Raw genomic sequence first — 57,671 nt, 5'->3', positions numbered from 1 at the left:
GGTGTTCGGCGCCCAGGCCACCGGCTGCTCGCCGGTCTCGGCCGCGTTCCGCGCCGGCCAGGACGTCGTCCAGCCGGTGAAGCCGGACACCATCGCCCGCTCGCTGGCGATCGGCAACCCGGCCGACGGCCCGTACGTGCTCGACATCGTCAACCGCACCGGCGGCTCGATCGAGGACGTCACCGACGAAGAGGTCGTCGAAGGCATCCGGCTGCTGGCCCGCACCGAGGGCATCTTCACCGAGACGGCCGGCGGGGTCACCGTCGCCACGGCGAAGAAGCTCATCGAGACGGGCAAGCTGGACCCGGACGCCGAGACGGTGCTCCTCATCACCGGCGACGGCCTCAAGACCCTCGACGCCATCGAGAACCACGTCGGCCCCAAGGCGACCGTGCCGGCTTCGGCCGCGGCCGTGAACAAGGCCCTCGGCTACTGACGTCTCCCCGCCGGGGCTAGCCACGCGCGCCCCGGCGGGAACGCGTTGCCGGGCAACGGAAGTCAGCGGTGAGGCGGGCCGCGCGGTTCGCCCCGGCGGGCTATCGCCGGGCCTGACGGGTCCGGGACCACAGCTGTGTCGCCGTCGACGTCGGTCCGGGTCACCAAGGCGCCCAACGCCGTCAGAGTGTCCACTGTGGACTTGCTCGGGTGGCCGTAGGTGTTGCCCGCGCCGACGCTGATGAGCGCCGCGCGCGGCGCCACCGCGGCGAGGAAGGCCGGCAGCGAGTACCGCGAGCCGTGGTGGGGCACCTTGAGCACCTCCGCTTTCAGGTCTCCGACATCGGCCAGCAGGTCCGACTGGGCCGCCAGTTCGACGTCACCCGTCATCAGCACCCGGCCGGCGGCCGTTTCCGCCCGCAGGACGACCGAGCTGTTGTTGATCGTCGTGCCGTCCTGCTGGCCGGCCGACCGCGACGGCACGTACCGCGGCCCGAGCACGTCGAGCGCGAGTCCGGGCAGGTCGACCCGCTCGCCCGGGCTCAGTTCCACCAACGGCACGCCCCGGCGGGACGCCTCCGCGGCGACCTGCCGCCACGCCCACTCCGGCGTCCGCCCCGGCCCGACGGCGATCCCGCCGACCGACCGGCCGTCGAAGACCGACGCGAGCCCGCCGATGTGGTCGGCGTGCAGGTGGCTCAGCACCAGCAACGGGATCCGGTCGACCGACAGCCGGTGCAGGCACTCGTCGACCGGCCCCGGCTCGGGCCCGGTGTCCACCACCACGGCCCGCCCCGGCTCGGCCGTCGCCAGCACGACCGCGTCACCCTGGCCGACGTCGCACTCGACCATCGCCCAGTTCCGCGGCGGCCACGCGGGCGCGAGCACCCGCACCGGCACGAACACCAGCAACGCGCCGACGATCAGCACCGCCAGGAGCAGCCGGACCCGCCGGTACCGCGCGGCGAACACGAGCACCGCGAGGACGGCCGCCGCGAGCAGCGCGCCCGCCCAGCCGCCGGGCCAGGGAACGACCGCGCCCGGGGCTCGCGCGCCGTGCCGCGCCACGAAGATCAGCCACTCGGCCTCCGGGCCGGCCAGGTGCACCAGGAACGCCCCGCCGCCCGGCCACCACGGCCCGACGACCGTCGCCAGCACCCCGAGCACCGTCGCCGGGGCGACGACGGGCGCGGCGAGGACGTTGGTCACCACCGACACCAAGCTGACCGTGCCCGCCATCCCGGCCAGCACCGGCGCCGTCACCACGAAGGCGGCGAGCGGGATCGCCAGTCCTTCGGCGAAGCCCGGCGGGACGCCGCGACGGACCAGCACGCCCGCCCAGCGTGGAGCCAGCAGGACGAGCCCGGCGGTGGCGAAGACCGACAACGCGAACCCGAAGTCCGTGGCCATCGCCGGATCCGCCACGACCAGCACGCAGACCGCGAAGGCCAGCGCGGGCAGCGCCGAGCCCCGCCGTCCCAGTGCCAGGGCCAGCAACGCGACCGCCGCCATGACTCCGGCGCGCAACACGCTCGGCTCCGGACCGACCAGGACCAGGAACCCGGCCAGGCACAGGCCTGCCGCGACGGCCGACAACCGCGGGCCCAGCCGAAGCACTCGCAGCAGGAGCAGGACCGCGCCGCACGCCACGGCGAGGTTTCCCCCGCTGACCGCCGTCAGGTGCGCGAGCCCTGCAGTGACGAACTCCTGCTCGATCCGAGGGGACAGTCCGCTCGTGTCGCCCAGGACCAGGCCCGGCAACAGTCCCGCGGGTTCCTCCGGCAGGGTCTGGCTCAGGTCGTGCAGGCCGGACCGCAGTCCGGCCGCGGCCTTCTGCCACCACGGCGCCGGGCCCGGATCACCCGGCGGGCCGCGCACGGACAGCACCGCCACGGTCAGGTCCGCGCCACGCGGTGGCATCAGCAGGCCCGCCACCCGGACTTCCTGCCCCGGCAGCACGCCCGCCCAGTCCGCGACCGGCGCGAGCAGCAGGACCCGCCCGGACGAGACGACCGACTGTCCGTCGACGGACGCCGCGCGCACGTCGGCGGACAGGACCACGGACCGGGCGCCCGCCTGCCGATCGGCGTATCCCGCGCTCCGCACCGGCTTCGGCCGTTCCGCGACGACCACTGTGAGCGTCGCGGGCAGTCCTTGAGCCGCGGCCGCACGCAGGCCGTCTTGCTCGGCGTCGTGGATCCGCCAGGCGATCGGACCGGCGGCGACCAGGCCGAGCACCAGCAGCGCCGCCGCCGCGCCGAACACCCGGGGCCGGCCACGTGCCCGCCAGAGCAGCACCCCGGCGAGCACGGCCGCGGCGAGACCGACGGCGACCGCCGTCCACCAGCCGAGCAGCAGCCCGGCCAGGGCGGCGAGCCAGCACGCGAGCGCCGCCGGGACCAGCCGCATGTCCTGCCGGGTGTCGGTCGCGGGAATCGTGCTCATCCGACCGTCACCTGCTCGCGGAGCTTCTCGAACTTGCTTTCGCCGATGCCGTCGACGTCGCGCAGCTGCTCGACTTTCGTGAAGCCGCCGTGCTCCGCGCGCCACTGGACGATCCGCTTGGCCATCACCTCGCCGACGCCGGGCAGGGTGTCCAGCTGGTCCGGGCTCGCCGCGTTGAGGTCGACCTTCCCGCCGCCGCCTTCGGGAGCACCGGGCGGTGCCATGGGCGCCGGGATCCCGACCGCGAGCTGCTCGCCGTCGGTCACCTTGCGGGCGAGGTTCACGGCGCTGAGGTCCGCGCCGGGGTCGGTTCCCCCGGCGGCGCGCAGCACGTCGGCGACGCGGGATCCCTGGGGCACGGTGACCAGACCGGGCGACCGGACGCGGCCGATCACGCTGACGACGAGACCGGTCTTGGGTGCGGCCGGAGCTTCGGCCGCGGGTTTCGCGCTGGGCAGCGGAGGCGGTGGCTCGGGCGCCGGACGGCCGCCCAGCAGCGCGACCGAGCCGAGGACGAGCACCACGACGGCCACGAAGACACCGGCGAGCGCCCAGCGGCGCCGGCCCGCGCCGGTCGCTCCGCCCGGCAGCCAGCGCCGGACCAACCGGCCGCCGGGGCCAACCGTGCTCGCGTCGGGCGAGAGCTGGTCGGCCAGCCAGGCGAGCCGGTCGTTGACGGGGAGGCCCGGATCCCGGGCGGGCTGCTCGAACACACGATCGACGTTAGGGGCCGCGGGGAGGCGGGCGACAGGGGTGGCGCCGCGTCCTGTGGACAACTGGGGTGTTGTGGACGGATGCCGCCGGCCGGGCCCGGGAACGGCGGTTTTCGTCGTACCCGGATGAGATGCTGGAGGGTCAGGCGTCCGGCCGGGCCGGCACCGTGCGCTGCACGACCACGCCCAGCACGCCGGGCCCGGTGTGCGCGCCGATCACCGCGCCCAGCTCCGAGACGACGCAGCCCGCCGACCGCGGCACGGCTTCTTCCAGCCGGTTCGCCAGCTCGACCGCCCGGTCCGGCGACGCGAGGTGGTGGACGGCGAGCTCGACGTCGTCGTCGTCCGCCGCGCGGGCCGCCAGTTCGACCAGCCGCGCGATCGCCCGGTTCATGGTCCGGACCTTCTCCAGCGGCAGGATCCGGCCGTCGGACATGTGCAGCACCGGCTTCACCGCCAGCGCCGTCCCGAGCAGCGCCGCCGCCGGGCCGATCCGGCCGCCGCGGCGCAGGTACTCCAGGGTTTCCACGACGAACAACGTCGAGGAGCACTTGGCCGCGGTCATCGCCGCCGCTTCGACCGCCTTCGGATCCGCGCCGGCCGCGGCGGCGTCCGCGGCGTGCAGCGCGGCGAACCCGAGGCCCATCGCGGTCGTGCGCGAGTCGACGACGCGCACCCGGTCCGGCCCGACCTCCTGGGCCGCCAGCACCGCCGCTTCCCAGGTGCCCGACAGCTCGCGGGAAAGGTGGATGGAGACGATCGCGTCCGCGCCGTCGGCGAGCGCCGCGCGGAACTCCTTCGCGAACTCGGCCGGGGTCGGCCGCGACGTCGTGACGATCTTGCGCTGGCTCATCGCCTCGGCGACCGCCGCCGGGCCGGTTTCCACGCCGTCGAGCGACACCACGCCGTCGACCAGGACGTGCAGCGGCACCACCCGGACCTCGTGCCGTTCGGCGAACCCCTCCGGCAGGTGGGCGGTGGAATCCGTGACTACGGCGACCGACACGCCGTCAGCCTACGTGGCCGGGGGCCGCCACCGGGGCCAGCAACACGGACATCGCCTCGCCCACGGCGGCGTGCCCGGCCCAGCCCCAGTGCATGCCGTCCGGGTTGCCCGCGCCGCTCAGGACGTGCTCGCCGACGACCTCTTTCAGGTCCAGCAACGGGACGCCGGCGCGCTCGCCCCAGGCCCTCATCGCGGCCTCGGCGCCCGGCCGCGCGGTGTGCACACCGCCGTAGGCCGCGGCCCGGTGCACCGACGGCAGCATCCCGAAGATCGGCAGCTCGGGACGCAGGACGCGCAACGCTTCCACGGCGGTGTCGAGGTACTGCACGGTCAGCTTCACCGGCAGCACCCGCGGACGGCCGCGGAAGGCGACCGACAACCGCGGCTGCGCGGCGAGATAAGCCTTGCGCGCCACCCGTCGCACCGGATCGGGCCGCAGGTACTTCAGCCCGCCGCGCAGGTAGGTCGGCAACGGCGAGGGCAGCGTGTCCATGCTCCCGATCGCCAGCACGACGGCGTCGACGTGGTGCAGGTCGGCCCAAACGCGCGGGTCGCCGGTGAGCGACCACCAGACGTCGCGGGCGGTCCAGCCGATCCCGGCGACCAGGTCGGCGGTGCCGCCGAGGGCCGCCGCCGCGATGTTCGGCCACAGCCGCGGTTCGTCCGCGGCGCAGGGCCCCTCGGGGCCGTGAAAGCTCAGCGAATCGCCGAACACCAACAGGTGTGGGGCCATCGGCTAGCCGGTCATCCCCGCGTTGTAGGCGTGCAGCCGCCACTTGCCGTCGCGCAGGCCGAGCTCGACCCAGTGGCAGTTGGCGATCCCGCCGAGGGACGGCCAGATCTCGACCGGCAGCTTCAGCAGGCCAGCGGTGAGGGCGATGATCAGCCCGCCGTGCGCAGCCAGCAGCACGGTGTCGCCGACGTCGGAGTTGGCCTGCTGCAGATCGGACACGACCTCGCCGGCGCGCTCGGCGACGTCGAGCCGGTTCTCGCCACCCGGCGGGGCCCAGGTCGCGTCGGTGCGCCAGCGGGCGCGTTCACCGGGGTACTCGGCGTCGACCTCGGCGCCGGTCTTCCCCTGCCACTCGCCCAGGTGCGTCTCGCGCAGCCGCTTGTCGATGCGCAGCGGGACGCCGATGGCGTCGGTGAGCACGGTCGCCGTGTCGGTCGCGCGACGCAGGTCGGACGCGATCACGAGGTCCGGGGAGAACCGGGCCAGCGCGGGGACGGCGAAGCGAGCCTGGTTCCAGCCGACCGGGGTCAGCGCCGAATCCAGGTGACCCTGCATCCGCCCGGCGGCGTTGTAGTCCGTCTCGCCGTGACGCCAGAGCACCAGCCGCCGCGGGCTCACCGGGCGTCCGCGTCCTCATCGGCGGGCGGCTCCTCGAGACCGGCCACCTCGATCCGCGGGCAGTCCTTCCACAGCCGTTCGAGGCCGTAGAAGCTGCGCTCCTCGACGTGCTGGACGTGCACGACGACGTCGACGTAGTCGAGCAGGACCCAGCGGCCCTCGCGGGCGCCTTCGCGGCGGACCGGCTTGTGCCCGGCCACCCGCAGCTGCTCCTCGACGTTGTCGACGATCGCGCCGACCAGGCGCTCGTTGGGCGCGGAGGCGATGACGAAGGCGTCGGTGATGACGAGCTGCTCGGACACGTCCAGCACGACGACGTCGCTGGCCTTCTTGTCCGCCGCCGCGTGTGCGGCCGCTACGGCCAGCTCTCGTGCCTCGGACGTGGCTGTCACGGTGCTCCTTTTCCGGATCGGGTTCGCCCGAGAAGAGTACCCGCCGCGACCAGCGGTGCTTCAGTCGCTCTTCCGGTAGAGATCCTTCTTGGTGATGTAGCGGACGACGCCGTCGGGAACGAGGTACCAGACCGGCTCCCCGCGCTCGACGCGGTCGCGGCAGCCGGTCGACGAAATCGCCATCGCGGTGACCTCGACGAGACTCACCTTCCCGCTGGGCAGGTGGTGCGAGTTGAGCCGGTAGCCGGGCCGCGTGACGCCGATGAAGTGCGCGAAGTCGAACAGCTCGTCGGCCTTGTGCCAGGTGAGGATCTGCTCGAGCGCGTCGGCGCCGGTGATGAAGTAGAGCTGGTCGTCGGGGTACTCGGCGTGGAGGTCGCGCAGGGTGTCGACGGTGTAGGTCTGACCGGCGCGGTCGATGTCCACGCGGCTGACCGAGAAGACCGGGTTGGACGCGGTCGCGATGACCGTCATCAGGTAGCGGTCCTCGGCCTTGGTGACCTTGCGGTCGGTCTTCTGCCAGGGCTGCCCGGTGGGCACGAAGATCACTTCGTCGAGCCCGAACCGGGACTGGACCTCGCTCGCCGCGACGAGGTGGCCGTGGTGCACGGGGTCGAAAGTGCCGCCCATGACCCCGATCCGCCGTGGTGACATGGGACCCGAGCCTATACACCGGACCCGTGGGCCGTCCGGTCCAGCAGCACACCTCGCCCGACCGTGCAGGAAGTGTGATTCAGCTCACATTACGGCCGGTATTCGACACGAACGGTCCGTTCGCGCCGCCGCCGATTCCCGGTTCGTCGGTGCCATGGGGTAGACGTGGGGACGTGGACACCACCAGCACCACCCCAGCACTCCGCGACCGCGCCGAGACCCTCCTCCGGGCGCTCGCCGGCGACTCGGCGAAGCTGCGCGAAGACCAGTGGACGGCCATCGAGGCCTTGGTCGCGGAGCGGCGTCGCGCGCTCGTCGTGCAACGCACCGGGTGGGGCAAGTCGGCGGTCTACTTCCTGGCCACGGCGCTGCTGCGCGAACAGGGCAGCGGGCCGACGGTGATCGTCTCGCCGCTGCTGGCCCTGATGCGCAACCAGATCTCGGCGGCGGCGAAGGCCGGGATCCACGCGGCGACGATGAACTCCGCGAACCCGCAGGAGTGGGAGCACGTCCAGGCGTCGGTCGCGGCCGGCGAGATCGACGTCCTGCTGGTCAGCCCCGAGCGGCTGAACAACCCGGACTTCCGCGACAACGTGCTGCCGAAGCTGACCGCGAGCACCGGCCTGCTGGTGGTCGACGAAGCGCACTGCATCTCCGACTGGGGCCACGACTTCCGGCCGGACTACCGGCGGCTGCGCACGCTGCTGGGCGACCTGCCCGACGGCGTGCCGGTGCTGGCGACCACCGCGACGGCGAACGACCGCGTCGTCACCGACGTCGCCGAGCAGCTGGGCATGGGCAGCGGCGGCGACACCCTGGTGCTGCGCGGCAGCCTCGACCGGGAAAGCCTGCGGCTGTCGGTCTGCCGGCTGCCGACGTCGCAGGCGCGGCTCGCGTGGCTCGCGGAGCACCTGGCCGAGCTGCCGGGGTCGGGGATCATCTACACGCTGACGGTCGCGGCGGCGCACGACGTCGCTTCCCTGCTGAAGGACCGCGGCTACCCGGTGGCGGCCTACACCGGGAAGACCGACCCGGCCGACCGGCAGGCGGCCGAGGACGACCTGCTCGGCAACCGCGTCAAGGCGCTGGTCGCGACGTCCGCGCTGGGCATGGGGTTCGACAAGCCGGACCTCGGGTTCGTCGTGCACCTCGGGGCGCCGTCGTCGCCGATCGCGTACTACCAGCAGGTCGGCCGCGCCGGGCGTGGTGTGGAGCGCGCGGAGGTCGTCCTGCTGCCCGGCGAGGAGGACCGGGCGATCTGGGCGTACTTCGGGTCGCTGGCGTTCCCGGACGAGCTGCGGGTGACGCAGGTGCTGAACTCGCTCGCCTACGCCGACCGTCCACTTTCGACGGCCGCGCTCGAGCCGTCGGTGGAGCTTTCCCGCTCCCGCCTGGAAATGGTGCTCAAGGTGCTGGACGTCGACGGCGCGGTCCGGCGTGTGAAGGGCGGCTGGGAGAGCACGGGCGAAGACTGGCAGTACGACCGCAGCCGCTACCAGCGCGTCGCGGAAGCGCGGGACCGCGAGCAGGAAGCGATGCTCGGTTACCTGGCGACCGGCGACTGCCGGATGGAGTACCTGCGGCGTCAGCTCGACGACCCGGACGCGGCGCCGTGCGGGCGGTGCGACAACTGCACCGGGCAGCACTGGGACACGTCGGTGACCGACGAGGTCGTCAACGCGACACGGGAACGCCTGCAACGTCCGGGTGTCGAGGTCGCGCCGCGGAAGCAGTGGCCCACCGGGATGTCCTCTTTGGACGTTCCGGTCTCCGGCCGGATCGGCGCCGACGATCAGGCCGAGCCGGGGCAGGTCCTCGGGCGGCTGACGGACGTCGGCTGGGGCAACCGGCTGCGGGAGCTCGTCGGCCCGGCGGCGCAGGACGCGGACGTGCCGGACTCGGTGTTCAAGGCGTGCGTCCAGGTGCTGGCCGGGTGGCAGTGGTCGGAGCGGCCGGTGGCGGTGGTCGCGGTGCCGTCGTCGACGCGGCCGCGGCTGGTCTACAGCCTGGCGACGCGGCTGGCAGACATCGGCAAGCTCGACTTCCTCGGGGCGCTCGACGCGGACGGCCCGCCGCCGCGCCAAGCGAACAGCGCGCAACGGCTGGCCGACCTGTGGCGGCGGCTGAGCATGCCGGCCGACCTGGCCGCGGCGTTGCCCGCGGGGCCGATCCTGCTGGTCGACGACGTCATCGACACCGGCTGGACGATGACGCTGGCGACCCGGCTGCTGCGGCGGGCCGGGGCGCCCGCGGTGCTGCCGTTCGCGTTGGCCAGCACGGCCTGACCTCGGGGCCGCCCGACGGGTTCTGCCGCGGAGGCGCACCAGCGGGCGGGCCGACGCGCGTGCTTGAGCCCGATTTTCGCGTGACCGGCGGCGGAAATCGTGTGATTGAGCCCGGATCTCGCGTGATCAAGGGCGGGACTCGCGTGATTGCACGCGGATCTCGCGTGATCAGGCGAGCATCGCGTGTGATTGGGGAGTCATCACGCGTGATTTGAGGGGCATCACGCGTGATTGAAGGGACGACTCGCGTGCCTGGAGGGTCGGGTCGTGTGCCTGGAGGGTCGGGTCGCGTACCTGGAGGGTCGGGTAGCGGGGGTCGGGGGCGGTGCGGGTGATTTAGGTGACAGAACGATCTGTCTTGTCTTGGTTGACCGTGGGGGCTGGGGGCGGCATGCTGAGCGCCAGTTGAGACAGAACGTTCTGTATCAGGTGGAGGTTGTCGTGGGTGCTCGGACTGTGGTTCTGGTGCATGGGCTGTGGATGACGCCGTTGAGCTGGGAGGGGTGGGTCGAGCGGTACGAGGCCGCCGGGTTTCGGGTGCTGGCGCCGTCGTGGCCGGGGCTGGAAGGTGGGGTCGAGGCCTTGCGGAAGGACCCGAGTCCGCTCGCCGGGCTGGGGATCGGCGAGATCGTCGACCACTACGAGCGGATCGTCCGCGGGCTCGACGAGCCGCCGATCATCATGGGGCATTCCTTCGGCGGCACCTTCACGCAGCTGCTGCTGAACCGCGGGGTGGGCGCGGCGGGCGTCGCGATCGACTCGGGGCCCGTCAAGGGGGTGCTGGGGCTGCCGTTGTCGACGTTGCGGTCGGCGCGGCCCGTGCTCGGGAATCCGTTCAACCGCAACAAAGCCGTGCCGCTGACGCCGGAGCAGTTCCGCTACGCCTTCACCAACACGCTGACCGAGCAGCAGTCGCAGGAGGTCTACGACCGGTACCACGTCCCCGGCTCCGCCCGGGTGCTGTTCCAGGGCGCCTTCGCGAACTTCAACCCCCAGTCGCCGACCAAGGTGGACTTCGCCGCGAAGAAGACGCCGCTGCTGTTCATCGCCGGCGGTGCGGACCACATCGTGCCGCCGTCGCTGAACAAGGAGAACGTCCGGCGCTACCACCGGGCGCCGTCGGTCACCGACTACGCCGAGTTCCCGGGGCGGACGCACTACACCGTCGGGCAGGACGGCTGGGAAGAGGTGGCCGACAAGGCGCTGAGCTGGGCCGTCGAGCAGACGACGGGTTCCGCCGACTGAACCGGACGGTCGGGATCTTTCGTACCGCGGACGAATGTGGCAAAGTCGCGTTCCACCTTCGGGGGACGTGGAGGCTGCCATGACCGTCCGGGTCCAGCACCGGCTGCCGGTGCGCAAGCTGTTCGCGGCGAGCGCGGGCAACGCGCTGGAGTGGTTCGACTGGACGATCTACGCGACGTTCAGCATCTACTTCGCCGGCGCGTTCTTCCCGTCCGGCAACGACACCCTCGCCCTGATCAACACGTTCGCCACCTACGCGCTCGCGTTCTTCTTCCGCCCGCTCGGCGGGGTGCTGCTCGGGCGCTTCGCCGACACGCGCGGCCGCAAGCCCGCCATGATCCTCACCATCGTGCTCATGGCGGGCGGCTCGGTCGCGATCGGGGTACTGCCGACGTTCGCGCAGGTCGGCTGGCTCGCGCCGCTCCTGCTGCTGCTCGCCCGGATCGCGCAGGGGCTCTCGCTCGGTGGCGAGGTGTCGAACGCGTCGGCCTACCTGGGCGAGATCGCGCCGGCCGCGCGGCGGGGCCGGTACTCGGCGTTCTTCTACATCTCGACCGGCTCCGCGGTGCTCGTCGCGACCGTGCTCGGGTTCGTGCTGTCGCGGACGCTCGACAAGGCGCAGCTCGCGACCTGGGGCTGGCGGCTGCCGTTCCTGCTGGGCGGCGTCTTCGGCGTGGTCGGGCTGTGGCTGCGCCGCAGCCTCGCCGAGACCGAGCTGTTCGAGCAGACGAAGACCAAGGCGCGGAAGCTCGAACGGCCGCTGCTGACCACGCTGACGCACTACCCGAAGGCCGTCGGCCGGCTCGTCGGGTTCTCCATGCTCTCGACGCTCTGCTACTACACGTTCTTCAGCGCGCTCACGTCGTTCGCGGTGAAGAACCGGCACGCCGACGCCGGGGCCGTGTTCCTCGCGCTGTCCGTCGGCACGGTGCTGTTCATCGCGCTGCAGTACCCGATGGGCGCGCTCGCGGACCGGGTCGGGCGGAAGCCGCAGCTGCTCGTGTGGTCCGGGGCGACCGCCGTCGTGATCGTGCCACTGTCCACTTTGATCGGTCCGGACGTCGGCGGTCTGCTCGTCGTGTTCTGCGTCGGGCTCGGGCTGTACACGGCGATGACGTCGGTCGCGCCGGCGATCATGAGCGAGCTGTTCCCCACCGAGCTGCGCGGGCTGGGGATCGGCGCCTGGTACAACCTGACCGTCGCCGTCTTCGGCGGGACCGCTCCCCTGCTCATCACGGTGTTCGGCGCGATCTCGCCGACGCTCTACTTCTGGTACGTCGCCGCCGGTGCCGCGATCGCGTTCGCCGTGATCCTGACGCTGCCGGAGACGAAGGGCAGCGAGCTGGGGTAATCCCTTCGTCGCCGGCCGGTGCCGCTCGCTAGGCTGTGACATCCGGGGCTCCGCCCCGTGCCGGGGGCTTCGCCACCCTGACCCCCTCAAGCAGTTGAGGGCTTCACTGACCGAGCCGAAGGAGGGACACCGTGCACACCGCCGACGTTACCGAGGAGCTGGCGCGCCGCGTGGTGGCCGCCGCCGGCCGGGCCCTGGACGTGGACCTGACGCCGGAGCAGGCGCTGATCCAGGCGTCGCCGCGTGACGGCGTCGACTACCAGGCCAACCTCGCGATGAGCCTCGGCAAGAAGCTCGGCCGGCCGCCGCGCGAGGTCGCGACGCTGATCGCCGAAGCCGTGGAGCTGGACGGGATCGCGGACGCGCCCGAAATCGCCGGGCAGGGCTTCCTCAACTTCGTGCTGCGCAAGGCCTGGCTGGAATCCCGCACGGCCGCGGTGCTCGGCGACACGCGGCTCGGCGTGCCGAAGACGGCTGAGCCGCGCACGATCGCGCTCGACTACAGCAGCCCGAACGTCGCGAAGGAAATGCACGTCGGGCACCTGCGCTCGTCCGTGATCGGCGACGCCCTCGCGCGCCTGCTGCGCTTCGCGGGCCACGAAGTGTTGCCGCACAACCACCTCGGCGACTGGGGCACGCCGTTCGGCATGCTCATCGAGCACCTGCTCGACGTCCCGTCCGAGCAGCGCGCGATCGCCGACCTCGACGCCTTCTACCGCGAAGCGCGCCGGAAGTTCGACAGCGACGAAGCGTTCGCGACACGGGCGCGCACCCGCGTCGTGCTGCTGCAGAGCGGCGACGAAGACACCCTCGCCGTGTGGCGGACCCTCGTCGACGAGTCGACCCGGCACTTCGACGAGGTCTACGCCCTGCTCGGGATCTCCTTGACGGACAAGGACATCTACGGCGAGAGCTTCTACAACTCCTACCTCGCCGCGGTCGTCGACGATCTCGAAGCGGCCGGGCTGACCGAGCTCAGCGACGGCGCCGTCTGCGTGTTCCCGGAGGGGTTCCGCAACCGGGAAGGCGACCGGTTGCCGCTGATCGTCCGCAAGCGCGACGGCGGCTACGGCTACGCCGCCACGGACCTGGCCACCGTCCGGTACTGGACGACCGAGCGCGGCGCCACCGACCTGCTCTACGTCGTCGGGACGCCGCAGGCGCAGCACTTCGCCATGGTGTTCTCGGCCTGCCGCACGGCGGGCTGGCTGACCGGGCACGCCGAGCACGTCGGCTTCGGCACCGTGCTGGGCGCGGACGGCAAGACCATGCGGACGCGGGCCGGCGAGACGATCAAGCTGGTCGACCTGCTCACCGAAGCCGTGACGCAGGCCGCCGTGGTCGTCGCCGAACGCAGTGAGCTCGACGCGGCGGGGCAGGCCGAGGTCGCCCGCGCGGTGGGCATCGGCGCGGTCAAGTACGCCGACCTCTCCGGCGACCGCGAGCGCGACTACGTCTTCGCCTGGGAGCGCATGCTCGCCAAGGAGGGCAACACCTCGGTGTACCTCCAATACGCCCACGCGCGGACACGCTCGATCCTGCGCAAGGCGGGTGGCGAGCCCGAGGGCACGCGGATCCTGCTGGACGAACCGGCGGAACGGGCGCTCGCGCTGAAGCTGCTGCGGTTCGGCGAAGCCCTCCAGGCCGCGACGAGCGCCTACGCGCCGCACAAGCTCTGCACGTACCTTTACGAGACCGCCGTCGCGTTTTCCCGGTTCTACGACGATTGTCCGGTCCTGAAGGCGCCGACCCCCGAGCTGCGCGCGTCCCGGCTGCGGTTGACTACGCTGACGGCGCACACGCTCGCGCTCGGGCTTTCCCTGCTCGGCATCGACGCGCCCGACCAGCTCTAGCGGGAGACCACTGTGGAACTGCCCGGCGACCTGCTCGCGCTGCTGCGCGAGCCCAGCCTCTGCTTCCTGGCGACGTCGATGCCGGACGGCTCGCCGCAGCTCACCCAGACCTGGGTGGACACCGACGGCACGCACATCCTGGTGAACACCGTGCTGGGCCACCAGAAGCAACGCAACATCGAGCGTGACCCGCGGGTGGCGCTCAACGTCGCCGACCGCGAGCGGACGTCGCGCTACTACGCGATCCGCGGCCAGGTCGTCGGGATGACCGAAGACGGCGCCGTCGAGCACATCGAGAAGCTGGCGCAGCGGTACCTCGGCGGCCCGTACCCGTGGTGGGGCGGGCGCGACCAGACGCGGCTGCTGCTGACGATCAAGCCGGACCGGATCAGCGGGACGTAGGCGCCGGCAGTTCGTCGGCCGTCAGCTCCGGGGCTCGGACAGGACGAGGACCACCGTGCCGCTCGCGAACGTGCGGGTCTCGACCTTGCCGAACCGCCCTGTGACGCCCTCGCCGAAGAGCTGCTCGCCGGCGCCGCGCAGCACCGGGTGGATCCACAGCCGCAGCTCGTCGAGCAGCCCGTGCGTGACGAGCGTGCGGGCGACGGGACCGTAGCCGTACACCAGGATGTCCGCGCCCGGCGCCTGCTTCAGCTCCCGCACGGCGTCGGGCAGGTCGCCGGTCAGCACGGTCGTGTTGTTCCACTCCGGCGAGGTCAGGGTGGTCGAGGCGACGTACTTGGCCATCTTGTTCATGGTGTCGCTGAACTCGTCGCCGCTGCGGGCCGGCCACGCTCCGGCGAAGCTGTGGTAGGTGGCCCGGCCCATCAGCAGGGCGTCGCTGGCGCGCAGCTGGTCGAGCGCGAACGCGCCGGCGGCCTCGTCGAAGTAGTCCAGGGACCACAGGTGCGGCTCGGAGACGACGCCGTCGAGGGTCACGTAGGTCGAGTTGACGATCTTGCGCATCGGGGTCTCCCGGGTTCGGTGGCTGGGCCCCGAGGTTCGGCGGCGACGCTTCCGGTGGGCTATCGACGCGCTATCGGCCGCCGCTCGCGTGCTGCGCGACGTCGGCAAGGAGCAGCTCGGCCCGGCGAGCGTGCTCCGCGGCCGTCCCGGCGTCCCCGGCCAGCTCGCCGAGCCGCCGGTGCGCCCGCGCCTGCAGGTGCCGGTCGCCGGTCACGCCGGCCACGGTGACCGCCTCGGTGAACCGGGCGGTGGCGGTGGCGGCGTCTCCTGCCGCGACGGCGACCCGGCCCTGGCCGAACAACGCGTACCCGACGCCGATCCGGTCCCCCAGACCGGAAGCGATCTCGAGGACCCGGTCCACCGCCACTCCGGCGGCGGCCACGTGCCCGGCAGCCAGTTCGACGTCGGCGCTGCGGTAGCGGATCTGTGCTTCGGTGCGCGACGCGCCCGCCTCCCGCGCGAGGCGCAGCGCCTCGGCCACCTGGCCGGCGGCGTCACCGAGCGCGCGAGCGTCGAGGTCGAGGCGGGCGAGCTCGGACCGCGCGTGGGCTTCGCCGCTGCGGTCGCCGGCCGCGTGCAGCAGCGGCAACGCCTCGGTGGCGCAGGCCCGGGCCGCGGCGAGGTCGCCGTTCAGCCGCCGGACCGTGGCGAGCTGCCGGAGCGTCGCGCCGACGCCGTGGCCGATCCCGGCGGCGCGGAACCCGGCCAGCGCGGGTTCGAGGTGCCGGGCGGCGTCGCCGGGGCGGCCCTGGTGGACGAGCAGGGCGCCCAGCGAATAGCGGGCCGCGGCGGCACCGACCGGGTCGCCGGCGCGGTCCGCCGACGTGATCGCGAGCTGCGCGACCTCCCGCCAGTCGTCGAAGTAGCCGCGGATCTCGAACAGCGCCGCGGCCGTGACGGCCAGCTCCCAGCACAGGTCGTCCCACTCCGCGGCCGCCGCTTCCCGCACGGCCGTTACGAGCGCGAAGCGCTCTTCGTCGACCCACTGCAACGGCGCCCGGCGGACGGCGGCCGTCGCCGAGGGCGGCGGCTCCCGGCGGGGCGCGGTCCCGCGCAGGTCGAGGCGGTCACCGAACTCGGGGCGCTGGGCCTGTGCGGCGAGGCCGAGCCAGCCGGAGCCGAGGCGGCGCAGGGCGGCCGCGTGCTCGGCGACGCTGTCCTCGGCCGACGCGCGCTCGGTCGCGAAGACGCGCACGAGGTCGTGGAACCGCCAGCGCCGGGACAACGCCGAGGGCGGGGCGCCGTCGGCGATCAGGTTGGCTTCGAGCAGCTCCGCGAGCGCGTCCTCGGCCGTGACGTGCGGGAGGTCCAGCAGCGCGCCCGGCGCCCAGTGCGGCAGGTCGAGGTGCTGCGGCGTGGCCATCCGGCGGAACAGGGACCGGGCCGGCTCGCTCAAGCCGTGGTAGGACAACGCGATCGTCGACCGCAGCTGGACCCCGCGGAAGGACAGCTCGTCCAGCCGCCGTTTTTCGTCGGTCAGCCGGTCCAGCAGGTCGCCGAGCGCCCAGTGGTCGCGGGACGCGAGCTTCGCCCCGGCGATGCTCAGCGCGAGCGGCAGCCGGTCGCACGCGGCGACCAGCGCCTCGGCCGCCTCCGGTTCGGCGCGCAGCCGATCGTCGCCGACGAACGTCGCGAGCAGCCGCAGCGCGACGTCCTCCTCGAGCACGTCGAGCTGGACGCCGGCCGCGCCGGGCAGGCCGGTGAGCCGCGCCCGTGACGTCGTGAGGACCGCGCAGCCGGCCGAGCCGGGCAGCAGCGGCAGGACGTCCGCCTCCCGCCGGACGCCGTCGAGCACGACGAGGACCCGCCGGTCGGCCAGCCGCGTGCGGTACAGCTCGGCGCGTTCGCGCGGATCGCGGGGCAGCAGCTCCTCCGCCATGCCCAAGGCGCGCAGGAAACTGCCGAGCACCCGTGCCGACCAGGTCGTGCTGTCCTCGGCCGAGTCGTCGTGCAGGTCGGCGTAGAGCTGGCCGTCCGGGAACTGCGCGGCGAGTTCGTGTGCGGCCCGCACCGCCAGCGCCGACTTGCCGACGCCGCCGGCGCCGGAGATCCCGACGACCCGGACCGCGAACGGCGTCTGCGGGTCGGCGGGGCCGCACAGCCGCGCGCTGATGGCGCGCAACGCGGCGTCGCGGCCGGTGAAGTTGGTGGCGGGCGCGGGCAGCTGACGCGGGACGGGCGGCGCGACGACGTCCCGGACGGCCGGCCGCTCCCCGGCCAGGATCGCGGCCTGCAGGTCACGCAGCTCCGGGCCCGGTTCGACGCCGAGCTCGTCGACCAGGACGTCCCGCGCCCGCCGGAACGCGGTCAGCGCGTCGGCCCGGCGGCCGCCGCGGTGCAGCGCCCGCATGAGCAGCAGGTGCAGGTTCTCCCGCAGCGGGTGCTCGTCGACCAGGGCGGTGAGCTCGGGCAGGACGTCGTCGCCGCGCTCGAGCCGGGCCCGGACGCGCTGCTCGACCAGGTCCAGCCGGCGTTCCGCGAGCCGGGTGGCCGCGCGGGTCAGTGCCTCGCTGTCCAGGCCGGCGAACGCGGGACCGCGCCACAACGCGAGCGCCGCTTCGCAGGCGTCGTCGTCCGTCCGGGCCCGCACGGCCAGCTCCGCGAACCGCGTCAGGTCGAGGTCTCCGGCGGCGACGTCGAGCCGGTAGCCCGGCGCGCGGGTGGTGATCGTCGCGAACCCGCCGGCGTCCCGCAGCCGGCGGCGCAGCGCGGACACGCAGATCTGGACCTGCGACCGGGCCGTCGCCGGCGGCTGCTCGCCCCAGAGCGCGTCGACCAGCCGGTCGGCCCCGACCTCGCGGTTGGCGTCGAGCGCGAGGACGGCGAGCACGACGGACTCGCGCGGGCTGCCCACGGGCGTGGCCGGGGACCCGAGCTCGGCGGGCCCGAGCAGGCGGAGTCGCGGCGGCGTGACGGGCTCGGTCATCGTCACCAGTGTCGTCCATAGCGGATCGATAGCGGCCGGATGGGCCGCCCGGCGAAGGTGGTTCCAGTCACCGAAGAACCCGAGGAGTGGTCCGGATGTCCGAAATGGAAACTGTGGAAACGCCGCACGAGCTGGTGCTCACCGACACCTTCCCGGTGTCCCGCGACGAGGTGTGGGCGGCGTGGACCGACCCCGCGCGGTTCGCGGGCTGGTGGGTCGGCCCCGGCTTCCGCACCCACGACCTGGTCATGGAGGTCGAGCCGCGCGGCCGGTTCGCCGCGAAGCAGTCGTCCGAGGCCGGCGACTTCACCATGCCGTTCGCCGGGTTCTACGTCGACGTCGTCCCGGGTGAACGGCTGGTGCTCGGGCTCAGCGACGAGCCGTCGCCGGACGAGCCGATGCGCACCGAGATGACCGTGACGCTGACGGACGTCGACGGCGGCACCCGCCAGGAGTTCCGGCAGACCGGCGTGGTGACCGACGAGCACTTCGCGGCGCTGGAAGCCGGGACGCGGGTCTTCTTCGACCAGCTCGGCGCGCAGCTGACCGGCCGGGGCTGAGCGCGGTCTCACAGCCCGGCCAGCTCGCGCCGCTTGATCTTCCCCGACGGCGTCGCGGGCAGCCGCTCGACGAACCGGACCAGCCGCGGCCGCTTGTACGGGGCGAGGTGCGGGGTCGTGAACGCGATCAGCTCGTCGGCCGTGGCGGTCTCGCCGGGGCGCAGGACGACGTACGCGCAGGCCAGCTCCCCCTTGACGGCGTCGGGCACTGGCCCGGCGGCGACCATCGCGACGGCCGGGTGCCCGGCGAGCACCCGCTCGATCTCGGCCGGGTAGACGTTGTAGCCGCCGGTGATGATCAGGTCCTTCTTGCGGTCGACGACGAACAGGTGGCCGGTGGGATCGCGGTAGCCGAGGTCGCCGGTCCGCAGCCAGCCGTCCGCGTCGATCGTCTCGGCGGTGGCTTCGGGCCGGTCGTGGTACCCGAGCATCACGACCGGCCCGCGCACCAGCAGCTCGCCGCGGACGCCGTCCGGGACGTCGCGGGCCGGGTCGTCGAGGTCGGCGACGCGGATCTGCACGCCGGGGTAGGCGACGCCGATGGAGCCGAGGACCTCGGGCGCGTGCGGGCTGTGCGTGGTGGCGTGCCCGGACAGCTCGGTCATCCCCCAGACCTGCAGCAGCGGCGCGCCACTGCGTTCCTGCCAGGCCCGCATGGTCGTGACGGCGATCGTCTGGCCGCCGACCGTGCTGCGGGTCAGCGACGAGAGGTCCGCACGCGCGAGGGCCGGGTCGGCGAGCAGCATCGCGTACATCGCGGGCACGCCTTCGAAGATGGTCGCGCGGTGCTCTTCGATCGCGGCGAAGACGTCTCCGGGTGAGAACCGTTCGCGCAGCACGACCGTCCCGCCGACGCAGAACGTGCTGTGCACGGCGACGTTTCCGTAGACGTGCGGGAGCGGCAACGCGGTGACGACGACGTCGTCTTCGCGGCGGGCGTGCATCGTGGCGGTGAGCGCGCAGTTGACCAGGACGCCGTAGTGGCTCTGCACCGCGCCCTTCGGATGGCCGGTGGTGCCGGAGGTGTAGGCGATGGTGCACGGACCGTCCACATCGACCGGTTCCCGGGGTGCCGCTTCGAGCAGGTCCGCGAACGGGACGGCGTCCGCGCCGTTGTCGAGGTCCACGACGAGCGCGACGCCGGTGACCCGCTCGCGCAGCGCGCTGGTCGTGATCACGGCCGCGGCCCGGCAGTCCTGGGTGACGTAGCCGAGCTCTTCGGCGGTGAGCAGGGCGTTGGCCGGGTTGACGACCGCGCCGGCCCGCAGCGCACCGTGGTAGGCGGCCAGCCACTCCCAGCGGTTCGGCGCGTAGAGCGTCACGACGTCGCCCGGCGCGATGCCGCGGTCACGCAGGCCGCCGGCCACGGCCGCCGCGGCCGCGTCCAGCTCGCGGTAGGTCAGCGTGCGCGTCGCGGTGACGAGCGCGGTCCGGTCGGGGTGGCGCCGCGCGGCGGTGCGGAGGATGTCGGCGGGGCCGGTCATGCGCGGAGCCTAGGACGGGGCGTCCGGGACAGGTCCCCGATCAGCGGTTTTCAGCGGCGCAGCGGGACGAGGTCGTCGGCGTGGACGACCTCGCGTCGTTGCTCCGGCGGCAGTTCGGGGGTCGAGCGGCCGATCAGGTCCGGCAGCTCGGTCGCGTCGAACGCCACCACTCCGCGCGCGACCGCGCGGTCGTTCGTGTCGACCAGGTCGACGACGTCGCCGGCCTGGAAGTCGCCCTCGACGCCGATGATGCCGGCCGCCAGCAGGGACCTGCGGCGGCGGACCACCGCCGTCACCGCGCCGTCGTCGATGCGGAGCTTGCCCGTGGAGTCCGCCGCGTAGCCCAGCCAGAAGCGGCGGGCCGACAGGCGGGTGTCCGCCGGCGCGAACGCCGTGCCCGGCGACGCCGTCGTCAGGGCCGGGGACGCCTCCGACGCCGCCGCGAGCAGGACCGGGATGCCCGCCCCCGCCGCGGTGCGGGCCGCGGCCAGTTTGGACACCATGCCGCCCGTGCCCAGCCCGGAGCTGGACATGCCGACCGAGATACCGTCCACATCGGACTCCGAGAGCACCTCGGTGAGCTTGCGGGTGGCGCCCTCGCGCGGGTCGCCGTCGTACAGACCGTCCACATCGGACAGCAGGATCAGGGCGTCGGCGCCGATCAGGTGCGCCACCAGGGCGGCGAGCCGGTCGTTGTCGCCGAAGCGGATCTCCTCGGTGGCCACCGTGTCGTTCTCGTTGACCACCGGGACCGCGCCGAGCGCCAGCAGCCGCGAGAACGTCCGCTGCGCGTTGCGGTAGTGCGAACGGCGCACGACGTCGTCGGAGGTGAGCAGCACCTGCCCGACCGTGAGTGAATACCGCCCGAACGACTCGGCGTAGGCGTGCGCCAAGGCGAGCTGCCCGACGCTCGCCGCCGCCTGCTGGGTGGCGAGGTCCTTCGGCCGCTTGCCCAGCGAAAGCGGCGCCAGGCCGGCGCCGATCGCACCGGAAGAGACCAGCACGATCTGCGTGTCCCGGGCGACCCGGTGCGCGATCGCGTCGACCAGCGCGTCGAGCCGGGTCGCGTCGAGGCCGCTGCCCGCGGTGGTCAGCGCCGAGGAACCGACCTTGACCACCAGCCGCCGGGCGGCGGCGATCGCCTCCCGCGTGCCGCTCACGCGTCCAGGTCCCCGTCGGCGCCTTCCGGCTCGTCCGGGCCGTCACGCCGGATCCGGCGGGCTTCCTTGCGCTCGGACGCGCCGATCCGGTCGTGGTTCTCGAGCCGGACGTCGGTGCCGCGGCCGGACAGGTGCATCGCGACGCTCGGCGTCGACGGCTGCCACTCGAACTGGACGTCGCCGATCGTGACCGGGCTGCCCGGGCGCGCGCCGAGCTTCGCCAGCTTGTCCTCGACGCCGAGGCGGTTGAGGCGGTCGGCGAGGTAGCCGACGGCTTCGTCGTTGCCGAAGCTCGTCTGGCGGATCCACCGCTCCGGGCGCGAGCCGCGCACGATGAAGGCGCCCTCTTCTTCCGGATCGACGTCGACGGTGAACCCTTCGTCGTTGACGGCGAGGGGCCGCAGCACGATCGTCTCCGGCTCCAGCACCGGCTGCATCTCGCGGTACTGTTCGACCACCTTGGCGAGCGCGAAGGTCAGCTCGCGCAGGCCCTTGCGCGACGCCGTGGAGATCTCGAACACCTGCAGACCGCGGGCTTCGAACTCCGGCCGGACGAACTCGGCGAGCTCGGCGGCCTCCGGGACGTCGATCTTGTTGAGGACGACCACACGCGGGCGCTCTTCGAGCTTCCCGCCGAGGCCCGGCGTGTACTTCGAGAGCTCCAGCTCCAGCGCGTCCACATCGGACACCGGGTCGCGGCCGGGCTCCAGCGTCGCGCAGTCCACGACGTGCACCAGCACCGCGCAGCGCTCGATGTGGCGCAGGAAGTCGAGCCCGAGGCCCTTGCCTTCGGACGCGCCGGGGATCAGGCCGGGGACGTCGGCCATCGTGAAGACCGTGTCGCCACCGGTGATCACGCCGAGGTTCGGCACGAGCGTGGTGAACGGGTAGTCGGCGATCTTCGGCTTGGCCGCGGACAGCACCGAGATCAGCGACGACTTGCCGGCGGACGGGAAGCCGAGCAGGCCGACGTCGGCGACCGAACGCAGCTCCAGCACGAGGTTGCGGGCTTCACCCGGCTCGCCCAGCAGCGCGAACCCGGGCGCCTTGCGCGCCTTCGACGACAGCGCGCGGTTGCCGAGACCACCGCGGCCGCCCTGGGCCGCGACGAACGTGGTGCCCGGGCCGATGAGGTCGGCGACCATCTGGCCGTCTTCGGTGAACACGACGGTGCCGGACGGCACCTTCATCACCAGGGTCTCCCCCGCCGCGCCCGCGCGGTCGCCGCCCTGGCCCAGCTTGCCGCTGCCCGCCTTGGCGTGCGGGCGGAAGTGGAAGTCGAGCAGGGTGTGCACGTTCGGGTCGACGACCAGCAGGACGTCGCCGCCGTTGCCGCCGTTGCCGCCGTCCGGGCCGCCGAGGGGCTTGAACTTCTCGCGGTGCACCGAGGCGCAGCCGTTCCCACCGTCGCCGGCGGTCAGGTGGATCACCGCGCGGTCCACGAACCGGGACGCCATCACTTGCCTCTTCCTCTACAAACAAAAACGGCGCGGCCCACGCTGGGTCTGCCAGCGGCCGCACCGTGGGGGTCCGGGGGCTCGGGCCCCCGGGTCAACACATGGAACGGGCGACGTGGTCCGCGTATTCCGCGGACACACGTCGCCCCAAAGATCGCCCGTTACGCCTCGACTGGCACGACGATGTTGATCGTCTTGCGACCACGCTTCTCGCCGAACTGGACCGCACCGGCGGCCAGGGCGAACAGCGTGTCGTCGCCGCCACGGCCGACGTTCACGCCGGGGTGGAACTTGGTGCCCCGCTGGCGGATCAGGATCTCGCCGGCGTTGACTTCCTGGCCGCCGAAGCGCTTGACGCCGAGGCGCTGCGCGTTCGAGTCACGACCGTTGCGGGAGCTGGACGCACCCTTCTTGTGAGCCATAGCTCAGTCCTCTTTCAGTCTTGCGAAGATCCGGGAAAGTCCTCAGATGGAGATGGCGGTGACCTCGACGCGGGTCAGCTTCTGCCGGTGACCCTGACGCTTGTGGTAGCCCGTCTTGTTCTTGAACTTGTGGATCCGGATCTTCGGACCCTTGGTCTGCTCGACGACCTTGCCGGTGACCGAGACCTTCGCCAGCGCGTCCACGTCCGTGGTGACATCGCCACCGTCTACGTACAACACGGCGGGGAGAATGTGCTCGGTGCCCGGCTCGCCCTCGAGCTTCTCGACCTCGACCACGTCGCCGACGGCAACCTTGTACTGCTTGCCGCCGGTCTTGACGATCGCGTACGCCGACACGGAAGTCTCCTGCATTACTCGACAATGGGTGGGGGCCCCGCGCGATCGGCCCGCCTCCGGGAAGGCGGTCCTGCTCTCACGCAGGCGGCCTACTCTGGTGGTAGGCCGTACTACAGGTTACGTGGGGTGCCCCGGTGCGTTACCACCGGGGTCCCCCTGGTGTTCAGTTAGCGCTCTGCTCCGAGGCTTTCACCGGCGGACCGGCCGGGCGTGACGCCGCCCGGCGCGGACGGCGCCGGGTGGAGCGCACGGCCGGTTCGGGCACGCTGACCTCGGGTTCGGCGACCGGCTCAGCGGCCTCCGAAGACTCTGTGACGGGCTCTTCCGCCGGCTCGGGCGCCGACGAGCGCTCGACGGCCGGCAGCTCCTCGAGCGGCGCCGGCGTCTCGTCCGCCTCGGTGGTCACCGGGACGTCCGCGACCTCGGTCGCCGGCTCCGGGGCCACCACGGCCTCGGCCGGCGTCTCGGTGGCCTGACCGGCCTCCGCCGTGTCGGTCACCTCCGGGACGGGCCCGTTGCCGTTGAGGGCACCGTGCTCGTGCGGCTGCTCCTTGGCGACCTTGGACGCGTTGGCCATCGCCGCCACCGCGGACGCGATCGACTCGCGCTTCTCCGGCGGCGGGACGGCGTGCACCTCGGCCTTGGCGGCCTCGGCCTGCTCCTTGGCGGCTTCCTCGCCCTTGCCACCACGGCCGCGCGACCGGCGGGAGCTCTTCTCCCCGCCACCGCTGCCGCCGTTGCCGCCACCGCCACCGTTGCCGCCGTTGCCCCCGTTGCCGCTGGGAGAGTGGGCGGCGATGCCGCCGGCCGTGCGCTGCGGCTCGGTCGAGACGACCACGCCGCGGCCCTTGCAGTGCTCGCACGGCGTCGAGAACGCCTCGAGCAGCCCGGTGCCGATCTTCTTGCGGGTCATCTGCACCAGGCCGAGCGAGGTGACCTCGGCGACCTGGTGGCGGGTGCGGTCGCGGCCGAGGCACTCGGTGAGGCGGCGCAGCACCAGCTCGCGGTTGGACTCGAGCACCATGTCGATGAAGTCGATCACGATGATGCCGCCGATGTCCCGCAGCCGCAGCTGGCGGACGATCTCCTCCGCCGACTCCAGGTTGTTGCGGGTCACCGTCTCCTCGAGGTTGCCGCCCGAGCCGGTGAACTTGCCGGTGTTGACGTCGATGACCGTCATCGCCTCGGTGCGGTCGATGACCAGGTACCCGCCCGAGGGCAGCCAGACCTTGCGGTCGAGGGCCTTGGTGATCTGCTCGTCGATCCGGTGGTCGGCGAAGGCGTCGCCGGTGCCGGTGTAGCGCTTGAGGCGCTCGCCCAGCTCCGGCGCGACGTGCCGGACGTAGTCGTCGATGGTGTCCCAGGACCGGTTGCCCTGGATCTCCAGCTTGGTGAAGTCCTCGGTGAAGAGGTCACGCACGACCTTGACCAGCAGGTCCGGCTCTTCGTAGAGCATGGTCGGCGCGCCGCCCTTGCGGCCGGAGCCGGCGTCGGCCTTCTCCTTGATGATGTCCCACTGCGCCTTCAGGCGGTCGACGTCGCGGCCGAGCTCCTCCTCGCCGATGCCCTCGGAGGCGGTGCGGATGATCACACCCGCGTCCTCCGGGACGATCCGCTTGAGGATGTCCTTGAGCCGGCGGCGCTCGTTCTCCGGCAGCTTGCGGGAGATGCCGGTGGCGCCGCCCGCGGGGACGTACACCAGGAAGCGGCCGGGCAGCGAGATCTGCGTGGTCAGCCGGGCGCCCTTGTGCCCGACCGGGTCCTTGGTCACCTGGACCAGCACGGAGTCGCCGGTGGACAGCGCCTGCTCGATCTTGCGGGCCTTGCCCTCCAGGCCGGCGGCGTCCCAGTCGACCTCACCGGCGTAGAGCACGGCGTTGCGGCCGCGGCCGATGTCGATGAACGCGGCCTCCATGCTCGGCAGCACGTTCTGGACGCGGCCGAGGTAGACGTTGCCGACGATCGAGCCGGAGCCCGACTGCGTCACGAAGTGCTCGACCAGCACGCCGTCCTCGAGCACGGCGATCTGCGTGGAGTCGCCCTTCTCGAGGACGACCATCGTGCGCTCGACCGCCTCGCGGCGGGCGAGGAACTCGGCCTCGGACAGGATCGGGGCGCGGCGGCGGCCGGCCTCGCGGCCGTCACGGCGGCGCTGGCGCTTGGCCTCGAGCCGGGTCGAGCCGCGGACGCTGCGCACCTCGTCGCGTGCCGCCGGGCGCTCGCGCTCGGCGCGTTCGGCCTGCTCGGCCTTGGCCTGGCGGACGTGGGTGACCGTGTTGGGCGGGTCGTCGGTGCCGGTGTCCCCGGCGTCGTCGCCGTCCGAGCCCTTGCGGCGGCGACGGCGGCGACGGCGCTTGCTGCCGCCTTCACCGTCACTGTCGCCGTCGTTGTCGGCGTCGTCGCCCTCGGGCTCTTCCGCGACGTCCGACTCGTCCTTCGCGGGCTTTTCGTCCGTGTTGCCGTTGCGGGAGCGGCGGCGCGCGGGCGGCGGCTGCTCCTCTTCGGCTTGGGCGTCGTCGCCGTCGTTCTCGTCGCTGCCGTCGGCGCCCTTGCCCCGGCCACGGCCGCGGCGGCCACGGCGGCGGCGACGGCGGCTGTTGGCGTCGTCACCGTCGTCGTCGGCGTCGATGGCCGGCGTGGTGTCCTCGGCCTCTTCTTCCTCGACGATCTCCGGCTCGGGCTGCTGGCGCTTCTGCTTCACCGGGGCCGGAGCCGGCGGCTCCGCGAACGGGTCGGCCGGCTTGCGCGCCGGCTTGGTCGCGGCGGGCTCCGGCGGCAGGAAGACCGGCGACGGCGCGGCGAACACCGGCAGGTGCGCGCGGCTCTTCTGCCGCGGGCGCGGCTTCTCGGTCTCGACGGGCGCCGGCTCGGGTTCCGGCTTGCGCCGGGTCCGCCCGGTGGGCGCGACCTCGACGTCACCGCCCGAGGTGGGGGCCACCTCGACGTCGCCACCGGAAGCGGGCGCCGCTTCGACGTCACCGCCGGAAGCCGGCGCGACCTCGACGTCGCCGCCGGAAAACGCCTCGGCGACCTTGAGGGCCACTTCCCGGGTCACGCTCGACTGCGCGCTGCGGACGCTTTCGCCCAGTTCGCCCAGCTTCGCGAGGACGTCCCGGCTGTGCGACTCGAGCAGCTTGGCCAGCGCATGCACCCGGATCCGGGCGGGCAGGTCGGCCAGCGGGCCGGTCGTGGGTGTGGCGGGATTCCCGCCGGTGTGCTCGGCGGGTGTTTCCGCGTTCGACATGTGTCTCCTCCGCCCCCGGGCGCGTCTGCCGGTTCAACCCGGCAGGGACGCGGCCGCGCAGGGGCCCCTTTCTGTTCGTTCCGCCGTGGTGGTCACCAGCGGCGGGAATCCTTGCCCGACGACCGGGCGCCGCACCACCGACTCCCGATGGCGCGCAACCCGGTCAAAGGTCTGCTCGGCGGGTGCCTGCCCAAGCCTCGCGGCCCCCGGGCCGCCCGCCACGTCGTCCAGCCGCCCGGCCTGCGGGCGGCGACGCGCGTGGTGCTGGTTCATGCACTTCACCGGGCCACAATGCCGCAGGCAGCACCTCTCACGTGCGCCCCGCGGCCCAGTGGCCTCCCCGAGTATCCCACACCCGGTGACCGCACCGGTGTACTCGGTACCTCACGCAGGCCGCCCGGGCGTGCCGCGGGGCACCGGCCGGGCGAACTTGGCCGCAGAGCTTGTCCGCCGGGCGCGGGGTGGCTAGCGTGCGGCTCGGGGTGGCCGGGCGCACGCGCGCCGGCACCCGCGTTCCGGCGTCCGGTGGGAGGTCAAGTGTCCCTGCTGGCGCGGCCGCTGCGGGCGGCCGTGTGCACCGTGCTGGTGCTTTCGGGATGCGTCACCGCCGGTCCGGCGGCGGCCGACGAGCCGTCCTGCGCCCACGGGCGGACCCTGCGTTACGTCGTCACCTTCGACCGCGGCACGGCCGAATCCGCCGCGCGCGCTCAGATCGCCGGCGCCTGTGGCGCCACGACCGTGTACTACCCGCAGATCGCCGTCGCCGTGGCCACGTCCGGCGATCCGGGGTTCGGGCCGCGGATCGGCCTCGACCGGACGTTCAGCGCCCAGGGCGAGCGGCTGGCCGCGCAGCGCGCGACCGACCCGGTCAAGCCCCAGCCCCCGCGGGCGGCGCTGGCCGCGACCGACCCGGCCCGGGTGCCCGGCACGGACCTGAGCTCCCGGCAGTGGGACATGCAGGCGATCAACGCGGGCTGGGCGCACCGAGTGTCCGAGGGGAGCCGCGACGTCGTGGTCGGCGTGCTCGACTCGGGGATCGACCCGGCCCACCCGGACCTGACCGCGGCGCTGGACCGCGACGACTCCGCAGGCTGCCTCACCGGCGCCCCCGACCAGGACCGCGGCGCGTGGGCGCCGACGACGTCGGTGCACGGCACGCACGTGGCCGGCATCATCGCGGCGGCCGACGACGGCCACGGCGTCACCGGCGTGGCGCCCGGCGTGCGCGTCGCCTCGGTGAAGGTGATCGACGACCGCGGGTACGCCGACCCCGAGGCCGCGGTGTGCGGGCTGATGTGGGCGGCGTCGCGGCACATGCAGCTGACGAACAGCAGCTACTTCGTCAACCCGTGGTCGCTGTCGTGCATCCGCGGCGACGACCGCGGCGTCGTGCACGAGGTGCTGGCCAGAGCCGTGGAGTACAGCACGTCGGCGGGCACGCTGAACGTCGCGGCGGCGACCAACGAGGCCGTCGGGCTGACGCCGTCCGCGCGGTCGGGCGCGCCCGGCGCGGGCACCGGGTGCGAAGCCCTGCCGGCCGGGCTGCGGGACGTCGTCGCGGTGTCGGCGGTGGGAGCGGACCGGGTGAAGGCGGGCTACAGCTCGTACGGGCTGGGCGTGATCGACGTCACCGCGCCCGGCGGCGAGACGGGCCGGTGCGTGCTCTCGACGGTCCCGGGCGGGTACGCGCCGCTGTGCGGGACGTCGATGGCGGCGCCGCACGTCGCCGGGGTGCTCGCGCTGCTGGCGTCCCAGCACCCGGGCGCCGGGCCGCGTCAGCTGCGGCGGTCGCTGGACGAGCAGGCGACGCCGATGGCGTGCCCGGCCGACTACGACCTGACCGGCGACGGGATCCAGGACGCGTACTGCGCGGGGTACGAGGGGTTCAACGGCTTCTACGGCCACGGGATGGTGGACGCGATGGCGGCGGTGGCGCCGCGGACCGGGCGGCCGGACCCGGCCCGCTGAGCCACGTCACGTCACGTCACGTCACGTCACGTCACGTCACGTCACGTCACGTCAGCAGGAGTTTCGCAATGCGGCGGGTCGAGGCCCACAGGCCCACGCCGCCGAGGACCAGCAGGTAGGCGAGGTTGCCCAGCATCCCGGGCGACAGGATGCCCGTCGCGAGGCCGCGCATCAGCTCGATCGCGTGGTAGAGCGGGAAGCAGCGGACCACCCACTGCACCGGCTCCGGATACACCGACAGCGGGAAGAACGTCGTCGAGAACAGGAACATCGGGGTCAGCACCAGCTGGATGTAGTCGAACTGGGCCGTCGACTTCACGAACGTCACCAGCGCCATGCCGACCGCCGAGAACGCCAGGCCCACCAGCAGCGCCGCCGGGACCATCAGCAGGGCCCACCACGACGTCAGCAGGCCCATCGCCGCCGCGATGCCGAGGAACGCCACCGCGTAGAAGCCGCCGCGCAGGACCGCCCAGCCGATCTCGCCGAGCGCGACGTCCAGCGGGCCGATCGGGGTGGCCAGCATCGCGTCGTACAGCTTCGCGTAGCGCAGCTTGAAGAACAGGTTGTACGTCGACTCGAAGACGGCGCCGTTCATCGCCGACATCGCCAGCAGCGCCGGGGCGACGAAGGCGACGTAGCTCATCGGGCGCCCGTCCGGGCCCGCGACCTCGGTGACCAGCTTGCCGAAGCCCAGCTGGAACGCCATCAGGTAGAGGAACGGTTCGATCGCGCCGGACAGGAAGATCAGCCAGCTGTTCCGGTAGACCATGGCCGCGCGCTCGATCAGCGCGCTCGCCCGGCCGGCGTAGAGCCCGGGCGGGAGGATCCGCAGCAGCAGCCCGCCGCGGGCCGGCGGAGCCTGGACGCTCACCATCAGACCACCAGCCTCTTGTAGAAGGCCCGGTGCGCGAGCGCCCACCCGGCCGCGAACAACGCCGCGAGCACGGCGAAGTGGCCGAGCATCGCCCAGCCGCCGACCCCGCCGACGCTCACGCCGCGGGCCAGCTGGGTGCCGTGCCACAGCGGGGAGATCCAGGCCAGCCAGCGGATCGCGGCCGGCAGCTGGGCGATCGGGAAGAACGTGCCGGAGAACAACGTCATCGGCATCACGACGAACCGGAAGATCAGCCCGAAGCGCTGGCCCTCGTCGTGGGTGCTCGCCGCCAGCGCGGCCATCGGCGTGGTGCAGGCGAGGCCGGTGACGGTGCCGGCCAGGATCACCAGCAGGACGCCGGGGCCGGTCCAGGAGCCGAAGAACAACGCGACGAACGCGTAGATCGCGCCAGCCAGGGTCAGCCGCAGCGCCGACCAGATCAGGTGACCGCCGAACACCTGGCCGGGCGACACCGGCGTGGCGGTGACGGCCAGGTAGTCCTTCTGCCACTTGAACCCGGAGAGAACGGGGTAGCTCGACTCGCCGATCGCCTGCTGCGCGGCACCGGCCGCGAGCAGCGCGGGCGCGATGTACTGCAGGTAGGAGAGACCGCCGGTGACCGTGCCGGGCCGCACCTGCGACCCGAAGCCGAGACCCATCGCGGCGAGGAACAGCACCGGCTGCAGGCCGGTGGAGTACAAAGTGGACAGCCAGTGCCGCCGGTACCAGGTCCAGTGCCCTTCGACGCGCAGCCAGGCCCCGTGCCACCGGCCGACGACCCGGCCGGTGGATTCGACGGTGGTCATGGCCGATCCTTCTGGCGGAGGTGCGCTCGCCGGGTGTCCCGGCGGTGGTGCGCGTGTGGAGTCTCCCGGCAGAGGCACGATCGCCGGATCGCCCGGCAGGAGTGCGCGCGTGAGCTGCACCCCCGCGGGTCCCTCCGGCGATGGGCATCGGCCGGATCCCGGCGGAGTCGTAGCCGGGGCAGCCGGGCCAGGGCCACCGTCGCGACCGGAACGGCCGACTCGCCATCCCGAACGGCCAACCCGCCGACCGGAGCAGCCAACTCGCCACCCGGAGCGGCCGACTCTCCGGGAGGGCGGAGGGGCGCGGGACAGCCGTGTGTGCCAAGAGAACCTGAGCCCATCAGTCCACCAGCGTTCGGCCGGTCAGCCTGAGGAACACGTCCTCCAGGGAACTGCGGCGCACCAGGCTCGACAGCGGGCGGACGCCTCGGGCGTGGGTGCGTTCCAGGGCGTCCTCGCCGTCGTTGCTGTAGAGCAGGACCCGGTCCGGGAGCACCTCCACCCGCTCCGCCAGGCCCGCCACCTGCGCGGCCGCCGACTCCTGCTCCCCCGACGCGAACCGCAGCTCGACGACTTCGCGTGTCGAGTAGCGGCTGATCAGTTCGGCCGGTGAGCCTTCCGCGGCGATGCGGCCGTGGTCCATCACCACCAGCCTGTCGCACAGCTGCTCCGCCTCGTCCATGTAGTGCGTGGTCACGATCAGCGTGGTGCCCTGGGCCTTGAGCCGGAACAAGCGATCCCACAGCAGGTGCCGGGCCTGCGGGTCGAGGCCTGTCGTCGGTTCGTCGAGCAGCAGCAGTTCCGGGTCGTTGACCAGCGACCGCGCGATCGTCAAGCGCCGCTTCATGCCGCCCGACAGCGGGTCCACCTTGTCGTCCGCCCGGTCCGTCAGCTGGGCGAACTCCAGCAACTCTTCGGCCTTGCGGCGAGCCACCGCCCGCGACAGCCCGAAGTACCGGGCGTACACGATCAGGTTCTCGCGGACGGTCAGCTCGACGTCCAGGTTGTCCAGCTGCGGCACGACGCCGAGGCGCGCGCGGATCCGCGGGCCGGCCGCGTCCGGGTCCAGGCCGAGCACGCGCAGGTCGCCGTCGGTCCGCGGTGACACGCACGCGATCATCCGCATGGTCGACGACTTCCCGGCGCCGTTGGGGCCGAGGAAGCCGAACGCCTCCCCGCGCCGCACCTCGACGTCGATCCCGCGCACGGCTTCGAACTCGCCGAACCGCTTCACCAGTGCCTTGGCCTGCACCAGCGCCGGCTCTCGCTCCTCCGTTTGGTCCACACCCGAACCCTAGGACCCGCCACCGACAAAAACCGAACGGTTTAGCCGCGAACGGTCGACACCAGCGTTTTCGTCACCCCGTTGACCGTCACCGACAGCCGCGCGACGCCCGGGCGCAACGCCGTCAGCACCCCGGTCGACGGGTCGAACGACACGACGTCCCACGGCGCGGGCGGCCACCCGGCCGAAGCGATGTGCGTGCCCCACGCGCCGGTCCAGTCCGCGCTGACCGGGTACGACACCGGGACGTCGCGGATGCCCTGGCGCAGCGTCGCGCGCACGTCGGCGTGGGCACCCCGGGACAGCTCGGCGGGGCCCGTGACGACCAGCGAGTCGACGTTGGGGCGGGTCTCGAACCGCACCGGCTGGGCGCGGTCGGCCGGGTCGACGCGCAGCAGCGTCCAGCCGACGAACCCGCCGTCGCCCGGTGCGGCCGCGGGCGCCTTGCCGGAGTTGCCGTTGACCAGGTACGGCACACCGTCCACACGGGACAGTGAGAACACGCCGGCGTGCGAGGCGACGGCGGCCGCGGGCTTGCCGGACGTCTGCTCGAAACCGGTCAGCCAGCCGGTCAGCAGCGCCGCTTCCTTCGGGTCGGCGAGCTGGGAGTTCCCGGTCGGGCTCGGGTCCTTCACCGGGTGGTGCATCGCGACGACGACCCCGCGCACGTTCCGGTCGGCGGCCGCCGAGTCGAGCGCCGAGCGCAGCATCCGCACCTGGTCGAACCCGCCGGCCCGCAGCGAACCGCGCGAGGAGTCCAGCAGCACCAGCCGGATCCCGCGCAGGTCGACGACGCGGTGGGTGTCCCCGAAGACGGCCTGGAAGTTGGCGAGGCCGTTGCCGCCCTCGGCTTCGTGGTTGCCCGGCACGTAGTACCAGGGCGCCTTGCCGTCCAGTTCCTCGGAAATCACCTGCCGCGCCAGCGTGAAGTCGGGCGGGGTGCCGCGGTCGACGAAGTCGCCGTTGAGCAGCACCAGGTCCGGCTTCGCCGCGACGGCCTCGCGCAGCGCCCGCCGCGCCTGGGCGACCAGCGGGCCGGTGGGGTCGTCGGCGGTGAACTGCGCGTCGCTGACGACCGCGACGCGCAGGCCGCCGGCGAGCGTGCCGTCGGTGACCAGCGCCGGGTCGTGCGGCGCCGGGTCCGCGGGCACCGCTGCCGACGGTGCCACCTCGAACGTCAGGTCGTCGAACACCAGGTGACCTTCGTACTGCTGGTCCGGCACGTTTTCGACGGCGTAGAACCGCGCCAGCCGCTGGCCAGCGGGCAGTCCGGCCGGCACCGCGGCGGTGACGTAGCGCCAGCCCGTCCAGTCCACGCTCAGCGACGAATCCACAATGGACGCGACGTTCGCGGCGTCGCGCAGTTCGGCCCGCAGCCAGGCGCCCTTGCCGTCACCGTTGACCCACAGGCCGATCTTCTGCGTGCCCGTCGGTACCGGCAGCGACGCCGAAGGCGTGACGTACGCGGCGCGCGTCGCGGTCGTGCCGGTCAGCCGGTAGTCCAGCGCGAGACCGGCGCCACCGTCCTGCCCCGGTGCCGCGGACAGCGCCGCGCCGACGACCGCCGGGAACACCGTGGCGGTCCAGCCCGCCGGGCCGTCCAGCGGCGCCGCGACCTGCGCGGCCGTGCCCACGGACGCGGCCAGGTGCGTGGTCAGGCCGGCCGCCGTCGCGGTGATCGCGGACGCGCCCGACGCCGTCAGCGCCGTCACCGAGAAGCCGTCGCCCGCGGGGACGATCCGCACCACCGCGTGGTCGTAACCGAGCTTGACGTCGTCGGGTTCCAGCCAGGTGCCGTAGCCGTCGGCGTCGTAGCCGTACACCTTGAACGTGCTGGTCGCACCGGCCGCCGACAGCGCGACCTGCTCGGTGCTCGTGCCGAGCCGGACCGGCTTGCCCAGCACCGAAAGCGCCGTCTTCCCGGCCGCCCGGCCGGACTTCGCGACGACGTCGACCCCACCGGGACCGTGCCCGGTGACGACCCCGTGCGTCACGGAGGCCCGCCGGGGGTCGGACGTCGTCCAGCGCGGGTCGGCGGCGACCGCGGCGCCGGTCTCGTCGTGGCCGTCGGCGACCAGGTGCCGGGTCAGGCCGGTCAGGACGCGGGTCGCGTCGGCCGTCGCCACCGCGGGCGCCGGCGCGAACGCCGTCAGCCGGCCGCTGCCGGGCACTGTGCCGAAGCCGATCCCGTTGGGCACCAGGCGTTCCCCGCCGTCGGACGGCGCGTTGCGGATGCTCGGCGCGGCCTCGCCTTCGGTGCGCGCCAGCAGCGTCGACGAGCCGCCGCCGTCGAGGTTGATCGCGTCGTCCGCGCCGAGGCTCTTCATGTGCCGCGCCAGTTCCAGCTCGGTCATGCCGCGGCTGTCGGCCTGGCGTCCGTCCACAGTGGCCAGCCACAGTTTCGTGCCGTCGGCGGAGAAGCCGACCGCGGTCCGCGGGTGCATCGCCACGTTGTCGACGGGCTGCACGACGCCGTCGCGCAGCAGGACTTCGTTGCCGCCCACCGCGACCGCGATCTTCCCGGCGTCGGAGCGCGGCGCGTACGTGACGCCGACCGCGTCACCCGGCTTCAGCGCGGCGAGCGCGTCCGCCCCGGCCTCACGGGCCAGGAGCACGGTCGTGCCGGCCGCGATCGGGCCGTCCGCCGGCGCGGTGCGCACCTGGGTGACGACGCCGTCGCGCAGCTCCACCTCGAGGACCCGCGCGGCGCCGGCCACCGACGTCGCGCGGCCGGACGCGCCCCACAACGGCGTGTAGACGCCGATCGCGTCGCGGTCCAGGACCGGGCTGTTGAAGTTCGTGGCCTGCACGGCGCCGCCGGGCAGCGTGACCGTCGCTTCGAGGAAGACCGATGCGAGCCGGGCCTTGCCCTCGTCCGTGATCGCCGCGGTGAGGTTGTGGCCGGCCGCGGGCGCCGTCTGCAGCTGCCCGTGGTCGACGCCGACGCCGATCGGCGCGCCGGTGGCGTTGATGTCGAAGAAGTCGCCGTTCACGCCGGCGACCGCGCCGGTGCGCGCGACCTGCTGCGAGAGCGGTGTGCGCGCGGAAACCGTGCCCGGGCTGAGGTACGTCGGCCGGAGCACCTTGCTGCCCAGGTCGACGGCGAGGGTGTCGCCGCGGATCCAGCCCGCCGGGTCGTACCGGTCGAACTGGGTGAGGTCCAGGCCGGGCGCGACCTCGGTGGTCGCGCTGCCGGTGACGAGGCCGTCGTCGGGGTCCGCGGCGGCGGAGGTCGCCGGGCCTTCGTGGGCCGACGACGCGGCGGGCGCGCCCTCGATCGGCGGCGTCCCCAGCGGCGCCGCGAGCGGATCGGCGTGGGCCGGGACGACGAGACCGGACGTGAACAGCGCCAAGAGCGCGCCGGAGAGCACGAAGCGTGACTTCTTCACCGGGTACCCCAGTATCGAGTGAGAGTGAACCGGACCAGCACAGCGCAGCGGCACGGCCACGGGAAGGCTTCGCGGTGAACGCCGCCTGAATGGTCTAGAACAGCTGCGGCGTCAGGCCGTGAACGGCGCCTGGAGGAACTGTTCGGCGGTCCCGGTGTCGCCGGTGAGACGCGGCGCGGGGGCGGTGCGCTTCCACAGGTGCAGCAGGAGGTCCTGCGCCGTCGCCTCGGCGGTCGCGGCGGGTTCGGTGGCCGGGCCGAGTGCAGGCGGCTCACCCGGGTGCAGCGTCCAGGCGTCGCCGGTGTCGGTGGTGCGCAGCGCGAGTGGCGCGGCCAGCGGCGGCGGGGCGTGCCAGCGCGAGACGCGCGGGAGCCAGGCGGTGAGGACCTCGTCGACGCCGTCCGCGGCGACCGCCGGGTCGAGCGTGACCGCGGTGCCGGCCGCGGCGTGCGCGTCCGTGAGGTGGACGGCGGTTTCGTGGACCTGGCGGCGGAACCAGAAGGCCTTGACCTTCTCCGTGCCCGCGAAGTGCCAGCAGCGGTCCTCGGGGGTGGCGGCCTCGAGCGCGTCCAAGAGCTGCTTCGCGCTGTCGGCGTACCAGGACGCGAGGTCGGCGCCCGGGCCGTCGTCGAAGCTCTGCCGTTGCGATTCCCCGGAGATGACGACGGAGGTGGCCCAGCGGTGGACGTTGCCCAGGTGCGTGCCGAGGTCGCGCAGCGTCCAGCCGCCGCAGTCCGGCACGGCCGCGGCGGGGTCGGCGGTGCGCAGGACTTCGGCGAACCCGTCGGCCAGCTCCCCCAGCACGGGGAGGTAGTCGCGGGCCGGGAACGGCATCGTCGTCATCGGGTCTCCGGGTCGAGCCGGGGCCACCCGGAGGTGGCCCCGGTGCCGATCACAGGTCGGGGAACCAGAGCTTCAGCTCGCGCTCGGCCGACTCCGCGGAGTCCGAGCCGTGGACCAGGTTGTACTGGGTCTCCAGCGCGAAGTCGCCGCGGATGGTGCCCGGGGTGGCCTTCTCGACCGGGTCGGTGCCGCCGGCCAGCTGGCGGAACGCCGGGATCGCGCGCGGGCCTTCGACGGCGAGCGCGACCAGCGGGCCCGAGGTGATGAACTCCAGCAGCTCGCCGAAGAACGAACGCTCCTTGTGCTCGGCGTAGTGCTCCTCGGCCAGGGCCTGGGGGACGGTCCGCAGTTCGACGGCGACGAGCTTGAGGCCCTTGCGCTCGATCCGCGAGATGACCTCGCCGACGAGGCCGCGCGCGACGCCATCGGGCTTGACCAGGACCAGCGTGCGTTCAGTCACGACGGTGTTTCTCCTTGTTGCGGTTAAGTGTCGGTGCGCGGAGCCTAGCCGACGGTCTTCCGGGCCTTTGTAGTCGACGTCACGAACCGGCCTGAAAGCCGTGAAGGCCTCCTTCCCGGCTCTTATGGCCGGGAAGGAGGCCTTCACGGCTTTGGACTCACTTCAGCGGCCTTGCGGGTGCAGCTTCTTCGACCACAGCGACGCGCCCGTGGCGTCGCGCAGGTCCACCGTCAGGTCGCCACTGGCGCCGTCGATGTTCAGCTCGCCGAAGTGCTGGAAGCCGTCGATCGGGGCCGTGTTCGCGACCGGCGGGGCGTGGACGAACACCGCCTCCGGGCCGAACGTCGGGTCGAGCGTGTTCGGGCCGAACGCGCCCGCGTTCAACGGCCCGGACACGAACTCCCAGAACGGGTCGAAGTCCTGGAACGCCGCGCGGTCCGGCGAATAGTGGTGTGCCGCCGTGTAGTGGACGTCCGCCGTCAGCCAGACGACGTTGCGGACGCGGCGGCGCTGGATCTCGCGCAGCACCCAGGCCAGCTCCGTCTCGCGGCCGCCGGGCGCGCCGGGCAGGTTGTTCGCCACGGCCTCGATCGCAGTGCCGTCCGGGACGACCAGGCCCAGCGGCATGTCCGCCTGGACGATCTTCCACGTCGCCGTGCTGCGGCCGAGCGCGTCGGCCAGCCAGCGGGCCTGCCGGTCGCCGAGAATGTAACCCGGCTTGGTCTGGTCGGCCGTGTTGGCGTTGCGGTAGGTCCGCATGTCCAGCACGAAGATCTCGGCGCGCGAGCCGTACCGGAAGCTCCGGTAGACGCGGCCGTCGACGGCCTGACGCGAGTCGATCGGGTGCCACTCGTGGAACGCCTGGTAGGCCCGCGGCGCGAGGACGTCGACGCGCTTCTCGGTGTAGGCCGGGTTGTCGAGGATCTTGCCCGGGTACCAGTTGTTGAGGACCTCATGGTCCGCAGAGCGACATTAAACCCCGCACTCGCACGAAGACTGCCGATCGCAGCTTCGGTGTTCCCCGGAGCAGACGCAGTTGGGAGCGCGCTACACAGCCTTGCTCATGGTGCTCACGCCAGCACACGGCTACGATCACTTGCCTCGCCGTCGGACAAGATAGCCGGGTAGGCTGGGCCGGCGCAAGAAGCCAAAGGAAAGTGAAACCCACGGAAGGTAGCTGATGGCAAATCGGAGGCCGCTTTCCATCCTGCAGCGGCGACTAGCCCGTTACGCACTCGTATTATCAATTGGATTAGTAGTTGGCGGCGGCCTATTTCTCGTTGCCCAGGATTCATCGACCCCTTGGGCGACGATCCTTTCAGGACTGGGGATCAACTTGATTGCAAGCGGAATTTTCGCAGCATTCTTTGCATTCCTTAGCGATCGCGAGCATCGGAACCTTGTTGTCGAGGAGATACGAGAGAGCTTCAGTTCACACTCGGAGCAACTTTTAGGAGCGGTTCACGCCGAGCAGGCATACTTCTTGCCGAGGGCAAAATTTGCGGCAAGTAAGGACTACAACCCAGAATTTGACATTGAGTTATCCCGCGCCATGCTGGAGGCCTCGTTCTACGGATTTCGTGGCGCGACGGCAAAGTATGTAGCTAGACGATTGGCGCTTTTGAGCACCTGCCCAGCCACGGTCACTGTGATACTCGCGGACCCAAGGTCTGATTCACTGATGCGACGCCGGGTTGCCGACCGCACTACTAATCCAAAATACCGCGGATTGTCGCCGATCGAGATTGCCGATAGCCTCCGGCACGAGTTGGCCGAATCCCTTGTAGGACTGTTTGATCAGCGATTCAAATCTACTATAACCGTCGCATTCACGGATGAGACGTTCGTAACAAGGGTTGAGATCACGGATAAGACCGCCTTTTTGGCTTTACATATTTCACGCAGTTCACGAATCCAGGGATTCCCCGAGGAATTTCAATTCGACTCCGGCAGTCTACACTACGAAATTCAAAGAGCTGAGATCGAACGTCGAGTTGAACTTTCAACGCTAAAGACTACCTTCAGCTACTCTACAACCGAGGAGCAGCTGTCTACGTTTCTCGCAAGCGTAATGCAGGAGCCCGGTGGCTCCGTTGACCCGGGCCCCTTGCGGGTAGCCCATCACGCTCGAATGGAAGTTTTTGACCGACACCTGACGGCAATATTAGGGCACCTAAATGAGGATGTCTGAGTAATTCCGGAAGTGTCCCAGGACCTGGGCAGGTGCCAAGACTTGAGTTGGCCAGCGCAGCAACCCGCTGACTTCCTAAGGGCTACAGTGTGACGGCCCAATGTCAGACTCGCACAAGGCGTACGCGCAGTAACCCTGGACGAAGAGATTGCGGCTCGCTGCCATTAATTCGGCAACTCCTCGGAGTTGAATCAGCGGCAGGCCACGCCGAGGACTGTCGACGCAGTCCGTGGAAACTCAAGCGTGCGCAGGCACGTCCAACCCTGCGACGTTGGTCATTCGCGGATCGAGTTTGGGGAGGGCACCATCGCCAAGGCGTGCCCCGCCGGGCCCAAAGGGTCATCCTGAGTTGGTAGATACTCCGCCAGCGTCTCGGCGACCTTCGCCTTCTCCGCGGTGACGACGTTGCGCCAGGTGCGGCCGCCGGGCAGCGTGACCGTCTCGGTCAGCGGGCCGTCGGAGTAGACCGTGTCGCCGCTGTGCAGGAACAGGTCCGGGCGGCGGGCGGCCATCGCCGAGAAGATCGTCATGCCGCCCAGGTCCGGGTTGATGCCCCAGTTCTGGCCGACGACGTCGCCCGACCACAGGATCCGGGCGCTGCTGCGGCCGACCGGCGCCGTGGCGAACGTGCCGGTCAGCGGCTCGCTCGTGGCGCGGCCGTCCGGCGACTCCGCCGTGACGCGGTAGTGGAACTCCGTCCCCGGTGTCAGCCCGGCGACGCGCACCCGGCCGGTGCCGTCGCTGTCCGGGCCGACGGCGGGGCCGGTGATCCGGCGGGCGTGGCGGAACGACGGGTCCCGCGCGATCTCGACGACCAGGCGCGCCGGGCGGTCCGCGCGCGACCAGACGACGGCGGACCCGGTCGTGACGTCGCCGGACTGGACGCCGTGGGTGAGCACGGGCCGGTCGCGGCGCACGAGCGGCGTCGCGGCGAAAGCGGTCGACGGCAGCACGAGACTGGCGGCCGCGCCGGTCAGGCCGGCCTTGAACAGCGTGCGGCGGGAGTGGCAGGTCGGTTCGGTCATGCGCGGATCCAACCCCGCCCCGGCCAACGCCGGATGGCGTGCGGGTGAACGGATCCCGGGGGTTTCCCCGATGTCCGAGGCGGCTCGCCGTCGGTAACGTGGCGATCACGACAAGGGGGTCAGATGAGACCATTCAGGAAAACCCTGGCGGTGCTGACGGCGGCGCTCACCGTCACCACGCTGGGCACAAGCATCGCGGAAGCGGGACAGGACAGCGGCAAAGCCGTCCTCCGCTACACCGAACACGGCGTCCCGCACATCGTCGCGAAGGACTTCGCCGGGCTCGGTTACGGCTACGGCTTCGCGGCGGCGACCGACAACGTCTGCGAGCTCGCGAACATCTACCTGACGGTGAGCGCGCAGCGCTCGAAGTACTTCGGCCCGGACGGCGAGGGCTACCCGTCGCTGTCCGACGCCGGGAACAACCTGCACAGCGACCTGTTCTTCCAGCAGCTCAACGACTCCCACGTCGTCGACCGGCTGGTCGCGCAGCCCGCGCCGCTGGGACCGCGGCCCGAGGTCCGCGACATCGTCTCCGGCTACGTCAAGGGCTTCAACGCCTACCTCGCCCGCACCGGCCGTTCCGGGATCAGCGACCCGGCCTGCCGCGGCGCCGGCTGGGTCCGGCCGATCACCGAACAGGACTTCTACCGCCACTACTACGCCATCGCCATCACCGGCGGGCAGGGCGCCATCACCGACGGCCTGTTCACCGCGCCACCGACCGGCGCGACGTCGACCAAGACCGGCACCGCGGATCAGCTCGCGACGCGCGTGCGGGAGACGCTCGGCGGGGGCGGGCTCGGCAGCAACGGCATCGCGATCGGCGCCGACAGCACCGCGGCCGGCAAGGGCAGCGTGCTGCTCGGCAACCCGCACTACCCGTGGCAGGCCGGGCGCCGGTTCTGGCAGAGCCAGCTGACCATCCCGGGCCGGTTCGACGTGGCCGGCGCGAGCCTGCTCGGCATGCCGTTCGTCCAGATCGGGCACACCGCCGACGCGGCCTGGACGCACACGGTGTCCACGCCGATCACGTTCGGCCTGTTCGAAGTCCCGCTGAAGCCGGGCGACCCGACGACCTACCTGGTCGACGGCCAGGCCGAGAAGATGACCTCGCGCGACGTCTCGGTCCAGGTGCGCCAGGCCGACGGCTCGCTGAAGCCGGTCCGCCAGACGTTCTGGTCGACGCGGTACGGGCCGGTGATCGGGGACGTCGCCGGGATCCCGGTGCCGTGGACGGCGAAGTCGGCGTACGCGGTGCGCGACGCCAACGCCACCAACCTGCGCGGGCTCAACACCTGGTTCGAGCTCGACCAGGCGCACAGCACGGCCGACATCACCCGCGCGCTGAGCCGCACGCAGGGGGTGCCGTGGGTCAACACGATCGCCACCGACCGGGCGGGCCACGCGCTGTACTCCGACGTCCAGGTCGTCCCGCACGTCACGGACGAGCAGGCGAAGGCGTGCAGCACTCCGCTGGGGCAGCAGACGTTCCCGGCCGAAGGACTGTCCATCTTGGACGGTTCGAAGTCGGCGTGCAACTGGGGTTCCGACCCCGGCGCGGTGGAGCCGGGCATCTTCGCGCCGTCACGGCTGCCGCAGCAGCAGAGCCGGGACTACGAGCTGAACACGAACGACAGCGCGTGGCTCGCGAACGCGAAAACCCCGATCACGGGCTACCCGCGGATCGCCGGCGACATCGGCACCGAACGCTCACCGCGGACCCGGGAAGCGCTGCTGAGCGCCGAAAAGGGCGGGTTCACAACGGACTCGATGAAGCAGCTGCTCTTCGCCGACCACAGCCTGCTCGCCGACCTGACGGCGGCGGACCTGGCGAAGCTGTGCGCGTCGTTCCCCGGCGGGCAGGCGCCGTCGTCGTCCGGCCCGCAGCCGGTCGGGCCCGCGTGCACGACCCTGGCGAACTGGGACCACACGTACTCGCTCGACAGCCGTGGTTCGCTGCTGTTCCACCGGTTCACCGTCCGGCTCGGCGGCACGGCGCGCTTCGCGGTGCCGTTCGACCCGAAGGCGCCGCTGACCACGCCGAACACGCTCAACTCAGCGGATGCCGGCGTGCAGAAGGCGTTCGGCGACGCGCTGGCCGACCTGCGCAAGGCGGGGCTCGCGCCGGACGCGCCGCTGCGGGACGGCCAAGCCGTCACCCGTGACGGCGAGCGGATCCCGATCCACGGCGGACCGGGCCAGCTCGGCATCCTCAACGTGATGACGCCGCTGTGGGACCCGTCGCGCGGGGTCGTCGACATCCAGCACGGGTCGAGCTACATCCAGGTGGTCGGGTTCAGCGGGCACGCGTGCCCCGACTCCTCGACGTTGCTGACCTACTCGCAGTCGGCGAACCTGCAGTCGCCGTACTTCAGTGACCAGACGAAGCTCTACAGCCGGGGGCAGTGGGTGAAGGACCGCTTCTGCGAAGCCGACATCCTGCGCTCCCCCGCGCTGCGGGTCGTCGTCCTGCGGTGAGTCAGGGCTGGGGCTGCTGCTGGCTCGCGAGGGTGCCGGCCGCCATCCGGCGGGCGACGTCCTTGCGCAGCCACAGCAGCCACAGCCAGACCGCCAGGAAGATCACGCCCAGCACGGCGATCGCGGGCAGCCAGAACACCAGCGCGATCAGCACGACCTGCAGCGCGAGGAGCACTGGGACCGTCCACGGCCGCTTGACGAACCCGCAGAGCACGACGTGCAGCAGCGCGACGGCCAGCACGGTCCAGCCGGTACCGGTGCTGATCCCGCCGCCGAGCTTGTTCACCACCGGCAGCGCGAGGGCGACGGTGATGCCCTCCAGGATCAGCATCCCCGACATCACGCCGCGGAACCCCTTCATCGGGTCCTTCGGCTTCGGTGCGGTTTCCGTCGGTTCACTCACGCCGGCTCCTTCCCGAACAGCGTGCGCGCCTCGCCCGCGGTGACGACCGAGCCGGTGACCAGCACGCCGCCGCCCGCGAGGGGCTCTTCCGGGTCGTCACTGGTCTCCACCAGCGCGATCGCCGTCTCGGCGGCGGTCTCCAGGTCGGTCTCGGCGACGACCCGGTCCTCACCGAAGATCGAGATCGCCAGGTCGTTGAGCTCCTCCAGCGGCATCGACCGCGGCGACGAGTTGCGCGTGACGACGACGTCGGACAGCACCGGCTCCAGGGCCTCGAGGATGCCGCGGGCGTCCTTCTCGGCCATCACGCCGACGACGCCGACCAGGCGGCGGAACGCGAACTCCTCGGCCACGGTCGCGGCCAGCGCGCGGGCGCCGTGCGGGTTGTGCGCGGCGTCGAGCAGCACCGTCGGCGCCGCGCGGACGCGCTCGAGCCGGCCCGGGTTCTCGACCTCCGCGAACGCCTCGCGCACGGCCTCCATGACCAGCTGCTTGTCCTTGCCCGCCCCGAAGAACGCCTCGACGGCGGCCAGCGCGAGCGCGGCGTTCTGGGCCTGGTGGGCGCCGTGCAGCGGCAGGAAGATCTCGTCGTAGACCCCGCCGAGGCCCTGCAGCTTCAGCATCTGCCCGCCGACGGCGATCTCGCGCTCCAGCACGCCGAACTCGCTGCCGGCGCGCGCCACCGAGGCGTCCACCTCGACGGCGCGGTCCAGCAGCACCTTCTGCACCTCGGGGTCCTGCTCGGCGATCACCGCGACGGACCCGGGCTTGATGATCCCGGCCTTCTCCCTGGCCGCGCCGAGGATGTCGGGGCCGAGGTACTCGATGTGGTCGAGGCCGATCGGCGTGATGACGGCGACCTCGGCGTCCGCGACGTTCGTGGCGTCCCAGGCACCGCCCAGGCCCGCCTCGATCACGGCGGCCTCGACGGGCGCGTCGGCGAAGGCGGCGAACGCCATCCCGGTGAGGATCTCGAACTTGCTCATCGCCACGCCGTCCGCGGCGGCGCCGTCGACCATGGCCACGTACGGCGCCAGGTCGTGCCACAGCTCGGCGTAACGCGCGGCGGAGATCGGGTGTCCGTCCAGCGCGATCCGCTCGGTGACCAGCTGCAGGTGCGGGCTGGTGTAGCGGCCGACGCGCAGGCCCATCCGGGTCAGCAGCGCGTCGATCATCCGGGCCGTGGAGCCCTTGCCGTTGGTGCCGGCCACGTGTAGCACCGGGTAGCCGCGGTTGGGCTCGCCCAGCAGCTGGACCAGGGCGGAGATGCGGGTCAGCGACGGCTCGATCTTCGTCTCGGGCCAGCGCTGGTTCAGCTCGGCCTCGACGGCCATCAGCTCGCGCCGCGCCTCGGGGCCGTCCGGGTGGCCGTACGCCTCGGGTGCGCCCTGGTCGTCGAGCTCGTGCAGCTCGGCGTCCTCGGCGGTGATCATGTCTGGCACCGGGCCGGTGGCGAGGTTGTCACCCAGCTGGCCGACGCCGCCGATCCCGCCGCGCGAGCCGCCGCCCGCGTCGAACGCGGTGTCCCGGGCGTTCAGTTCGGGGTCGGTGTCGTCGTCGTCCTCGTACCCCTGGGCGCCCAGTTCGTCGACGCCCGCGAAGCTGTCCAGATCCGACAGGTCCGGCCTGCGACCTGTCTCATCCTGCGGCACTGAATCTCCTCCGGCCTGGGGTTTTCGGCTTGCCTTGCGAGTCTACGTGCGCCTCAGGTGGCACTCTCGACGCATGCCGTTCAACCACAACGACCACTACCACCCGCTGCTGCTGGACCAGCTGCCGCCGGGGCCGGGGATCGCGCTGGACGTCGGCTGCGGCACCGGCCGGTTCGCGCGGCGGCTGGCCGCGACCGGGATGGCGGTGGAGGCCCTCGACGTGTCGGCGGCCATGGTGGAGGCGGCGTCGGGGCTCGGGTCGCCGGGCCCGGGCAAGATCGTCTACCGGCAGGCGGACATCACCACCGACGACCTGCCGGAGCAGCACTACGACTACATCTCCTGCCTCGCGTCCCTGCACCACGTGCCGTTCGCGACGGTCACCAAGCTGCGCCGCGCCCTGGTGCCGGGCGGGGTGCTCGTGGTGCTGACGCCGGCCCGGCCGAGCGGCCCGCGCGACTGGCTGCGGGAGCTGGCGGCCGTGCCGGCGAACGCGCTGGCCCGGCTGGTCGTCCACGCCGGCGAGCGGCTCAACGGCGGCGGGGACGACGGGCCGCAGGCGCCCACGCTGTTCCGGTTCCCGGCGATGGCCGAGGTGCGGCGCGACGCCGCCCGGCTGCTGCCCGGGAGCACAGTCCGGCCGCTGCTGTTCTGGCGCACGCTGATCACTTACCGTGAGCCGGAAGACGATCACCCGTTGTGACACCACGGGCGGGTGAAGTCCGCCCCCGCACCACCCCGTGCTCGCTAGATGTGGAGGGAGTTCCGCAGAACAGAACGGGGTCTTCATGCGCATCGCCCGGCTGCTCGTCGCCGTCGTCTCGGCAGCCATCCTGCTTCCCGCGTCCGCCACCGCGGCGTCGGCGGCACTCCCGGTTTCCCGCATCCACCACTACGTCGCGCTCGGCGACTCCTACACCTCGGGGCCGTTCATCCCGGCCCAGCGGACCGACCCGCTCGGCTGCGGCCGGTCGACGGCGAACTACCCGTCGGTGCTGGCGGACGCGCTCCGCGTCGGCGACTTCGACGACGCCAGCTGCGCCGGCGCCGACACCACGAACATGACGCGGCCGCAGTCCGTGCCGTTCAGCGGCACCAACCCGCCCCAGCTGGGCGCCCTGCGGATCGACACCGACCTGGTCACCCTCGGCATCGGCGGCAACGACTTCGGCGTCTTCGGCGGCATCGTCGGGACGTGCCCGGGCCTGCGGAAGGCCGATCCGACCGGCAGCCCGTGCGAAGAGCACTTCACGACCAACGGCGTCAACACGGTGAAGACGGCCATCGGGAACACCGTGCCGCGGGTCGAGGCCGTGCTCGCCGCCATCCACCAGCGCTCGCCCGGCGCGCGGGTCCTGGTCGTCGGTTACCCGCGGATCGCGCCGCCGAGCGGCTACTGCCCGGACGTCCTGCCGTTCGCCGACGGCGACTACGCCTGGCTGAACGAGGTCGAGCAGGAGCTGAACCAGGCCCTGTCGGACGCCGTCGACGCGGATGGCAAGGCCACTTACGTGGACACGTTCGGCCCGTCCCGCGGGCACGACGCCTGCGCGCGCGGCGGCTCGGCGTGGATCAACGGCCAGAACCAGAACATCTTCGTCGCGGCGGCCTACCACCCGCTGAAGGCGGGCATGGCCGGGATCGCCGCGGTGGTGCTGAAGCAGGCTCGCTGACCCGTGCCGTGAGGGGCACCCTCAGGGACTCCGTGTCCCTCACGGCTCTGGGTCAGACCGAGACCGTCGCGGCCACGAAGTCCAGGACAAGCCGGGCGAACTCGGCCGGCAGCTCGGCCGGGGCGCCGTGGCCGGCGTCGATCGTGGCGGCGCGCGCGCCGGGAATCGCCGCGACCAGCTCGCGCTGCTGCTCGGCCGTGACGATCCGGTCGTGGGCGCTGCCGAGCACCAGCGTCGGCGCGGTGATGGCGCCGAGGACCGGCCGCAGGTCGACGTGGCGGTCGGCTTCCGTCTGGCGGTCCGTGCCCGGCTGGATCATCGTCGTCAGATCCGCGACGAGCTGGTCGTTGCCCGCCGCGGTCGCCGTGGACCAGTAGCGCGGGCCGAACGCCATCAGCGGCAGCATCCGGGCGAACGCCGCCGGGCCGTCGGCCAGCAGCTCGAGCCAGTGGCGGAACTCGGCGTCCTGGCGGACGTCGGTGACCGGCCAGGCCGCGTGCAGCACGGCCGAGCGCACCCGGCTCGGGTGGGTGCCGGCCAGGTGCGCGGCCACCACGGCGCCGAGCGAGTGCCCGACGACGTGCGCGGCCGCGACCCCGGCGTCGTCCAGCACCGCCAGCACCTCGGTGGCCAGGTCGGCGACGTCGATCGGCCCGCCGTGGTCGGTGGTCAGCCCCGAGCCGGAGAAGTCCGGGGCGAGCACGGTGAAGCGGTCGCGGGCGAGGGCCGTCAGCGGCGCCCACTGCTCGCGGGAAGCGGCGGTGCCGTGGAGCAGGAGCAGCGCGGGGCCGTGGCCGTCGACGTCGTAGTGCACGGCGGCTTTCCCGCCGGCGAGGGTCACGGGGACCGTGGGCATGGCTTTCCTTCCGGGTTCAGGCGGCGACCGGGACGACCGCGCGCAGGGCCGCGGTGAACGCGCGGGGGTTCTCCTGGTGCGGGATGTGCCCGCAGCCGGCGATGACGTGCACCCGGGCGCCGGGCGTCAGGGCCGCGCACGCCCGCGGGACTTCGAGGGGGATCTCGGTGTCGAGCTCGCCGTGCAGGTAGGTGATCGGGACGGCCAGCCGTGGCAGCCGCGGCCGCGGGTCGTAGCGCGTCACCTCGGTGAACATGTCGTCGAGGTAGACGCTCGAGTCGGCCAGCTGGCGCACGGTCCAGTCGACCAGCTGCGGCGAGACGCCCGGGGCGAACCAGTTCGGCACCCATTCCGCCAGGGTGCCGATGCGGTCGTCGAGCATCCGTTCGCGCAGGTCGAGGACCTTCTCCAGCATCGCCGCGGCCGGCCAGTAGGCCGGGCCGTCGACCGCGACGACCCCGCCGACGAGCTCGGGGCGGGCCAGGGCGAGCTCGGTGCCGAAGACCGCGCCGAACGACGAGCCGACGACGACGGCCTTCTCCAGTTCCAGCGCCTCGATCACCGCGGCGACGTCGGCCGTGACGCCGTCGATCGTGTTGCCCTCGGCCGGCTGGTCCGAGCGGCCGCACCCGCGCCAGTCGAGGGTGACGACGCGGTGGTCGCGCACCAGGTCGGGCAGGCACGACTGCCAGACGCGGCCGCTGGTCCCCCAGCCGTGCAGGAGCAGCAGGGCGGGGCCGCGGCCGGCGTCGTCGTAGTGGAGGCGGGTGCCGCGAACGTTCAGGGAGGGCATGTCGGGTTCCTTTCGCTCGGGTTCGAGCCAACCGCCCGGACGTGCGTTTTCCGATGAGCACTCCGCTCGTACACTCATCACGAACACTGATGAATGGGGGCGCGGTGGAGCTACGGCAGGTGCGGTACTTCGTCGCGGTCGCCGAGGAGCTGCACTTCGGGCGCGCGGCCGAGCGGCTGCACATCGTCCAGCCGGCGGTGAGCCAGCAGGTCCGACGGCTGGAGCGGGAACTGGGGGTCGCGTTGCTGAACCGAACCACCCGGAGCGTGTCGTTGACCGAGGCGGGCCGGCGGTTCCTGCCGCACGCGCGTGCGGTGCTCGCGGCGGCGGACCGGGCGGCGGACTCGGTCGCGGAGTTCCGCGCGCCCGGCACACTGGTCCGCCTGGGCACGAGTGAGGGCCTCGGCGACCGCTTGGACGTCCTGCTGAGCGCGTTCGCCCGGCTCGCGCCGTCGGCCGCGTTGGAACTGGTCCACGCCCCGACGACCCAACGGCTGCAACGCGTCCGCGACGGCTCCCTGGACGCCACCATCGTCCGCGGCTCGTGGCCGGGATCCGGGCTGGACTTCACTCCCCTGTGGACGGACGAGGTGATGGTCGCACTGCCCGCGTCGCACTCGCTGGCTTCTCGCGACGTCGTTTCCTTCGCCTCACTGGCTTCGCTCCCCGCACGCCTGAGCCCGCCTTCGCGGAACCAGCCGCTGTACGACCTGGTGCTCGCTTGCTGCCGTGAGGCGGGTTTCGAGCCGGTGCTGGGCAAGGACTTCACGACCGCGCAGGACACCTTGGGCACGCTTGGCTTCGGCCGTCCACACTGGACGGTCTTCTACCGGGCGCACGCGAACCTGCTGCCGGTGCCGGGGGTGGCGTTCCGGCCGTTGCGCGACCCGTCACCACGAATGCCGACGTACCTGGCGACACCGGCGGACCGCCGGGTCACGCCGGAACTGGTGGCACTGATCGAAGCCGCCCGGACGACCGAAGCCGGCTGAGCAGCCCCCGTTTTCCAACGTACCGAAGGGGTACGACAGTCCTGGCCTTCCCCAGCAACGCAAACGAGCGCTGTCCACAGGGGAACAGCGCCCGTTCGGGTCGGCCGGGAGGTGGCACTTTCACGTGAAAGTGCCGCCTTCGGCGTCAGGAAGCCGGGAGGCGGCGCGCAGGCGCATCATCTGGGCGCTTACTTGAGCAAGTGCCCGCGCGCGGCGAACCGCTGTGAAGCGCGCTGGTGGCGCCGGAGGACACCGGCTTGCCCGGCGGCGGGTACCAAGTTCACGCCCGGCGGCTGCGCTCGGTCGGCTCGGCCGTCGCACGACGAGGGCCGTCAGTTCCGGAGACCGGCTGAGCAGCCCCCCGTTTCCAACGTACCGAAGGGGTACGACAGTTCCAGCTCCTCCCGACAACGCGAACGGGCGCTGTCCACAAGGGAACAGCGCCCGTTCGGGTCGGCCGGGAGGCGGCACTTTCACGTGAAAGTGCCGCCGAACCGTGTCAGGAAGCCGGCAACGATGCCAGGCGCGCCGTGATGCGGTCGATGTCTGTGGCCGCCGTTTGCTTGCGGACCTTGATCTTGTCGATCACCGGGGCCGGGGCCTTGGCGATGAAAGCCTCGTTGCCCAGCTTGGCCTCCGTCTGGGTCAGTTCCTTCTGGGCTGCCGCGAGGTCCTTCTGCAGGCGCTTGCGCTCGGCCTCGACGTCGACCGTGCCCGACAGGTCCAGCTCCACCGTGACCACGCCGTCCGCCAGGGCGACCTCCAGTGACGCGCTCGCCGCGAAGTCGGCCGGCGGCTCGGTCAGGCGCACCAGGGACCGGACCGCCTCCTCGTGGCCGCCCGCGTAGCCGCCCAGGCGGGACGCGACCTTCTGGCCCGGCTTGAGGCCCTGATCCGCGCGGAAGCGGCGGATCTCCGTGACCAGCTTCTGGACGTCGGCGATGTGCGCGTCGGCGACCGGGTCCGCGTAGCCCGCGAAAGCGACCGGCCACGATGCGACCACCAGGGACTCGCCGCCCGTCAGCGCCTTCCACAGCTTCTCGGTGATGAACGGGATGAACGGGTGCAGCAAGCGCAGCACCGTGTCCAGGACGTGGCCCAGCACCGCTCGGGTGGCGGACACCCGGGAGGAGTCCCCTTGGTACAGCTGGACCTTCGCCAGCTCCAGGTACCAGTCGCACAGCTCGTTCCAGGTGAACTGGTAGAGCGCGCCCGCCACCTTGGCGAACTGGAAGTCCTCGAACAGACCATCCACTTCGGACACCAGAGCGCCCAGGCGGCCGAGGATCCAGCGGTCCGACTCCGTCAGATCCGAAGCAGCGGGCAGCGGCGCAGCGACCGACGCGCCGTTCATCATCGCGAACTTGGTGGCGTTCCACAGCTTCGTGCAGAAGTTGCGGGAACCCGCGGCCCACTCGTCGGCCAGCGCCATGTCCGCGCCCGGGTTGGCGCCGCGGGCCAGGGTGAACCTCGTGGCGTCGGCGCCGTAGGCGTCCATCCACTCCAGCGGGTCGATCACGTTGCCGCGCGACTTGGACATCTTCTTGCCCTGCGCGTCACGGATGAGACCGTGCAGGTAGACGTGGTCGAACGGCGGACGGCCGTCCATCTGGTGCACGCCGAACATCATCATCCGGACGACCCAGAAGAACAGGATGTCGTAGCCGGTCGACAGCACGCTGGTCGGATAGAACTTGGCCAGGTCGTCGGACGACGAGGGCCAGCCCAGCGTCGACATCGGCCACAGGCCCGAGGAGAACCAGGTGTCCAGGACGTCCGGGTCCTGCGTCCAGCCCTCGCCGGACGGCGGCTGCTCGTCCGGGCCGACGCAGACGACTTCGCCGTCCGGGCCGTAGAAGACCGGGATCCGGTGGCCCCACCACAGCTGGCGCGAGATCGTCCAGTCGTGCATGTTGTCGACCCAGTCGAAGTACCGCTTGCCCAGCTCCGGCGGGTGGATCTTCGTGCGGCCGTCGCGGACCGCGTCGCCGGCCAGCTTGGCCAGCTCCTCGACCTTGACCCACCACTGCAGCGACAGCCGCGGCTCGACGACCGTGTCGCAGCGCGAGCAGTGCCCGACCGCGTGCACGTACGGCCGCTTCTCCGCGACGATCCGGCCGAGCTCGCGCAGCGCCGCGACCACCGCGGGCCGCGCCTCGAAGCGGTCGAGCCCCTCGAACGGGCCCTTCACGGTGATCTCGGCGCGCTCGTTCATCACCGTGAGCATCGGCAGGTCGTGCCGGCGGCCGATCTCGAAGTCGTTCGGGTCGTGCGCCGGGGTCACCTTGACCGCGCCGGTGCCGAACTCCGGGTCGACGTGCTTGTCGGCCACGATCGGGATGCGGCGCCCGGTGAGCGGCAGCTCGACGGTCGTGCCGACCAGGTGCGCGTAGCGCTCGTCGTCCGGGTGGACGGCGACCGCGGTGTCGCCCAGCATCGTCTCGGCGCGGGTGGTGGCCACCACGATCGCGTCTTCGCCGTCGCCGTAGCGGATCGACACGAGCTCGCCGTCGTCGTCGTTGTGGTCGACCTCGATGTCCGACAGCGCGGTCTGGCAGCGCGGGCACCAGTTGATGATCCGCTCGGCGCGGTAGATCAGGCCCTCGTCGAAGAAGTTCTTGAACACGGTCTGGACGGCCTTCGACAGGTTCTCGTCCATGGTGAAGCGCTCGCGCGACCAGTCGACGCCGTCGCCGAGGCGCTTCATCTGGCCGAGGATCCGGCCGCCGTACTCGGCCTTCCACTCCCAGACGCGCTCGACGAACTTCTCGCGGCCCAGGTCGTGGCGCGAAAGGCCCTCACCGGCGAGCTGGCGCTCGACGACGTTCTGCGTCGCGATGCCGGCGTGGTCCATGCCCGGCAGCCACAGCACCTCGTAGCCCTGCATGCGACGGCGGCGGCTCATCGCGTCCATCAGGGTGTGGTTGAGCGCGTGGCCCATGTGCAGGGAACCGGTCACGTTCGGCGGCGGCAGTACGATCGAGAACGGCGGCTTCTCCGACGAGGCGTCGGCCGTGAAGTACCCGGCCGCTACCCAGCGGTCGTACATCGGTGCTTCCTCGGCGGCCGGGTCCCAGGCACCCGGAAGGTCGGTGGTCTGCTGCGGAGCGTTCTCGGTCACAATGGACAAGTCTACGAACCCGTCACGGCGGGTCACCCAGGGGGAAGGCACTCGGGATGGCACAGCCTCAGCAACCGCAGGATCCGGACGACCGGCGCCTCGAGACGCACCCGGACCTGATGAACCCCGACTGGCAGAAGTACGCCGAGCGGGACGCCTGGCTGGGCGCCAAGAAGGACCTGAGGAAACGCCGCAAGCGCGACCGCCGGACCGGCGGCACCCAGCGGCCCGGCAGCAGCCGGTGGCCGGGGCTGCTCGCCCTGCTGCTGGTCGTCGCGCTGGTCGCGGCGGCCGTCGTCGTGCACCAGGTCCAGGGCGTCGGCGTCAACGAGGACCCGTTCCTGTTCTTCGGCGCCTCGCTGCACACTTCCGCGTAACGAACCCGCGCTTCCGTCGATGATCAGTCATCGACTGTGGGGGAAGCACGTGGACGAGGACAACCTGCTCGAAACGCACCCGGACCTGATGGACCCGGAGTGGCGCAAGCACGCCCAGACCGACGCCTGGCTGGGGGCGAAGAGCGACCGGAAGAAGTTCCGCAAGCAGCAGAAGCGCGCCCGGCGGAACGCGCCGTCGCCGGGCCGGGGACGCCGGTGGGGCCTGATCGCGTTCGTGCTGATCCTGGCCGTGACGACGGCGGTGGTCGTCGCCCTCGGCCGGCGCACACCCACCAGCGAAGCGGGTACCCCGGACACGCCGGTGCCGACGACGGTCAACCCGACCTCGGTCGCCCAGTACGCGCCGGTGGACCTGAAGCACGCGTACGCGCGGACCCCGGCGGACGCCTGGCGCAAGGGCATCGACGGGATCACCGTCCCCGCGCCGGCCGCGCTGGGGTCGTTCACCGCACCGCAGGTCGGCGACGCCTACACGAAGGTGAAGCAGGCGATCACGGCGTCCCGGCTCGACCCCGCCGTGCTCGACCGGCACGACACCGCGGCCTACCTGGCGCTGTTCGCGAAGGACGCCGAGGGCGCCATCGCGAAGGAGCTGGGGACCAAGCCGGACTTCTCGGCCTACGTCACCGAGCTGGCCGACGGCTACCACCTGCTCGACCAGGGCCCGCGCACGTTCGGCTCGATGACCGCGAAGGCCGGCGCGAAGCCGGGCGAGCTGATGGTCGACGTCAAGTACGTCACCGCGTACGCCTTCGACAACGTCCACCCCGACGGGCTGCAGGGCCCGTGGGAGATCGTGAGCTTCGTGCGGTCGGACGAGAGCTACGTCGTCCGCCAGGGCAAGAACTTCGCGGCGGGCAGCCGCGGCCTGTGGCCCGGCGACGGCGGGGGGAGCTTCTACGACTCGATCGGCTGCGAGGCGCTCAAGCAGGGTTATCTCGCGCCCGCTTACGCCAACCCGGACCAGCCCGGGCTGCCCGGCGACGACCAGGACGTGCCGGGCGCCTACGACCCGAGCCTCCCCATGCCCGACGTCCACGGCTGCAAGGACTGACCCTCCCGCACTCCCGCCGAGGAGTGCGTCACAGCCAGATGCACAGGCTGGACTGTGCAGTCTAAGCTGTGGGTATGGGTGAAGTACCACCGCACGTCGCCGAGAACGCCGGCTGGATCCGCGGGGTCGTCGGGCAGCTGCACCGGCGGCTGCGCCAGGTCGACAACGCCGGGATCCTGACGCCGTCCCAGTCCGCCGTGCTCAACCGGCTCTACCGCAGGGGGCCCGCCACACAGGGCGAGCTGGCCGCCGCCGAGCACGTGCGGCAGCAGTCGATGGCCGCCACCCTCGGCGTCCTCGACGAACTGGGCTACCTCGCCCGCACCCCCGACCCGGGCGACCGGCGCCGCGTGGTGATCAGCCTGTCCGACGCCGGCACCGACACCGTGCGCGGCGTCTTCCAGCACCGCGAGGAATGGCTCGCCCAGGCGCTGGTGGACGAGCTGTCCCCCGCCGAGCTCGAGACCGTCGTGCGCGCCCTGCCGCTGCTGCAGCGCGTCGCCCAGCACTGACCCCGAAGGAGTCCTCACGACCACCCTCACCGCTCCCGCCCGGTTCGGCGCCCGCCTGGTCACCCCGCTGGTGGCCGGGGCGGTGCTCAACCCGATCAACTCCACGCTCATCGCCGTCGCGCTCGTGCCGATCGGGCACAGCTTCGGCGCCGGCCCCGGCCAGACGGCCTGGCTGATCTCCGCGCTCTACCTGGCTACCGCCGTCGGGCAGCCGGTGGTCGGGCTGCTGGTGGACCGCTACGGCGCCCGCCGGGTGCTGCTCGGCGGGGCGGTGCTGGTGATCGTCGCCGGGATCGCCGGCATGATCCCGCTCTCGGTCGGCTGGCTGACCGGCGTGCGCGTGGTCCTGGGCCTGGGCACCTGCGCCGGGTTCCCGGCCGCGATGGCTGTGTTGCGCCACCACGCCGAAGCGAGCGGCCAGGGCGTGCCCGCGCGGGTGCTGTCGCTGCTGTCGATGTCCGCGCAGACGGTGATGGTCATCGGCCCGACGCTCGGCGGGCTGCTCATCGGCCTGTTCGGCTGGCCCGCGATCTTCGCCGTGAACATCCCGCTCGCCGGGTTGTCGCTGGTGCTGGCCCTGCTGTGGGTGCCGAAGGACGACCGCGGCGCGCGCACGGCGGCGCCGATCGACGTCCTGGGCATCGCGCTGTTCTCCGCGACGCTGCTGGCGTTGCTGCTCTACCTGATGAACCCCGGCGCGGACCTGTGGCTGCTCGCCGTCGTCGCCGCCTTCGCGATCGCGTTCACGCTGGTCGAGCTGCACCGCGCCGCCCCGTTCCTGGACCTGCGGATGCTCGCGGCCAACGGCGCGATCCTGCGCACCTACCTGCGGCAGGCGCTGAGCTTCATGGCGATCTACGCGATCATGTTCGGCTACGTCCAGTGGCTCGAAACCGCGCGGCACCTCAGCGCGGAGACCGCCGGGCTGATGCTGCTCCCGATGTCGGGCACGGCGGTGTGCGCCGCCGCGTTCTCCGGCCGCGGCACCGGCATCAAGGCCCGGCTGGTCACGGTGGCCGTGGCGCTGCTCGGCGGCTCGGCGCTGCTGCTGGTCGTCCACGACGGCACGTGGATCGGCGCGCTGCTGGCCCTGGCCGCGCTGTTCGGCCTGGCGCAGGGCCTGACCAGCGTCGCGAACCAGACGACGCTGTACCAGGAGGCCCCGGCCGAGCAGATGGGCACGGCGAGCGGCCTGTTCCGCACGGCCCAGTACCTGGGCGCGATCGTGGCCTCGACGCTCATCGCGCTTTGTTATGGCCCGCACGCCGATTCGGCCGGCCTGCACCGGCTGGCGATCGCGCTGCTCGTCATCAGCGCCACCCTGCTCGTCGTCACCGTCGTCGACCGCGGACTGCGCGCCGCGCGGGTGTGACGAACCCCCTGCTCGCGTGAACGGTCATCGGGGCGCACCATGAACACATGACCCGTGAGGCGCCGGCACAGGACGTGGACGAGGACCAGCTCGAAGTGCACAAGCCGAAGGGCTGGGCGGCCGGCATACCCGGCGTGGCCGTGTCACTCCTGCGCAGCGTCGAGCAGATGGGCACCGGCCGGACGGTCAAGGCGCTGCGGCTGCTGAACCAGCGTCAGGGCTTCGACTGCCCGGGCTGCGCGTGGCCGGAGCCCCGCGAGGTCGACGGGGAACACCGCAAGCTGGCCGAGTTCTGTGAGAACGGGGCGAAGGCCGTCGCCGAGGAGGCGACGAAACGGCGGGTCGGCCGGGAGTTCTTCGCCGCGCACCCGATCGCCGAACTGCGTGGGAAGACCGACTACTGGCTGGGCCAGCAGGGCCGGATCACCGAACCGTTCGTGCTGCGCGAAGGCGCGTCGCACTACGAACCGATCTCCTGGGACGACGCCTTCGAGCTGGTCGCGGGCGAGCTGAAGGCCCTGACCGACCCGAACGAGGCGTTCTTCTACACCTCGGGCCGGACCAGCAACGAAGCCGCGTTCCTCTACCAGCTGATGGTGCGCTCGTTCGGCACCAACAACCTGCCGGACTGCTCGAACATGTGCCACGAGTCCTCGGGCGCGGCGCTGCAGGCGACCACCGGCATCGGCAAGGGCTCGGTGAGCCTGGCCGACATCCACAAGGCCGACCTGATCGTCGTCGTCGGGCAGAACCCGGGCACCAACCACCCGCGGATGCTCTCGGCGCTGGAGGAGGCCAAGGGCAACGGCGCGAAGATCATCGCGGTCAACCCGCTGCCCGAAGCCGGGCTGATGCGGTTCAAGAACCCGCAGAACGTCCGCGGCGTCGTCGGCAAGGGCACGCCGCTGGCCGACGAGTTCGCCCAGATCCGCCTCGGTGGCGACCTGGCGCTGTTCCAGGCCGTCGGGCACCTGCTGCTGACCTGGGACGAGCAGGCGCCGGGCACGATCGTCGACTGGGAGTTCGTCCAGCACTCGACCGAGTACTTCGACGACTACGCCAAGCACCTGCACCAGGTCGACTGGCCGGAGGTCGAGCGGGCCACCGGGCTGCCGCGGGAGCAGATCGAGCGCGTCGCGCGGATGATCGCGTCGTCGGAGCGGACGATCTACTGCTGGGCGATGGGCCTGACGCAGCACAAGCACGCCGTTCCGACGATCTCGGAGATCGCGAACCTGGCGCTGATGCGCGGGATGATCGGCAAGCCCGGCGCGGGCCTGTGCCCGGTGCGCGGGCACTCGAACGTCCAGGGCGACCGGACGATGGGCATCTGGGAGAAGATGCCGCAGTCCTTCATGGACGCCCTCGCCGGCGAGTTCGGCATCGACGTCCCCCGCGAGCACGGCCTCGACACCGTCGACTCGATCCACGCGATGCGCGACGGCCGCGGCAAGGTCTTCTTCGCCGTGGGCGGCAACTTCGCCTCGGCGACGCCGGACACGGAGGCGACCGAGAAGGCGCTCCAGTCGTGCTCGCTGACCGTGCACGTCTCGACGAAGCTGAACCGCTCGCACGTCGTCCACGGCCGCACGGCGCTGGTCCTGCCGACGCTCGGCCGCACCGAGCGCGACGTCCAGGCCGCGGGCGAGCAGTTCGTCACGGTCGAGGACTCGATGTCGCAGGTGCACGCCTCCCACGGGCGGCTGAAGCCGGCGAGCGAGCACCTGCTGTCCGAGGTCGCGATCGTCTGCCGGCTGGCGGAGAAGCTGCTCGGCGCCGGGCACGCAGTGCCGTGGCGGACGTTCGAGGGCGACTACGACCTGATCCGCGACCGGATCGCGCGGGTCGTGACCGGCTGCGCCGACTACAACCGCCGCGTCCGCGAGCCGGACGGGTTCGTGCTGCCGAACGCGCCGCGCGACTCCCGCGAGTTCAGCGGCACGGCCAACGGCAAGGCCAACTTCACGGTGTCCGGACTGGAGTACCCGAAGGTGCCCGAAGGGCGGCTGCTGCTGCAGACGATGCGCAGCCACGACCAGTACAACACCACGATCTACGGCCTGTCCGACCGCTACCGCGGCATCGAGAACGCCCGCCGCGTCGTGCTCGTCAACCCGGACGACCTGGCCGCGCTGGGGCTGGCGGACGCCGTGATGGTCGACCTCGTGTCGGAATGGCACGACGGCGACCGCCGCGCCCCGGCGTTCCGGGTGGTGTCCTACCCGACGGCCCGCGGTTGCGCGGCGGCGTACTTCCCCGAGGCGAACGCGCTCGTGCCGCTCGGCTCGGTGGCCGACAAGTCGAACACGCCGGTGTCCAAGGCGATCGTGGTGCGGCTGGAGCCGCAGCCCTGACCCTGAGTGAGCCTTGGTCGTCGGCGTTGGTCGTCAGCCTTGGTAGTCCCGGCGCAGGGTGCCGGTCATGTCGGTGACCATGGCCTGGACGTTGTCGAGCGTGGCCGGCGGGATCAGCGCGGCTTCGGTCCCGCCGTCGGCGATGGCCAGGCCGAGCACGACGTTGCCGGTGCGCACGGCCGCCCACTGCTCGGAGAACCCGGCCTCGTCGCCGACGCCGGTGGCGAGCCGCACGCCCGAGTGGTCGCCGAGGGCGTCGGTCATCAGCTGGGTGGCCTTGGCGGACGCTTCGGCGGCGTCGGACGCGGTGAACCGCACGACGGCGATCGTCACGATCCGGTAGTCCTGCAGGTTCGGCTTGCCGCCGCCGAGATCGCGGGCGAACAGGCGCTTGCAGCTGGTCAGCTCGTTGCCGGCGCTGGAACGGTCCTCGGGCACGACCCTGGTGTCGACCGTCTTGATCGAGCCGGCCGGGATCTCGACGGTCCCGGGCGCGAGCTGCTTGAGGATGTCCGGCCCGGGCAGCTTGCAGGCGTCCACGGCATCGGGGTAGTGCACCGTCCCGGACATCGACTGGCAGCCGGCGAGCAGAACGGCTGAAGCGATCATCGGAAGTGTCCACCACCATTGGCGGACGGAGCTTCTGCGCATTCGGTTTTCCTGAGGCGAAAACGGTGGAAATCGGTTTTCCTGATGATCGCCGATCCGGTGATCAGTTGCGGTGGAGCGGCGCCGAAACCGTTCGGCACCCGGGGTTTCACGGTTCGATGAACCCTGCCTCACCAGGACAGCAGCGTCAAGGACCACCATGGCAAGTGGTCCACTGTGGTCCGGTCCCCGCCAGGAGAAAACGACTTCGA

At 72.1% G+C, this 57,671-nt stretch carries 45 protein-coding genes and 2 pseudogenes (1 of these 47 cut by a window edge); 18 read left to right on the top strand and 29 right to left on the bottom strand.

Annotated elements, in window-relative coordinates; all coding sequences use genetic code 11:
* Positions 1-436, top strand: the end of a protein-coding gene (gene thrC, locus OHS58_RS01210) for a threonine synthase (protein ID WP_247055177.1). 830 nt of this gene lie to the left of the window's left edge; only the last 436 of its 1,266 coding nucleotides appear in the window; its start codon lies off the left edge, out of view; its stop codon occupies positions 434-436.
* A gap of 62 nt (positions 437-498) precedes the next feature.
* Here the strand turns inward: thrC and OHS58_RS01205 are convergent, their stop codons facing one another.
* From OHS58_RS01205 to nadD, 7 genes are all read right to left on the bottom strand, one after another.
* Positions 499-2,880: a ComEC/Rec2 family competence protein gene (locus OHS58_RS01205; protein WP_328646857.1), complete on the bottom strand. Its 2,382-nt coding sequence runs from the start codon at positions 2,878-2,880 to the stop codon at positions 499-501.
* Positions 2,877-3,593: a ComEA family DNA-binding protein gene (locus tag OHS58_RS01200; protein ID WP_328646856.1), complete on the bottom strand. Its 717-nt coding sequence runs from the start codon at positions 3,591-3,593 to the stop codon at positions 2,877-2,879. Before OHS58_RS01200 ends, OHS58_RS01205 begins: the two co-directional genes overlap by 4 nt.
* Positions 3,594-3,735: 142 nt before the next feature.
* Positions 3,736-4,599 (bottom strand): DegV family protein, encoded by an 864-nt coding sequence (locus OHS58_RS01195; RefSeq protein ID WP_247055183.1) that lies wholly within the window; start codon positions 4,597-4,599, stop codon positions 3,736-3,738.
* Positions 4,600-4,603: 4 nt separating this feature from the next.
* Positions 4,604-5,332, bottom strand: a complete 729-nt coding sequence (octT, locus tag OHS58_RS01190) for a diglucosylglycerate octanoyltransferase (RefSeq protein ID WP_328646855.1) — start codon at positions 5,330-5,332, stop codon at positions 4,604-4,606.
* Positions 5,333-5,335: 3 nt separating this feature from the next.
* Positions 5,336-5,950 carry a histidine phosphatase family protein gene (locus tag OHS58_RS01185; RefSeq protein ID WP_247055188.1) on the bottom strand — a complete coding sequence of 205 codons (615 nt, stop codon included), beginning with the start codon at positions 5,948-5,950 and terminating at the stop codon, positions 5,336-5,338.
* Positions 5,947-6,342, bottom strand: a complete 396-nt coding sequence (gene rsfS, locus OHS58_RS01180; protein WP_247055190.1) for a ribosome silencing factor — start codon at positions 6,340-6,342, stop codon at positions 5,947-5,949. The genes OHS58_RS01185 and rsfS overlap by 4 nt, the downstream gene beginning before the upstream one ends.
* Positions 6,343-6,402: 60 nt before the next feature.
* Entirely contained in the window at positions 6,403-6,972 is a 570-nt protein-coding gene (nadD, locus tag OHS58_RS01175; protein WP_410622071.1) for a nicotinate-nucleotide adenylyltransferase, read from the bottom strand.
* Positions 6,973-7,169: 197 nt separating this feature from the next.
* Between nadD and OHS58_RS01170 the strand changes: the two genes are divergently transcribed.
* The 5 genes from OHS58_RS01170 (at position 7,170) to OHS58_RS01150 (ending at position 14,132) form a co-directional block, all read left to right on the top strand.
* Positions 7,170-9,281, top strand: a complete 2,112-nt coding sequence (locus OHS58_RS01170; protein ID WP_328646854.1) for a RecQ family ATP-dependent DNA helicase — start codon at positions 7,170-7,172, stop codon at positions 9,279-9,281.
* Between the two features lie 456 nt (positions 9,282-9,737).
* Positions 9,738-10,526 carry an alpha/beta hydrolase gene (locus OHS58_RS01165; RefSeq protein ID WP_328646853.1) on the top strand — a complete coding sequence of 263 codons (789 nt, stop codon included), beginning with the start codon at positions 9,738-9,740 and terminating at the stop codon, positions 10,524-10,526.
* Between the two features lie 79 nt (positions 10,527-10,605).
* Positions 10,606-11,877 carry an MFS transporter gene (locus OHS58_RS01160; protein ID WP_328646852.1) on the top strand — a complete coding sequence of 424 codons (1,272 nt, stop codon included), beginning with the start codon at positions 10,606-10,608 and terminating at the stop codon, positions 11,875-11,877.
* Between the two features lie 131 nt (positions 11,878-12,008).
* Positions 12,009-13,730 carry an arginine--tRNA ligase gene (gene argS / locus OHS58_RS01155; protein ID WP_328646851.1) on the top strand — a complete coding sequence of 574 codons (1,722 nt, stop codon included), beginning with the start codon at positions 12,009-12,011 and terminating at the stop codon, positions 13,728-13,730.
* Between the two features lie 12 nt (positions 13,731-13,742).
* Positions 13,743-14,132, top strand: coding sequence for a PPOX class F420-dependent oxidoreductase (locus OHS58_RS01150; RefSeq protein ID WP_326943331.1), 390 nt, complete (start codon positions 13,743-13,745; stop codon positions 14,130-14,132).
* A 21-nt stretch (positions 14,133-14,153) separates the two neighbouring features.
* On the opposite strand, the gene OHS58_RS01145 is transcribed toward OHS58_RS01150, so the two are convergent.
* Complete coding sequence (locus tag OHS58_RS01145; protein WP_326959431.1) at positions 14,154-14,696, bottom strand: dihydrofolate reductase family protein; 543 nt, start codon at positions 14,694-14,696, stop codon at positions 14,154-14,156.
* 70 nt (positions 14,697-14,766) lie between these two features.
* Entirely contained in the window at positions 14,767-17,622 is a 2,856-nt protein-coding gene (locus OHS58_RS01140) for an AfsR/SARP family transcriptional regulator (RefSeq protein ID WP_328646850.1), read from the bottom strand.
* 95 nt (positions 17,623-17,717) lie between these two features.
* Here OHS58_RS01140 and OHS58_RS01135 point away from each other — a divergent pair, with 95 nt between their 5' ends.
* Positions 17,718-18,182 carry an SRPBCC family protein gene (locus OHS58_RS01135; protein ID WP_328646849.1) on the top strand — a complete coding sequence of 155 codons (465 nt, stop codon included), beginning with the start codon at positions 17,718-17,720 and terminating at the stop codon, positions 18,180-18,182.
* Between the two features lie 8 nt (positions 18,183-18,190).
* On the opposite strand, the gene OHS58_RS01130 is transcribed toward OHS58_RS01135, so the two are convergent.
* The 6 genes from OHS58_RS01130 to OHS58_RS01105 form a co-directional block, all read right to left on the bottom strand.
* Positions 18,191-19,666, bottom strand: a complete 1,476-nt coding sequence (locus tag OHS58_RS01130) for a class I adenylate-forming enzyme family protein (RefSeq protein ID WP_328646848.1) — start codon at positions 19,664-19,666, stop codon at positions 18,191-18,193.
* A gap of 50 nt (positions 19,667-19,716) precedes the next feature.
* The gene (gene proB, locus OHS58_RS01125; protein WP_326959425.1) at positions 19,717-20,826 is read right to left on the bottom strand and encodes a glutamate 5-kinase; all 1,110 of its coding nucleotides are present in this window, start codon (positions 20,824-20,826) and stop codon (positions 19,717-19,719) included.
* Positions 20,823-22,283: a GTPase ObgE gene (obgE, locus tag OHS58_RS01120; RefSeq protein WP_326959423.1), complete on the bottom strand. Its 1,461-nt coding sequence runs from the start codon at positions 22,281-22,283 to the stop codon at positions 20,823-20,825. The genes proB and obgE overlap by 4 nt, the downstream gene beginning before the upstream one ends.
* 161 nt (positions 22,284-22,444) lie before the next feature.
* Positions 22,445-22,705, bottom strand: coding sequence for a 50S ribosomal protein L27 (rpmA, locus tag OHS58_RS01115; RefSeq protein ID WP_155545674.1), 261 nt, complete (start codon positions 22,703-22,705; stop codon positions 22,445-22,447).
* 42 nt (positions 22,706-22,747) lie between these two features.
* Entirely contained in the window at positions 22,748-23,062 is a 315-nt protein-coding gene (rplU, locus tag OHS58_RS01110; protein ID WP_247064489.1) for a 50S ribosomal protein L21, read from the bottom strand.
* A 163-nt stretch (positions 23,063-23,225) separates the two neighbouring features.
* Complete coding sequence (locus OHS58_RS01105; RefSeq protein ID WP_328646847.1) at positions 23,226-26,306, bottom strand: translation initiation factor IF-2 N-terminal domain-containing protein; 3,081 nt, start codon at positions 26,304-26,306, stop codon at positions 23,226-23,228.
* A gap of 537 nt (positions 26,307-26,843) precedes the next feature.
* Between OHS58_RS01105 and OHS58_RS01100 the strand changes: the two genes are divergently transcribed.
* The gene (locus tag OHS58_RS01100) at positions 26,844-28,274 is read left to right on the top strand and encodes a S8 family peptidase (protein ID WP_328646846.1); all 1,431 of its coding nucleotides are present in this window, start codon (positions 26,844-26,846) and stop codon (positions 28,272-28,274) included.
* 46 nt (positions 28,275-28,320) lie between these two features.
* On the opposite strand, the gene OHS58_RS01095 is transcribed toward OHS58_RS01100, so the two are convergent.
* The 7 genes and pseudogenes from OHS58_RS01095 to OHS58_RS01065 form a co-directional block, all read right to left on the bottom strand.
* A complete protein-coding gene (locus OHS58_RS01095; RefSeq protein ID WP_326943339.1) occupies positions 28,321-29,151 on the bottom strand; it encodes an ABC transporter permease in 831 nt (276 codons plus the stop codon).
* A complete protein-coding gene (locus tag OHS58_RS01090) occupies positions 29,151-29,957 on the bottom strand; it encodes an ABC transporter permease (RefSeq protein ID WP_247055223.1) in 807 nt (268 codons plus the stop codon). The genes OHS58_RS01095 and OHS58_RS01090 overlap by 1 nt, the downstream gene beginning before the upstream one ends.
* 340 nt (positions 29,958-30,297) lie before the next feature.
* Complete coding sequence (locus OHS58_RS01085) at positions 30,298-31,242, bottom strand: ABC transporter ATP-binding protein (RefSeq protein WP_326943340.1); 945 nt, start codon at positions 31,240-31,242, stop codon at positions 30,298-30,300.
* 41 nt (positions 31,243-31,283) lie between these two features.
* Positions 31,284-34,631 (bottom strand): phosphodiester glycosidase family protein, encoded by a 3,348-nt coding sequence (locus OHS58_RS01080; RefSeq protein ID WP_328646845.1) that lies wholly within the window; start codon positions 34,629-34,631, stop codon positions 31,284-31,286.
* 111 nt (positions 34,632-34,742) lie between these two features.
* Positions 34,743-35,474: a maleylpyruvate isomerase family mycothiol-dependent enzyme gene (locus OHS58_RS01075; RefSeq protein WP_328646844.1), complete on the bottom strand. Its 732-nt coding sequence runs from the start codon at positions 35,472-35,474 to the stop codon at positions 34,743-34,745.
* A gap of 49 nt (positions 35,475-35,523) precedes the next feature.
* Positions 35,524-35,934 (bottom strand): nucleoside-diphosphate kinase, encoded by a 411-nt coding sequence (gene ndk, locus OHS58_RS01070; RefSeq protein WP_247055230.1) that lies wholly within the window; start codon positions 35,932-35,934, stop codon positions 35,524-35,526.
* A 162-nt stretch (positions 35,935-36,096) separates the two neighbouring features.
* Positions 36,097-36,894: pseudogene (locus OHS58_RS01065) on the bottom strand (alkaline phosphatase D family protein); the annotation flags it as partial.
* A gap of 220 nt (positions 36,895-37,114) precedes the next feature.
* Between OHS58_RS01065 and OHS58_RS01060 the strand changes: the two are divergent.
* Positions 37,115-38,125: a hypothetical protein gene (locus tag OHS58_RS01060; protein ID WP_328646843.1), complete on the top strand. Its 1,011-nt coding sequence runs from the start codon at positions 37,115-37,117 to the stop codon at positions 38,123-38,125.
* A 356-nt stretch (positions 38,126-38,481) separates the two neighbouring features.
* On the opposite strand, the pseudogene OHS58_RS01055 reads toward OHS58_RS01060, so the two are convergent.
* Positions 38,482-39,150 (bottom strand): annotated as a pseudogene (locus OHS58_RS01055) (alkaline phosphatase D family protein); the annotation flags it as partial.
* A gap of 123 nt (positions 39,151-39,273) precedes the next feature.
* On the opposite strand from OHS58_RS01055, the gene OHS58_RS01050 reads away from it, so the two are divergent.
* Positions 39,274-41,631: a penicillin acylase family protein gene (locus OHS58_RS01050; RefSeq protein ID WP_328646842.1), complete on the top strand. Its 2,358-nt coding sequence runs from the start codon at positions 39,274-39,276 to the stop codon at positions 41,629-41,631.
* Position 41,632: 1 nt separating this feature from the next.
* Here the strand turns inward: OHS58_RS01050 and OHS58_RS01045 are convergent, their stop codons facing one another.
* Together OHS58_RS01045 and folC are read right to left on the bottom strand one after the other, a co-directional pair.
* Entirely contained in the window at positions 41,633-41,992 is a 360-nt protein-coding gene (locus tag OHS58_RS01045; RefSeq protein WP_247064493.1) for a DUF4233 domain-containing protein, read from the bottom strand.
* A gap of 38 nt (positions 41,993-42,030) precedes the next feature.
* The gene (gene folC / locus OHS58_RS01040; RefSeq protein ID WP_326943346.1) at positions 42,031-43,686 is read right to left on the bottom strand and encodes a bifunctional tetrahydrofolate synthase/dihydrofolate synthase; all 1,656 of its coding nucleotides are present in this window, start codon (positions 43,684-43,686) and stop codon (positions 42,031-42,033) included.
* 73 nt (positions 43,687-43,759) lie between these two features.
* Between folC and OHS58_RS01035 the strand changes: the two genes are divergently transcribed.
* Positions 43,760-44,389, top strand: coding sequence for a class I SAM-dependent methyltransferase (locus OHS58_RS01035; protein ID WP_328646841.1), 630 nt, complete (start codon positions 43,760-43,762; stop codon positions 44,387-44,389).
* An 85-nt stretch (positions 44,390-44,474) separates the two neighbouring features.
* Complete coding sequence (locus OHS58_RS01030) at positions 44,475-45,359, top strand: SGNH/GDSL hydrolase family protein (RefSeq protein WP_328646840.1); 885 nt, start codon at positions 44,475-44,477, stop codon at positions 45,357-45,359.
* 52 nt (positions 45,360-45,411) lie between these two features.
* On the opposite strand, the gene OHS58_RS01025 is transcribed toward OHS58_RS01030, so the two are convergent.
* Both OHS58_RS01025 and OHS58_RS01020 read right to left on the bottom strand, forming a co-directional pair.
* A complete protein-coding gene (locus OHS58_RS01025) occupies positions 45,412-46,215 on the bottom strand; it encodes an alpha/beta fold hydrolase (RefSeq protein ID WP_328646839.1) in 804 nt (267 codons plus the stop codon).
* 16 nt (positions 46,216-46,231) lie between these two features.
* Entirely contained in the window at positions 46,232-47,008 is a 777-nt protein-coding gene (locus tag OHS58_RS01020) for an alpha/beta fold hydrolase (protein ID WP_328646838.1), read from the bottom strand.
* 104 nt (positions 47,009-47,112) lie between these two features.
* Between OHS58_RS01020 and OHS58_RS01015 the strand changes: the two genes are divergently transcribed.
* Positions 47,113-48,000 carry a LysR family transcriptional regulator gene (locus tag OHS58_RS01015; protein WP_328646837.1) on the top strand — a complete coding sequence of 296 codons (888 nt, stop codon included), beginning with the start codon at positions 47,113-47,115 and terminating at the stop codon, positions 47,998-48,000.
* A 499-nt stretch (positions 48,001-48,499) separates the two neighbouring features.
* Here the strand turns inward: OHS58_RS01015 and OHS58_RS01010 are convergent, their stop codons facing one another.
* Positions 48,500-51,121 (bottom strand): valine--tRNA ligase, encoded by a 2,622-nt coding sequence (locus tag OHS58_RS01010; RefSeq protein WP_328646836.1) that lies wholly within the window; start codon positions 51,119-51,121, stop codon positions 48,500-48,502.
* Positions 51,122-51,177: 56 nt separating this feature from the next.
* Here OHS58_RS01010 and OHS58_RS01005 point away from each other — a divergent pair, with 56 nt between their 5' ends.
* The 5 genes from OHS58_RS01005 (at position 51,178) to OHS58_RS00985 (ending at position 56,811) form a co-directional block, all read left to right on the top strand.
* On the top strand, positions 51,178-51,498 hold the full coding sequence (locus tag OHS58_RS01005) for a hypothetical protein (protein ID WP_247055252.1): 321 nt from the start codon (positions 51,178-51,180) through the stop codon (positions 51,496-51,498).
* 19 nt (positions 51,499-51,517) lie between these two features.
* Positions 51,518-52,573, top strand: coding sequence for a hypothetical protein (locus OHS58_RS01000; protein ID WP_328646835.1), 1,056 nt, complete (start codon positions 51,518-51,520; stop codon positions 52,571-52,573).
* Positions 52,574-52,647: 74 nt separating this feature from the next.
* Complete coding sequence (locus OHS58_RS00995; protein ID WP_326943356.1) at positions 52,648-53,085, top strand: MarR family winged helix-turn-helix transcriptional regulator; 438 nt, start codon at positions 52,648-52,650, stop codon at positions 53,083-53,085.
* Positions 53,086-53,155: 70 nt separating this feature from the next.
* Positions 53,156-54,457: an MFS transporter gene (locus OHS58_RS00990; RefSeq protein ID WP_328646834.1), complete on the top strand. Its 1,302-nt coding sequence runs from the start codon at positions 53,156-53,158 to the stop codon at positions 54,455-54,457.
* Positions 54,458-54,504: 47 nt separating this feature from the next.
* Positions 54,505-56,811: an FdhF/YdeP family oxidoreductase gene (locus tag OHS58_RS00985; protein ID WP_328646833.1), complete on the top strand. Its 2,307-nt coding sequence runs from the start codon at positions 54,505-54,507 to the stop codon at positions 56,809-56,811.
* A 33-nt stretch (positions 56,812-56,844) separates the two neighbouring features.
* Here OHS58_RS00985 and OHS58_RS00980 read toward each other — a convergent pair whose 3' ends face one another.
* Positions 56,845-57,420: a hypothetical protein gene (locus OHS58_RS00980; RefSeq protein ID WP_326943359.1), complete on the bottom strand. Its 576-nt coding sequence runs from the start codon at positions 57,418-57,420 to the stop codon at positions 56,845-56,847.
* Positions 57,421-57,671 lie beyond the last annotated feature (251 nt).

It is taken from the genome of Amycolatopsis sp. NBC_00348 (assembly GCF_036114655.1).
Taxonomy (GTDB): domain Bacteria; phylum Actinomycetota; class Actinomycetes; order Mycobacteriales; family Pseudonocardiaceae; genus Amycolatopsis.
This window is presented reverse-complemented; position numbering and strand designations above follow the sequence as displayed.

What these genes read in the sequence shown, in the direction of transcription:
- OHS58_RS01205 (WP_328646857.1), bottom strand. Translation starts at nt 2,880, where the DNA reads ATGAGCACGATTCCCGCGACCGACACCCGGCAGGACATGCGGCTGGTC.
- octT (WP_328646855.1), bottom strand. Translation starts at nt 5,332, where the DNA reads ATGGCCCCACACCTGTTGGTGTTCGGCGATTCGCTGAGCTTTCACGGC.
- nadD (WP_410622071.1), bottom strand. Translation starts at nt 6,972, where the DNA reads ATGGGCGGCACTTTCGACCCCGTGCACCACGGCCACCTCGTCGCGGCG.
- OHS58_RS01160 (WP_328646852.1), top strand. Translation starts at nt 10,606, where the DNA reads ATGACCGTCCGGGTCCAGCACCGGCTGCCGGTGCGCAAGCTGTTCGCG.
- OHS58_RS01145 (WP_326959431.1), bottom strand. Translation starts at nt 14,696, where the DNA reads ATGCGCAAGATCGTCAACTCGACCTACGTGACCCTCGACGGCGTCGTC.
- OHS58_RS01140 (WP_328646850.1), bottom strand. Translation starts at nt 17,622, where the DNA reads ATGACCGAGCCCGTCACGCCGCCGCGACTCCGCCTGCTCGGGCCCGCC.
- OHS58_RS01135 (WP_328646849.1), top strand. Translation starts at nt 17,718, where the DNA reads ATGTCCGAAATGGAAACTGTGGAAACGCCGCACGAGCTGGTGCTCACC.
- OHS58_RS01130 (WP_328646848.1), bottom strand. Translation starts at nt 19,666, where the DNA reads ATGACCGGCCCCGCCGACATCCTCCGCACCGCCGCGCGGCGCCACCCC.
- obgE (WP_326959423.1), bottom strand. Translation starts at nt 22,283, where the DNA reads ATGGCGTCCCGGTTCGTGGACCGCGCGGTGATCCACCTGACCGCCGGC.
- rpmA (WP_155545674.1), bottom strand. Translation starts at nt 22,705, where the DNA reads ATGGCTCACAAGAAGGGTGCGTCCAGCTCCCGCAACGGTCGTGACTCG.
- OHS58_RS01105 (WP_328646847.1), bottom strand. Translation starts at nt 26,306, where the DNA reads ATGTCGAACGCGGAAACACCCGCCGAGCACACCGGCGGGAATCCCGCC.
- OHS58_RS01095 (WP_326943339.1), bottom strand. Translation starts at nt 29,151, where the DNA reads ATGGTGAGCGTCCAGGCTCCGCCGGCCCGCGGCGGGCTGCTGCTGCGG.
- OHS58_RS01090 (WP_247055223.1), bottom strand. Translation starts at nt 29,957, where the DNA reads ATGACCACCGTCGAATCCACCGGCCGGGTCGTCGGCCGGTGGCACGGG.
- OHS58_RS01075 (WP_328646844.1), bottom strand. Translation starts at nt 35,474, where the DNA reads ATGACGACGATGCCGTTCCCGGCCCGCGACTACCTCCCCGTGCTGGGG.
- OHS58_RS01060 (WP_328646843.1), top strand. Translation starts at nt 37,115, where the DNA reads ATGGCAAATCGGAGGCCGCTTTCCATCCTGCAGCGGCGACTAGCCCGT.
- OHS58_RS01050 (WP_328646842.1), top strand. Translation starts at nt 39,274, where the DNA reads ATGAGACCATTCAGGAAAACCCTGGCGGTGCTGACGGCGGCGCTCACC.
- OHS58_RS01045 (WP_247064493.1), bottom strand. Translation starts at nt 41,992, where the DNA reads ATGAAGGGGTTCCGCGGCGTGATGTCGGGGATGCTGATCCTGGAGGGC.
- OHS58_RS01035 (WP_328646841.1), top strand. Translation starts at nt 43,760, where the DNA reads ATGCCGTTCAACCACAACGACCACTACCACCCGCTGCTGCTGGACCAG.
- OHS58_RS01030 (WP_328646840.1), top strand. Translation starts at nt 44,475, where the DNA reads ATGCGCATCGCCCGGCTGCTCGTCGCCGTCGTCTCGGCAGCCATCCTG.
- OHS58_RS01025 (WP_328646839.1), bottom strand. Translation starts at nt 46,215, where the DNA reads ATGCCCACGGTCCCCGTGACCCTCGCCGGCGGGAAAGCCGCCGTGCAC.
- OHS58_RS01020 (WP_328646838.1), bottom strand. Translation starts at nt 47,008, where the DNA reads ATGCCCTCCCTGAACGTTCGCGGCACCCGCCTCCACTACGACGACGCC.
- OHS58_RS01005 (WP_247055252.1), top strand. Translation starts at nt 51,178, where the DNA reads ATGGCACAGCCTCAGCAACCGCAGGATCCGGACGACCGGCGCCTCGAG.
- OHS58_RS01000 (WP_328646835.1), top strand. Translation starts at nt 51,518, where the DNA reads ATGATCAGTCATCGACTGTGGGGGAAGCACGTGGACGAGGACAACCTG.
- OHS58_RS00995 (WP_326943356.1), top strand. Translation starts at nt 52,648, where the DNA reads ATGGGTGAAGTACCACCGCACGTCGCCGAGAACGCCGGCTGGATCCGC.
- OHS58_RS00985 (WP_328646833.1), top strand. Translation starts at nt 54,505, where the DNA reads ATGACCCGTGAGGCGCCGGCACAGGACGTGGACGAGGACCAGCTCGAA.
- OHS58_RS00980 (WP_326943359.1), bottom strand. Translation starts at nt 57,420, where the DNA reads ATGATCGCTTCAGCCGTTCTGCTCGCCGGCTGCCAGTCGATGTCCGGG.